This window comes from Mesorhizobium sp. M7A.F.Ca.US.005.03.1.1 (assembly GCF_003997975.1).
Taxonomy (GTDB): Bacteria; Pseudomonadota; Alphaproteobacteria; order Rhizobiales; family Rhizobiaceae; genus Mesorhizobium; species Mesorhizobium ciceri.
In genome coordinates this window covers 1-57,671 of sequence record NZ_RZRO01000026.1, presented here as the reverse complement: position 1 = coordinate 57,671, position 57,671 = coordinate 1, and the positions used below count along the sequence as shown (strand labels likewise).

The following is a 57,671-nucleotide window of genomic DNA, read 5'->3' as shown; positions in this document are numbered from 1 at the left end:
TCTAGACTGTTTGATTTTCACCGCCAATTGATCTGGGCGTGGCGCATCTCCCAGGGCGTTGTACTGCTCAATGGCATCGCCTTGGCTTTTGCGATTGTGGGACGCTACGGCGACGTCGGGTTTTTCGTATCGCGACTGCAGCAGCTGTCTCTCATCTTCATTTCGCTGCTGGTGCTCTATCTGCTCATTGTGCGGCGACGGTATCAATATCTGCTGTCGGCGATTGCATTTTTGAGCGTAATCTCTGTCATGCTGGTGATGCAGATGATGTATACTGGGGCCAACCCGTTCCAACTGGATGGCTCTTTGTCCAGATTCTTGGCCGGCGGGACCGTGATTCACCTGGCGTTGCTCAGCGCGGCCGTCGCGAAGAGAACGCGGCTTGCCGAGCGCAGCTTGAGCGAGGAAAAGGACCGCGTCATCGCAGTGTCGCGCTTGGCCGAGCAGGAGCTGACTATCAAGGTGCGCGAAAGGACCGCTGAGCTTGGGGAAAGAAACACCTCGCTCATGGTGGAAGTGGATCGACGTCACCTGCTTGAACTCAAGCTCAGGCAGGCTCTGGACACCGCCAACGATGCTCTGGCTCAGCAGCGGGACTTTGTGGCCTTGGTATCTCATGAGTTTCGCGGCCCGTTGGCCGTCATCTCTGCCGCCGCCGACAATCTGTCATCTTCTGCAGGTGAAAGCGCCGACAATATCAAGTTGCGCACCACAAGGATCCGCCAGACCGTCAAAAGGATGTCATCGCTGATTGAAAACGTCCTAGCCTTCGACCGGCTCAATGGCGGGCACGAAACTCTTCCCAGGATCAAGATGTTCGACCTGAATGAGGTTTTGCGCGCCGCCGAAGCGGGGTTGGATGATGCTGCGGCCGGACGTGTTAGCTTCACTCACGGCGATGAAGTGATTGTGAAAGGTGACCGCAACCTGCTGGAGATTGTGATACAAAATCTGATCCAGAACGCCCTGAAATACTCATCGGTGACCAGCTCTGTGACGATCCGGCTGTCGACTGAGCAGGGCGTGGCGTTTGTACACGTGGCGGATCAGGGCTCTGGCGTAGCGCCCGACGACCACGAGTTCATATTCATGAGGTACTATCGCGCCGCGGGCCAACTGGTAAACGGCTCCGGTTTAGGGCTCTACATTTCACGCGAGATCGCCCGGCAGCATGGCGGCGGTCTCATACTGGCCGCCAGCGACGTCAACGGGTCGACATTCCGCCTCTCACTGCCCGTCGAGCGGAACTGGCCTGCCCCTGAAAAGTGATCCCCCTGACATATGGCCTTTGGGCCGAACCAGGACTGAAGAAAATGGCCGGAAAGAGACACAGTTGCGGCCGCTCATTGTCTACCGTTAACCTCCGGCAAATCTTGCGGATCTGGTAGAGAGGCGGCGATAGAGCCGCTCGAGCCGGGACACTCTGGCCTTCGCGGAGGCCGTAAAGCTTCGGCGATGGGCAGGCCCATTCGGCATCTCCGCACATCGCTTCTGTCCGCAAGCGCAGCCATGCCGCCGTGAATTTACCAGCCGGTTTAGCCCAAATGGGGAAGAGGCCCGGCCCACGATCTCGTAACGGTTGGTTCGCCGAACCCAGTTAGGAGACCACGATGCGCAAAGCCTCTCTCGCCATCGCAGCTTTCTTCAGCCTTGCCACTGTTGCATCGGCATGCGTGTCGATGGACGGCAACGTCGTCGTAAACAACTGCAATTGTCGCGTCATGGGAAATTACAAAGGCTCGGATGGCAGTTGGGGTGGCTTCGGCCCCATCCGCGCGAGCGGCCGTGAGGCAACTCCCAAAAGATGCGATGCCGGCTGGGACATCAGCTTTTGCAACTACGATTCCTGGGTGGCAGGCACATGTCGGCCGAAGGATCCCAGGCAGATGTAAGCTTTCAAGCATGTCACTTCGCGCGCTTGGCTCGTTGCCGACGATGTGGCCGGCATCGAACGCCTGCCACTCTGTCGGCGCACGATAAATCCGTTACTGCTCCTTCTTGAACAGGTCCTGGAAGATCAGCTGGCCCCAAGTGCGGCCGCGTGCGTGCACCAGCGTGCCGCCCTCGTTGAGCTTCCCCAGCTTGACCGGTGCGAACCCGAGTTGTCTGGCCAAGGCCGCCACGGGAGCGATCGCGTCCTCGTCGTCGCTCGATAGAAAGACGACCCGGTGCCCGCCCTCGACGATCGGATCGGCAGCCAGGGTGGCCGCAATCAGGTGATTGAAGCCTTTGACGAGCTTGGCGCCGGTGAACGCCTTCGCGACGAAGGCGGAGGACGGCAGACCGTCCAGCTCTTCGGGGACTGGAAACACGTTCGTCGCGTCGATGATCGTCTTGCCTTCCCAGCTTGGCAGCGCCTTCGCGACATCCGGGTGCGATTCAAAGCGGACAGCCAAAAAGATGATGTCCGCCTTGACGGCGTCCGCCAGTGTTTTCGGGATGATCGTGGGTCCGATCGCGGCCGCGTCGGATGCAAAGCTTTCCGGGTCGCGCGTGGTTGCCACGGACACTTCGAGGCCCTTGCGGGCAAATGCCTTGGCAAGAGCCTGGCCGATCTTGCCGAAGCCGATAATTGCGTAGCTCATGTATACTCTCCTTCAGTTTACCAGGCCCTGCGGGCTCGGGATATCGAATGGAATGAACGGCGGGGCGTAGCGGGTCAGATTTGCGCCAAGCCCCCGTCGACGGCGACCTCGCTGGCAGTCATGAAGCTGCTGTCGGGCGACGCGAGAAACGCAGCCGCCGCCCCGATCTCCGCTGGATCGGCCATACGCTGAAGCGGATTCATCGAGGCGAAGACCTTCAAGCCCTCCTCGCCTATCGCTGCCTTCGCGAGTTCGGTCGCCGTCGGCCCGGGCGACAGCACGTTTACCCGGATGCCGGTGCCTTTCAGGTCTTCCGCCCAGGTCCGCGCGAGGTTGCGCACGGCCGCCTTGCTCGCGCTATAGACGCTGAATGCGGGCGCGCCCGTGGTGCCGGCGCTCGATCCGGTCAGGATAATCGAACCGCCCTCGCCCATCAGCGGCAGCGCCTTCTGGACCGTGAAGATCGTACCCTTCACATTGGTGTTGAAGGTTTCGTCAATGTGCTCGGCGGTGAGCTTGCCGAGCGGAAGCAGGCTTCCCACCCCGGCGTTGGCGAAGATGATGTCGAGGCTTCCGCGCTCGGCCTTCACCGCCGCGTAGAGCCGATCAAGGTCGGCCTCATCCGAGACCGAGCCCTTCACCGCGCGGGCATTGGGCCCGAGCTCGGCCACAGCGGCGTCTAGCGCTTCCTGCCGGCGGCCGAAGATGAAGACGAAGGCGCCCTCCTCGATGAAGCGCTTTGCAGCGGCGAGGCCGATGCCGGTGGCACCACCCGTTATAACCGCAACCTTACCGTCCAGTTTTCCCATGACTTAATCCTTCCAGGCTCTGTCTTTGGTCGTTCGGGGACGCCCCGAGAACCTCTAGATGGGCCCGCCGGGGTCGCGCGGTGAGTGCGGAAGCGCGCACATCGGTGGTGCAGAATCGATCCGCTTTCAGGATTGACGCCAGCCCGCGACGATCCGTGTCCGCCGTTCGGAATAGCGTCGCCCTTGTCGACACAAGCCACGATATCCCGTCCCTACTGCTGTAGGATGTGTTAGATACGGGCTTTGGAAGGCGCACCGCGCGGTGCCGGATTGCACCATGATCGACTGGGATGACGTTCGCTACTTTCTAGCCGTCGCACGCGGAGGCTCGGTGCGGGCTGCCGGCGCGCAGCTCGGGGTGAATCACTCGACCGTGCTGCGACGCATCGCACAGCTTGAGGAACGCCTCGGGGCGCAAATGTTCGAAAAGCTGCCTTCGGGCTACCGCCTGACCGCTGCGGGCGAGGAGGTCCTCGAGCTCGCGAACCAGATGGAAGCGTCGTCGCACCAGCTGGAGACGCGCGTCTTCGGGCGCGACCAGAGCGTACGCGGACTTCTGCGGGTGACGCTGGCACCGCCCCTCGCGACGCACCTGCTCATGCCGGACTTCGCCGATTTCGCGTACGTGCATCCAGACATCGAGATGGAAATCCTGTCGTCCGGCGAACTGGCAAATCTGACCAACCGAGAGGCCGACGTGGCGATCCGCGTCGTCTACGACCGCAAAACCCTGCCGCTCAATCTTCACGGCCTGAAGGGAGCGGAGGTGTTTGGCGGCGTCTACATGTCCCGCGACCGCCTGGCCGCGTGGCGTGCGGGCGCACCTGATCCCATCCGGTGGATCGTCATAAGCGTTCATGGAATTCCAGAGTGGGCCAGCGCGGGTGAGGTTGGCACCACGGGAGTTCCATTCAGGATCACGGACGCCGAGGCGCAGATCGTTGCCGTACGGCAAGGTCTCGGGATCACGACACTGCCGTGCTTCGTCGGAGATGCCGACCCCCTGCTGGTGAGGGTGCCGGGCACCGACCTGCACCTGTACGGAACGCTCTGGCTTCTCACACATGGGGAGACACGCAAGACGAAGCGCGTGCGGCTCTTCACTGAGTTCGTATCCCGCAGGCTCGCCGCCCACGCTCCGCTTCTCGCGGGACTGTCCACATCGCGCGACTGACGCCCGGCGGGTCGCCCGCGACGCTTGCAGTGGATAGGTGCCTGCAAGCGGACAGCGGCATCTATTGCGGTTGCAGATGCTCGGCCATGAAGTCGATGCACGCCTCGGTCTGGGCCTGATCTGTCGACCGGCCGGCCAGAAAACGTTGAACTAATCGGTCCCTGGGGGGGCATGGGCGGTGGAGGAATGGGCGGCGGCGGCACAGGAGGTTTCGGAACGGATGCCTTCTCCGAAGATCCCTCTGCTTCACGGCGCGTGACCAGTCGCTGATCTGACCTCAGGCCGCCTCACCCGACCGGTGCTCGGCAATCGCACTCAGAAAAACCTGGCCGAATTCCTTGAGCTTTGCCGCCCCAACCCCATTCACTTCGGCGAAGGCGTCGAGGTCGTGCGGGCGGCGCTCGGCCATGTCGATCAGCGTGCGATCGGAGAACACCACATAGGCCGGCACCTGGCGCTCCTTGGCGAGCCGCAGGCGCAAGGATTTGAGCGCGGCCAGTAGCCCGGTGTCCACAGCCGACTGCCCGAGATCCTGCCAGGAGCGCATCTTGCCGCGCAAGGCGCGGCTGCGTACCTCGACACGATAATGGAACGGCACCTCGCCACGGCCAAGCGCATGACCCTTTTCGGCGATGGCGAGGCCGCCATGACCGGCCGGATCCGGCATCAGGAACCCGCCGGCGACGAGTTGCCGGATCAGCGACAGCCAGAAATCCTTCTTGTGCGCCAGACCACTGCCGAAACTCGTGAGCCTCTGGTGGTTCCTGGCAAGCACCTTCTCGGTTTCATGGCCGAGCAGGATGTCGATGATATGGCCGGCACCGAAACGCTCACCGCTCTGGGCGATCGCCGTCAGGATGATCCGACCCTCGGCTCCGCCATCGGCGCGCGGTGCCTGGTCGAGGCAGGTGTCGCAATTGCCGCAAGGCTGCGCTTCCTCGCCGAAATAGCCGAGCAGCACCTGGCGGCGGCACTGCGCCGTCTCGCAATAGCCGATCAGCGTGTCGAGCCGGCCATGCGAGCGCCTCTTGTGCTCGGGCGGCGCATCCTCGTCGTCGATGAACATCCTGCGCATGCGGATATCGCCCAGGCCGAACAGCATATGCGCCTCGGCGTCCCGCCCATCGCGGCCGGCGCGGCCTATCTCCTGGTAGTAGGCCTCCAGGCTGCCCGGCATGTCGGTGTGGAAGACATAGGCGACGTCAGGCTTGTCGATGCCCATGCCGAAGGCGATGGTCGCCACCATGACGACGCCGGACAAGGTCATGAAGCTGTTCTGGTTGGCGTCACGCGCCTCCTTGCTCATGCCGGCATGATAGGCGAGCGCGGTGACACCGTTCTTCTCGAGGAAGGCCGCCATCTCCTCCGTCTTCTTGCGCGACAGGCAATAGACGATGCCGCTGCGGCCGGGATGGCGCTCGACGAAGCGCAGCAATTGCCGCTTGCTGTCCTGCTTGGCCTCAATGGCAAGCTTGATGTTCGGCCTGTCGAAGCCCAGCACCAGGGTCTCGACGCGCTCGGCAAACAGCCGGGATTCGATGTCGGTGCGCGTGCCTTCGTCCGCCGTTGCCGTCAGCGCGATGATCGGCACGCTGGGAAAGATGCCGCGCAGACGCGACAGGTCCTCGTATTCGCGCCGGAACGCCGGCCCCCATTGCGAGATACAATGCGCCTCGTCGACGGCGATCAGGCTGATATCGAGCCTGGCCAGCGCCTCGAGCATCCGTTCGGTCATCAACCGCTCCGGCGCGAGATAGAGCAGGCGCGTCTGGCCCGAGGCGACGCGACGCCATGCGGCAATATTGGCATCGCGGTCGATCGAGGAATTGATCGTATCGGCGGCCACGCCGGCAAGCCGCAAGGCGGCGACCTGATCCTGCATCAGCGCCACCAGCGGCGAAACGACAATGGTGAGCCCGCCCAGGACAAGCGCCGGCACCTGGTAGCAGAGCGATTTGCCGGCACCAGTCGGCATGACAGCCAGCACATGACGCCCGGCCAGCAACGCGTCCATGACATCGGCCTGCCCGGGGCGAAAATCATCGAAGCCGAACACGTCCTTCAGCACGCGCCGCTTGGGATCCAGCTCTTCTGTCGCGAGGGCCGCCGGTGCCTGCATCACCGCGCGTCCACGGTCGGCGTGCTTATTGGCATGTCATAGCCGAACTCGGCGCAGAAACGCTGGACGCGGGCGAGAAATGCCGGGGGCAGGCCGCCGAGATAGGTCCTGAATTCTTCATTCCGTTCCCATTTTCTCAACGAAGCCACCCGGATCGGATTGTCCGGGTCCTCGCTGAAACGAATGCGCGGTGTCAGTCCGAATGACTGCGCGATTCTGTCCTGCTGCGCATCGGGCGCGCCGATCATGTCTTCGTAGCGGACGAAAAGGATCTGCCGGTGCGGTTGTGCCTTCTTCAGCCGGATCAGCGCGTCGTATTCGGTCAGCCAGCGTTGCGGCGTGACGTGGAACCGACGCTGGTTGCGTGTTTGCGGATGCGAACTTGTCAGCGTGTCGAATGGATGGCGCGCGCAATAGATCAAGCCGATGGAGGTCGGTAGCTTCGCCAGATGCGCAAAACCGCGCGCATCGCGCTTGACGACGAGGTTCGATTCCGGCCGGTCCAACATGTCCAGCATTGCGTATCGCGCTTCGGGCGGATGGACGAAAATGTCCTCGAAACACCTCATCAGCCGCTGTGTCAGCGTCGTCCCGCTGCGTGCGCAGCCCGAAATGAAAATTCTGTTGGCGGGCGTCGCGCGTGCATATGTGCGTCTTTGCATGCGCTGTCTCAGAGACAGCGGCACGAACCGCAGAAACTCCCGCACAACCCTTCGCGCAGCCGCTCCAAACGCAGCCTCAAGCCTGTGAGCGCCCTTCATCCGCAATTCCGCTGGGCCGCGCGGCGCGGAACGCGCCGCTTGGGGTCCATGGCCAAGATGCTCGTCGCCGACATCAGCATCAGGCGGACACCGGGCTGGAATTTCGTAGACTGGAGAGGATGTGGAAACCGGTCAAGACGACTCTCTGGCGTGACGCTTTGGAGTAGCGCAGCCGTCATCCAACCACAACGCCCCCTTTGCAGGAACCTGTCGTTGATGCGGCCATCGGCGCCTGCCAGCCGGATGCCGTGCACATCCGAAAGCGGCTTCCCCTAGGACACCTGCACCCCCGCTGGATTCCGCCACGCACCACGATGTAAGCTCCGTCCGGCAAGCCAGGGAGGGCGTGATGCTGCAGACCAGACAGAATGTTCTCGGCGAGCGGTTCCACCTGCAGCGCGCCGCCTTCGAGGCGCAGCCTTTCCCCAACTTTGACGTTCGCAAGGATCGCCTCAAACGCCTGCTCGCGCTGACCGAGCGGCATGGAGCCGACATCTGCACCGCCATCGACACCGACTTTGGCGGCCGTTCCGCGCATGAGACGCGTCTTGCGGAACTGTTCGTCGTACGTGCCGGCATCCGCCACGCGCTGTCGCACCTCAGGGGCTGGATGCGCGAACGCCGCGTTGCCACCACCATGCCGTTCCTGCCCGGCAGAAATCGCCTCATCCCGCAGCCGCTCGGTGTCATCGGCATCGTGTCGCCCTGGAATTATCCTTTCCAGCTCGCCGTCGCGCCGGTGACCGCCGCCCTTGCCGCCGGCAACCGCGTGCTCATAAAACCTTCCGAATTGACGCCGGCTTTTTCGGCGTTGCTGGCCAAACTCGTTGCCGAGCATTTCGCACCCGATGAGCTCAGCGTCATCAGCGGCGACGCGGAGATGGGAAAGGCCTTCGTATCGATGCCTTTCGATCATTTGCTGTTCACCGGCTCGACCGCGGTCGGACGCCAGGTCGCGATCGCCGCGGCCGCCAACCTGACCCCGGTCACGCTCGAACTCGGCGGCAAGTCGCCGGCAATCTTCGATCCGTCATGCGACCTCGACGCGGCAGTATCCAGCATTGCCTACGGCAAGCTGTTGAATGCCGGGCAGACCTGTATCGCGCCGGATTATCTTCTGGTGCCGAAGGGGCAAGCAGGCACGGTCGCTGCCAGGCTCGCAACGGCGATCGCGAAGCTCTACCCGACCCTGCGCGACAACCCCGATTATACCGCCATCATCAGCGATCGGCACCACCGGCGCCTGCGCGACATGGTCACTGAAGCGCGTGACGCCGGCGCCGACGTCACCGAAATCAACCCGGCCGGCGAGGAACTTGACGCCAACAGCCGGAAGTTGCTGCCGACCCTGGTCCGCAATGCCGGCGCAAACCTGCGGCTGATGCGCGAAGAGATCTTTGGGCCGGTGCTGCCCATCGTAGAATACACCGGGATCGACGAGGCGATCGCCCATGTGAACGGGGCCGACCGCCCGCTGGCACTCTACTGGTTCGGCCGCGACAGCGGCAACCGTCAACGCATCCTGCACGAGACAATTGCCGGCGGCGTCACCGTCAACGACTGCATGCTGCATCTGGTACAGGAAAACCAGCCCTTCGGCGGCGTCGGCGCCAGCGGCATGGGCGCCTATCACGGCGAATGGGGATTTCGCACCTTCAGCAAGGAGAAACCGGTTTTCATGCAGTCGCGGCTGAGCGCGGGAAGCCTGCTGCGCCCGCCCTACGGCAAGACGTTCGAACGGCTTTTCAGCCTCCTGCGTCACATCACCTGACCGACCGAGCTACGCAGCCCCGGTGCATTAAGACTATCTTCACCACGGTGCGGCAGGGTCCTCATCCTGCGGTGATGTCTTGAGTACCGCGGCGCCACAAGCGCCCAGGCAACAGACCCGCGCCTCTTTCTGGGGTGCGGGTCATTCCCGCTCGATCTCTTACCCCTCGTTAGAGCAATTCCAGGAAAAGTGTGAAGCGGTTTTCCGTCTAGAATTGCGTCAAAACAAAGAGTTAGAGCAGCTCGCCGTTTCCGTGAAACGGTGAAATGCTCTAGCCGAGGAAATCGGCCCGGTGCGGCGCAAAGCTGTCGACCAGCCGCCCCGCTTCGAGCGCCTTGACCCCGTGCACCAGGCCCGACGGCACGATGAAACTCCCGCCCGTCCCAACGATCTCGCTCCGGCCGTCGATGGTCACCTCGAAGCGGCCCTCGGCGACATAGCTTGCCTGGACGTGCGGGTGCGAATGCAGGGCGCCGACGCCACCCTTGTCGAAGCCGAATTCGACCAGCATCAACTCGTCAGTGTGCAGGAGAATGCGGCGCCTGTTGCCGTCCGGTGTCGCCGTCCAGGCGCCCTCGCCGGCATGCGCGAAGATCTTTGCGGTCATCGTCGTCTCCTCAGCGCAATTCCAGGAAAAGTGTGAAACGGTTTCCGTTCGGAATTGCGTCAAAACCTAGCGTGCCAGCCAGCCACCATCCACCGGCACCACCGCGCCATGCATGTAGTTGGACGCCGGCGCCAGCAGGAAGACGGCGGCATCGCCAATGTCGCCCGCCTCGCCCCAGCGACCGGCCGGGATGCGCGCCAGGATGGCGGCGCTGCGGTCGGGATCGGCGCGCAGCGCCTGCGTGTTGTTGGTTTCGATATAGCCTGGCGCGATAGCGTTGACGTTGATGCCTTTTTGCGCCCATTCGCAGGCAAGCAGCCGGGTGATGCCCAGCACGCCATGCTTCGAGGCGGTGTAGGACGCCACGCGAATGCCGCCCTGAAAGCTCAGCACCGAGGCAATGTTGACGATCTTGCCTTTCCGCTCAGCGGCCAAGGCACGCCTGGCAAAGCTTTGGCAGAGCAAAAAAACCGCCTTCAGATTGACATCCATGACGTCGTCCCAATCGGCCTCGCTGAGATCGACGGCATCGGCGCGCCGGATGATGCCGGCATTGTTGACCAGCCCGTCGAGCGGGCCGCTTTCGTCCCAGACGCGGTCGAGCAAGGGGCCGGCGGCTGACGTGTCGGCAAGATCGGCGCTCACCGCCTCGAATTGCCCGCCCATCGTTGCGATTTTTCTTGCCGTATCGTCCATCGACGAGCGGCCGACGCCGATCACCGTGCCGCCGGCGCGTGCGATCGATACGGCGATGCCCTGGCCGATGCCGGTGTTGGCGCCGGTGACCAGGATACGTTTTCCGGCAAGGCTGAAGGGGTCGCTCACCGCAGATCGCCCAACGCCACCGGGTCGACATCGGTGTAGTCGACATTGTCGCCGGCCATCGCCCAGATGAACGCATAATTGGAAGTGCCGGCGCCGGAGTGGATCGACCAGCCCGGCGACAGCACGGCCTCTTCGTTGCCCATGACGATATGGCGCGTTTCGTCCGGCTCGCCCATGAAGTGGAAGACGCGCGCCGTCTCGGCCAGGTCGAAATAGAGATAGGCCTCCATGCGCCGGTCATGCACATGGCAAGGCATGGTGTTCCAGATAGAGCCCGGCGCCAGCTGGGTCATACCGACCACCAGCTGGCAGGTCTTTGCGCCATCGGCATGGATGAACTGGAAGATCGAACGCTCGTTGCAGGCATCCTTGCTGCCAAGATCGAGGCGCTTTGCATCGCCGATGCGGATCAGCCGGCTGGGATGAGCCAGATGCGCCGGCGCGCTGAGCAGATAGAACTTCGCCGGCGCCCCCTCGTCCGCTGAGGCGAAGGACACATCCTGTGTGCCCATGCCGAGATAGAGCATGTCGCGCGCCTGCAATTCGAAGGACTGGCCGCCGGTCGTGATGACGCCCACGCCACCGATGTTGACGGCGATCAACTCGCGCCGGTCGAGGAAACCTTTGGTGCCGGTCGGCTTGATCGCCTCCAGTTGGAGCGGCGAGCCTATCGGCACGGCGCCGCCGACGATCATGCGGTCGTAGTGGGTGTAGGTCAGGCTGATGCGGCCGGACTGGAACAGGCCGTCAATGTGGAAATTGTGACGGAGTTCATCGGTTCCCATCGCCGCGGCGGCAACCGGGTCTATGGCAAAGCGGGATGTGTAATCGGTATGGCTCTGGCTCATTTTCGTCCTGACTTGAAATGGGTCATTCGCCGGCGGCGGCCCTGACCGAACTGGCATAGAAAGCCTGACGCGCATGCAGGCGCTCGCGGTAGCGCTGCTGGCTGGCTGTGAGGTGCGCGCGCATTGCCTCGCGCGCCGCTTCGGCATCGCCCGATGTGATCGCATTGAGGATCACCAGATGTTCGCGCTGCAGCCCGCGCTGGTAGCTGTCGGATTGCGCCAGTTCGGTCGACCAGGGCGAGGTCACGTCGCACGGAATGGCGCGCCGGCCGAGCACGTCGAGCATCTCGACATAGAACGGGTTGTTGGTCGCGCTGGCGATGGCGCGGTGGAAGGCGAGGTCGGCCGGGCCGGTCGGCTCGCTGGCAAGCAGCAGCCGCTCGAATTCGAAGAAGGCTTCCTGGATCGCCGCCTCCTGCGCGGCGTTGCGGCGAATAGCGGCGATCCCGGCCGACTCGATCTCGATTGCCAGGCGTACCTCGAGCACGTTGAGCGCGATCGAATCCTTGGCTCCCATGTCGGCGGCAAGCGCTCCGAACATCGTCGAGATATGCTCGGTGACGAAGACGCCGGCGCCTTGACGCGACTCGACCAGGCCGTCGGCGGCAAGCTTGGCCAGCGCCTCGCGGATGACGGTGCGGCTGACGCCGAAGGTCTCGGTCAGCTGGCCCTCGGTTGGCAATTTGTGGCCAGGCAGGATTTCGCCCGCCTGCAGCTGCTTGCGGATCGCCGCAACGACGGTCTCCGACAGCTTGGGTTTTCTCTCGACCCTGAGATCGGCGGATGCAGCGGACACGTAATGGTCTCCTAAAGCAATTCCAGGAAAAATGTGAAACGGTTTCCGTCCGGAATTGCGTCAAAACAAAGGGTTAGAGCAGTTCGCCGTTCCCGTGAACTGCTCTAGTGGAACAGGTGCGGCAACCACAACGAAATTTCCGGCACGTAGGTGACAAGCATCAACACAGCGAAAGCCGCCCCATAGAATGGCCAGATCGAACGCATCGCCGTCCAGATCGGGATCCGGCCGATCGCACAGCTGACGAACAGCACTGCCCCCACCGGCGGTGTGCACAAGCCGATGCCGAGATTGAGAATGAGGATCACGCCGAAATGCACCGGATCGACGCCGTAGGCCATGACCACCGGCAGGAAGATCGGCGTGGTGATGATGATCAGCGGCGACATGTCCATGAACGTGCCGAGGATGAGAAGCACGACGTTGATCAACAGCAGGATGACCAGCTTGTTGTCGGATACCGACTGCAGGAAGGCGACCAGAGCGGCCGGCACCCGGAGATAGGCCAGCAGCCAGCCAAAGGCGGCGGCGCAGCCGATGATCATCAGCACCATTGCGGTTGTGCGCACGGCAGCGGTGGTCGCGGTGACGAAGTCGTTCCAGCTCATGGAGCGATAGATCAGCAGGGTCACCAGGAAAGCATAGACGATGGCGATGCAGGAGCTTTCGGTGGCGGTGAAGACGCCGGAGCGAACGCCGCCGAAGATGATGCCGATCAGGATCAGCCCGGGAATTGCGGCAACGAGCAATTGCAGCGCCCTGCCGAAGCCGGCGAACGGCTCGGTCGGATAGGCGCGGCGGCTGGCGACCCAATAGGCCGTGACCATCAGAGATAGCGCCAGCAGCAGGCCCGGTATGATGCCGGCGGTGAACAGATCGGCGATCGAGATCCGGCCGCCGGCCGAAATCGAATAAATGATCATGTTGTGCGAAGGCGGTATCAGCAGCGCAATGATGGCGCCGACCGAAGTGATGTTGACAGCATAATCGACGCCGTAGCCGCGCGCCTTCATCTGCGGGATCATCAGCCCGCCGACCGCCGAGGCATCGGCCACCGCCGAGCCGGAAATGCCGCCGAACATGGTCGAGGCGGCGATGTTGACCTGGCCGAGCCCGCCTCTCAGGTGGCCGACCAACGCCCCGGCGAGCGCAACAAGGCGAGCGGCAATGCCGCCGCGCACCATCAGGTCACCGGCGAAGATGAAGAACGGGATGGCCATCAGCGAAAACACGCTGACACCGGAGTTGAGGCGCTGGAACACCACCAGCGGCGGCAGCCCCAGCACCAGAACCGTGGCGAAGCTGGCGACACCGAGGCAGAAGGCGATCGGTGTGCCGATGATCAGAAGAAAGACGAAGGTGCCGAACAGAACCGTCAATGCCATCTAAAGACCCTCCTCGCCCGTGGCGTACTGATCGGCATCGACCGGCAGTCCGGCAAACCGCCCGGCAAGCCGCTCGAGCGAAAACAGGCAGACAAGCGCGCCGCCCAGGATGACCGGCAGGAAACTGACGCCGCCCGGGAAAGCGAGAGACGGCATCACCGTGTTCCATGTCAGCCGGGTGAGCTGGGCGCCGTAGACGATCATGCCGAGACCGAAGGCGAGCACGACGACATCCGAAATGCTGCGCAGTACCGCCTTTGCGGCGGGCGGCAGGAAATAGAGCAGCACATCGAAGCCCAGATGCGTGCGTTCGCGGACACCGACGGCCGCGCCCAAAAAGATGAACCACCCCATCAAAATCACCGAGAAGGGTTCCGTCCAGCTTGGCGAACTGTTGAGCACATAGCGTGAGAACACCTGCCAGAAGATGATCACCGTCATCAGCGTCAGGCCGATGCCGCTGACCCACAGCGCAAGCCTCGCCAGCCGTGACAGCAGCCGTTCTATTGCCAGCCAGAATGGTTTCATATGCGCGCTTCCCCCTGGACGGTGGCGCGCAAGCTCGCGCCACCATTGCCGCGAACGGATTATTTGGTCGCCTGGATGCGCGCGGCGAGATCTTTCAACTCGGGGGTCGAGAGATATTTCTCGTAGACGGGCTTCATCGCATCGATCAGCGGCTGCTTGTCGATCTCACTGACCTTGACGCCGGCTTTCTCGACGATGTCGCGGGACTTCTTCTCCTGCGCGTCCCACAATTCACGCATCTTGACGACGCTGTCCTTGGCCGCCTGCCGCACGATCGCCTGGTCTTCCGGGGCGAGCTTGTCCCAGCTCGCCTTCGACATCACCAGAACCTCGGGCACGATCTGGTGCTGGTCGAGCGTGTAATGCTTGGCGACCTCGAAATGCTTGGCGGATTCGAAGCTCGGCCAGTTGTTCTCGGCGCCGTCGATGACGCCTGTCTGCAAAGCCGAATAGACCTCGCCATAGGCCATCGGCGTGGCGTTGGCGCCCAACGCATTGACCATGTCGACGAACACGTCGGATTGGATGACGCGGAACTTCATGCCCTTCATGTCGGCCATCGAGGTGATGTCCTTCTTGGTGTTGTAGAAGGAGCGTGCCCCGGAATCGTAGAAGGCGAGACCGACAAGGTCGTGAGTCTCAAAAGCTTTCAGGATCTCGTCCCCGATCGGCCCGTCCATGACATGGCGCATATGCTCGACCGAGCGGAACATGTAGGGCAGCGACGGCACCGCGGTCTGTGGAACGATGCCGTTGAACGGCCCCATGGAGACGCGGTTGAGATCGATGACGCCGGTCTGCGTCTGCTCGATCGTGTCCTTCTCCTCGCCGAGCTGCGCCGAATGATAGACCTCGACCGAATAGCGGCCATTGGTGCGCTGCTTGATCAGCTCGCCCATATATTTGACCGCTTCGACGGTTGGATAGCCGTCGGGATGGGTATCGGACGACCGCAGCACGGTTTCGGCGTTGGCGATGCCGACCAGCAACGAGCCGAAAACGAATGTTACTGCCGTCAATTTCGAAAGATGCAACATGACTTCCTCCCTATGAAACCAAAACGCCCGGCTCAGAGCCGGTAGGCCTTTTTCGCAAGTGTATAGGCAAGCTCGCGCGCCAGCTCATGCGCCTCGTCCTCGCGCAGCCGATGCTCGGCGACGAGACGCGCCAGGAACGCGCAGTCGACCCGCCGCGCCACATCGTGGCGCGCCGGGATCGAGGGAAAGGCACGGGTGTCATCGTTGAAGCCGACGGTGTTGTAGAAGCCGGCGGTCTCGGTGGTCATCTCGCGGAAGCGCCGCATGCCTTCCGGGCTGTCGTGGAACCACCAGGCCGGCCCGAGCTTCAGCGCCGGGTAGACACCGGCAAGTGGCGCCAGTTCGCGCGCATAGCTTGTTTCGTCGAGCGTGAAGAGAACGATTGTGAGGTCGCGCTCAAGTCCGACGCAGTCGAGCAGTGGCTTCAGCGCCGTGACATAGTCGGTCCGGGTCGGGATATCGAAACCCTTGTCGCGGCCGAATTTTTGGAAAACAGCCGACGAATGATTGCGCCAGGAGCCGGGATGGATCTGCAGCACCAGCCCGTCGTCGAGGCTCATCTTGGCCATCTCGGTCAGCATCTGGGCGCGGAACAGTTTCCGTTCGCGCTCGTCGTCGGAGCCACGGCGAACGCGATTGAACAGCTCCTGCGCTGCAGCATCCGAAAGATTGGCGGTCTCGGCCGTCGGATGGCCATGGTCGGACGAGGTCGCGCCGAAGCTTTTGAAGAAGGCGCGCCGCTGGCGATGCGCATCGAGATAGCCTGCCCAATTGCCGGTGTCGCAGCCGGTGATCTCGCCGAGCCGGTCGAGATTGGTTGAAAACCCCTCGAAGTCGGGATCGACGACGGCATCCGGCCGATAAGCGGTGACCACACGGCCCTGCCAGCCGCTGTCGCGGATCATCTGGTGCCATTTGAGATCGTCGAGCGCGCCTTCCGTGGTCGCGATGACCTCGATGTTGAAGCGCTCGAACAGGGCGCGCGGGCGGAAATTCTCCCACTGCAGCAGCGTCGCGATGGTGTCGTAGTGGCGGTCGGCGGTCGCTGCGGTCAGCGGCTCGTCGATGCCGAACAGATCGGCAAGCACATGATCGAACCACAGCCGGGTCGGTGTGCCCCGAAACAGATAATAGTGCTCGGCAAAACGACGCCAGATCGTCCGGCCGTCTGTCTCGACAGGCGCGCCGTCCAGCGTCGCCACGCCGAGATCCTCAAGGCGGACGCCTTGGCTGAACAGCATGCGGAAGATGTAGTGGTCCGGGACGATGAGCAGTTGCGCCGGATCCGGGAACGGCTCGTTCAGCGCATACCAACGCGGATCGGTGTGGCCATGCGGGCTGACCAGGGGCAGGTCCTTGATCCCGGCATAGAGATCGCGGGCAACCGAGCGCGAATGCGCCTCGGCGGGAAACAGCAAATCCGCATCGGTCAGTGGCACGGCAATCCTCCCAGGGCCGCTATCGGTAGGGGCGGCAAGAAATAATGTCAACATACAAAAATTAGATTGTTGTATGATGACTTTTCGGCCCATTGTGTGGCGGGAAATCGAATGTTACGCCGCTTTGCCGATCCCTGCCGAGGCCACTCATGTCATCCGACCAGACCAGTCGCACCACGACCACCGAACGCCTTTCCACGAAGACGGTGCGCGCACTGCCGGCTTCGATCGCGACGCCTTCGTACGACCGCAGCCGCATCGTCCCGGGCATCGTGCATCTTGGCGTCGGCGCCTTCCATCGCGCCCACCAGGCCGCCTATGTCGACGATTGCCTGGCGGCCGGCGAGACGGATTGGAGCATAACAGGCGTTTCGCTGCGCAGCGCCGACACGCGCGACGCACTCACGCCGCAGGATGGGCTCTACACGCTGGCGATCAGAAGCAGTGGAACCGAAAAACTTCAGGTCATCGGCTCGATTACCGCGATGCTGGTGGCGCCGGAGGATCCGAGCGCGGTGCTGGCCGCGCTGACCGATCCGCGCACCCGCATCGTCACGCTTACGATCACCGAAAAGGCCTATCTGAGGGCGGCTGGCGGCGGATTGGACGCTGCTCATCCCGATATCGCCCATGATCTGGCCAATCCGCAGATGCCGAAGACAGCGCATGGTTTCCTGACCGAGGCGCTTGCCCGGCGACGCGCCGCCGGCACGCCGCCCTTTACCGTGCTCTGTTGCGACAATCTGCCGGCCAACGGCGCCACGCTGCATCGGCTGCTGACCGAATTCGCCGAATTGCGCGATGCCAAGCATGGCGTGAAGAGCGACGTTAGAATCGCCGATCACATCGCCCATCAGGTCGCCTTTCCTTCAAGCATGGTCGACCGCATCGTGCCGGCAACCACCGATGCCGATCGGGCGCGGATCGCTGAAGAACTCGGTGCCGAGGACGCTTGGCCTGTCATGACCGAGCCGTTCTGCCAATGGGTGGTCGAAGACAATTTCCCAGCGGGCCGCCCGGACTGGGAACAGTTCGGCGTCACCATGGTTCGCGACGTCGGCCCGTTCGAGGACATGAAGCTCAGGCTGCTCAACGGCTCGCATTCGGCCATCGCCTATCTTGGCCTGCTCAGCGGTCATGCCACCGTCGACCGCGCCTTCGCCGACCCGGCGATCCGGCAATTCGTCGATGCATTGTGGGCCGAAGCCATCCCGACCCTGCCCGAGGATGCCGGGCTCGACACGAGCGCTTATACCGCGGAGCTCGCTGAGCGTTTTGCCAACACTGCACTTGCCCACCGTACGGCGCAGATCGCCAATGACGGCAGCCAGAAATTGCCGCAGCGCATCGTCGCTTCCGCCATCGAATGTCTAGAAGCCGGTACCGAGCTGGTCCATCTCACGTTGGTGGTGGCTGCCTGGATCGCTGCTTGCGCCGCACGAGGAAAAACCTTGCCGGAGGGCCATTTCACGGATCCGCTCGACGCGGCGTTGACGGCACTTTTGGGCGAGCAACTGCCGGCGAACGAAACCGTGACCGCGGTGTTCGACCTCGCCGGCTTCGCCAGGGACCATGCCGAGCGCCAGACCTTGATCGAGCTCGTGGCCGTGCATCTCGTCCACCTGCGACGAGACGGCCCGACATTGGCTTTCGCAGCCTTGGGCATTTAAACAAAAAAGCGAGGCAAGGCCCCGCTTTTTACTCTTTCATCGAACCGAATTTCAAGCCGGCAGGATGGCGCCTTCCAGCGTGGTGAGCTGGCTAAGGAACTGTTCCGCCTTGCTGCGAGCCTCGTCGTCCTTGGCATCAGTGGCGTCTTCTTTGGCTTCCTGGATGCGGCGCGCGAGATCGGCGCGGTCGACATCCTTCACCGCGACAGCCGATTCCGCCAGCAGCGTGCAGCCGGCCGGAACGATGTCGGCGAAGCCGCCGAACACCACATAGCGTTCTTCGCCGCCCGCTGCGGTCTTTACGGTGACGACACCCGGCTTGATCGTCGTCATGACCGGCGCGTGATGCGCCATCACGGTCATCTCGCCTTCGGCTCCCGGAATGACGACGGATTCAACCTGCTCGGAAACAAGCAGGCGCTCCGGCGAGACCAGTTCGAACTTGAAAGCTTCAGCCATGATCAATTTAGCGAATAGCGAATAGCGAGCAGCGAGTAGTCAGAAGAAGAATTCGCCGGCCCATATTCCCTATTCGCTACTCCCTATTCGCTATTCGCTTGATTACGCCGCTTCAGCCGCGAGGCGCTGTGCTTTCTCGACCGCTTCCTCGATGCCGCCGACCATGTAGAAGGCAGCTTCCGGAAGGTGATCGTAGTCGCCGTTGCAGAGGCCCTTGAAGCCCTTGATGGTGTCGGCGAGGTCGACCAGCTTGCCCGGGGCGCCGGTGAACACTTCGGCGACGAAGAAGGGCTGCGACAGGAAGCGCTCGATCTTGCGGGCGCGGGCCACGGTCTGCTTATCTTCTTCCGACAGCTCGTCCATGCCCAGGATGGCGATGATGTCCTGCAGCGACTTGTAGCGCTGGAGGATCGACTGCACCTGGCGGGCGACGCCATAATGCTCGTCGCCGACGACCAGCGGGTCGAGCATGCGCGAGGTCGAATCCAGCGGATCGACGGCCGGATAGATGCCCTTTTCGGCGATGGCGCGGTTGAGCGTCGTCGTCGCGTCAAGGTGGGCGAACGAGGTCGCCGGCGCCGGATCGGTCAAGTCGTCGGCGGGCACGTAAATGGCCTGCACGGAGGTGATCGAGCCCTTGGTGGTGGTGGTGATGCGTTCCTGCAGCGCGCCCATGTCGGTGGCGAGCGTCGGCTGATAGCCCACGGCCGAAGGAATACGGCCGAGCAGAGCCGACACTTCCGAGCCAGCCTGCGTGAAGCGGAAGATGTTGTCGACGAAGAACAACACGTCCTGGCCCTGGTCGCGGAAATACTCCGCAACCGTCAGGCCAGTCAGGCCGACGCGGGCGCGCGCGCCCGGCGGCTCGTTCATCTGGCCGTAGACGAGCGCGGCCTTGGAGCCTTCGCCGCCGCCCTTCTTGTTGACGCCGGATTCGATGAACTCGTGATAGAGATCGTTGCCTTCGCGGGTGCGCTCGCCGACGCCGGCGAACACCGAATAGCCGCCATGCGCCTTGGCGATGTTGTTGATCAGTTCCTGGATCAGCACGGTCTTGCCGACGCCGGCGCCGCCGAACAGGCCGATCTTGCCGCCCTTGGCGTAGGGAGCCAAGAGGTCGAGCACCTTGATGCCGGTGATCAGGATCTGTGCTTCCGTCGACTGCTCGACATAGGTCGGAGCCGGCTGGTGGATGGAGCGCATTTCGATCGCGTCGACCGGGCCTTCTTCGTCGACCGGCTCGCCGATGACGTTGATGATGCGGCCGAGCATGCCCGGGCCGACCGGCACGGTGATCGGCGCGCCGGTGTCACGCACTTCCTGGCCGCGAACCAGACCTTCGGTCGAGTCCATGGCGATGCAGCGCACGGTGTTTTCACCCAGGTGCTGGGCGACTTCGAGCACCAGACGGTTGCCGACATTGGTCGTCTCGAGCGCGTTCAGGATCGCCGGCAGGTGATCGCCGAACTGCACGTCGACGACGGCGCCGATGACCTGGCGGACCTTGCCGACAACGCCGGTTGCCTTGCTGGCCACTGCCGATGTCTTGGCAGCTGCGGTCTTCGCCGGTGCTGCTGCCTTGGCCGGGGCCGCCTTCGCGGCTGCTGCTGGAGCCTTTGCCGCCTTCGCGGGGGCTGCTGCCTTCGCGGCTGCGGCCTTGGGGGCTGCCTTCTGGGGGGTCGCTGCTTTCGCCATCGTCTTTACCCTTTTCGTCCTTTGTTTCTCACGCGGTCCGGTCGCGGGCAAAAAACCCGCGGACCGCGCCTAGAGCGCCTCGGCGCCCGAAATGATTTCGATCAGTTCCTTGGTGATCTGCGCCTGCCGCTGGCGGTTATAGGTGATCGACAGTTTGTTGATCATCTCGCCGGCGTTGCGCGTCGCATTGTCCATGGCGCTCATCTTGGCGCCCATCTCGCCGGCCGCGTTTTCGAGCAGTGCCCGGAAAAGCTGCACCGAGATGTTGCGCGGAATGAGATCGGATAGGATTTCGCCCGGCTCCGGTTCGTATTCATAGACAGCGTTGCCGCCATCCGTCACTTCCGCCTGAGCCGAAGCAACGCCCGCCGGAATGATCTGCTGCGCGGTCGGGATTTGGCTGATCACCGACTTGAACTGCGAATAGAACAGCGTGCAGATGTCGAAGCCGCCCTCGTTGAAGAGATGGATGACCCTCTTGGCGATGGCATCGGCATTGACGAAACCGAGTGTCTTGACCTCGCGCAGATCGACGCGATCGATGATCAGCGACGCGTAGTCGCGGCGCAGGATGTCGAAACCCTTCTTGCCGACGCAGATGATCTTGACCTGCTTGCCGTCGGCCAAAAGCTTGCGGATGTGGTCGCGGGCAAGACGGGCGATCTGCGAATTGAAGCCGCCGCACAGGCCGCGCTCGGCGGTGCAGACGACGAGCAGATGCACATCATCCTTGCCGGTGCCGGTCATCAGCGCCGGGGCATCGCCACCGCCGCCGATCGCCTGGGTGATGTTCGCCAGCACGGAACCCATGCGCTCCGAATAGGGGCGCGCCGCTTCCGCAGCCTCTTGCGCACGGCGCAGCTTCGCCGCAGCGACCATCTGCATCGCCTTGGTGATCTTCTGCGTCGCCTTGACCGAGGCGATACGGTTACGAAGGTCTTTTAATGAAGGCATGCTTCAAACCTGATCCCGTCTTGTCGCTTCGCTCAGGCGAAGGTCTTGGCGAAAGCGTCGATCTCGGCCTTCAGCTTGGCGCGCAGATCGTCCGACAGTGCCTTTTCCTTGCGGATGGCGTCGAGAACGTCCTTGCCGGCCGCACGCATGTGGCTGAGCAGGCCATGCTCGAACTTGCCGACCTGGTTGACCGGCAGCTTGTCGAGATAACCGTTGACGCCGGCGAAGATCACCGCGACCTGCTCTTCCGTCTTCAGCGGCGAGAACTGCGGCTGCTTCAGGAGTTCGGTCAGGCGCGATCCGCGGTTGAGCAGGCGCTGCGTGGCAGCGTCGAGATCCGAGCCGAACTGCGCGAAGGCCGCCATTTCGCGGTACTGCGCGAGCTCGCCCTTGATCGAGCCGGCAACCTGCTTCATCGCCTTGATCTGCGCGGCCGAGCCGACGCGCGACACCGATAGACCGACGTTCACCGCAGGACGGATGCCCTGGAAGAACAGGTTGGTTTCGAGGAAGATCTGGCCGTCGGTGATCGAGATCACGTTGGTCGGGATGTAGGCCGACACGTCGTTGGCCTGCGTCTCGATGATCGGCAGAGCGGTCAGCGACCCGCCGCCCAGATCGTCGTTGAGCTTGGCGGCGCGCTCGAGCAGGCGCGAGTGCAGGTAGAACACGTCGCCCGGATAGGCTTCGCGGCCCGGCGGGCGGCGCAGCAGCAGCGACATCTGGCGATAGGCGACGGCCTGCTTCGACAGATCGTCATAGCTGATCAGCGCGTGCATGCCGTTGTCGCGGAAATATTCACCCATGGTGCAGCCGGCGAACGGCGCCAGGAACTGCATCGGCGCCGGGTCGGAAGCGGTGGCGGCGATGATGATCGAGTATTCGAGCGCGCCGCGCTCTTCCAGCACCTTGACGAACTGCGCGACGGTCGAGCGCTTCTGGCCGACGGCGACGTAGACGCAGTAGAGCTTTTCCTTCTCGGGGCCGTTGTCGTGCACCGACTTCTGGTTGAGCATCGTGTCGAGGATGATGGCGGTCTTGCCGGTCTGGCGATCGCCGATGACCAGCTCGCGCTGGCCGCGGCCGACCGGGATCAGCGCATCGATGGCCTTGAGACCGGTCGACATCGGCTCGTTCACCGACTTGCGCGGAATGATGCCGGGCGCCTTGACGTCGACGCGCTTGCGCTCGACTGCCTTGATCGGACCCTTGCCATCGATCGGATTGCCGAGCGCATCGACGACGCGGCCGAGCAGGCCTGGGCCGACGGGAACGTCGACGATGGCGCCGGTGCGCTTGACGATGTCGCCTTCCTTGATGTCGCGGTCGGCGCCGAAGATGACGACGCCGACATTGTCGGCTTCGAGGTTGAGCGCCATGCCGCGGATGCCGCCGGGGAATTCGACCATCTCGCCGGCCTGGACATTGTCGAGGCCGTAGACACGAGCGATACCGTCACCGACGGACAGCACCTGTCCAACTTCGGAGACCTCGGCCTCCTTGCCGAAATTCTTGATCTGGTCTTTCAGAATTGCGGAAATTTCCGCGGCGCGGATGTCCATCAGCCGACCTCTTTCAGTGCAAGCTTGAGCGAATTGAGTTTGGTTTTGAGCGACGTATCGATCTGGCGCGAGCCCATCTTGACCACCAGCCCGCCGAGCAGCGACGGATCGACGGTGACGGAGATAGCCACATCCTTGCCGGCAACGCTCTTCAGCGCCGCCTTGAGTTCGGTCTGCTGGACAGCCGTCAGCGCGTGAGCCGACGTCACTTCAGCAGCGGTCTCGCCACGGTGTTCGGCTGATATCTGGCGGAACGCCCTGATCATGCCGGGAATGGCGAACAGCCGGCGGTTGCGGGCGACGACACGCAGGAAATTTCCGGTAAGGCCGGTGATCCCGGCCTTGTCGGCGATCGCCGCGATGGCCTTCGCCTGGTCCTCGCTGGAGAACACCGGGCTGTTGATCAGCCGGGTGAGATCAGCGCTGCCCGCGAGCATGATTTCGAAACTGTTGAGGTCGGCTTCGACCTTGGCCACGGAATTTGCCTGCAGGGCGAGTTCGAACAGCGAACCCGCATAGCGTTCTGCGACACCTGAGATTGGCGATGACGATTGAGCCACGGACCGTCTTTTCTCTTGTCTGACAGGCCGTAGATTGTTGGCGCGAGCAAAAACTCTGGCTAAATCTTTGACCTTACTGCATTTTTTCGAGCACGGAGGCGCGGCTTCCGCTATCCCCGGCCGAAAGTCGATTGCCGTCTAGCACAGGCATTTTAAGACCGCAATGCGTCGTTCCGCATGGTTTTCAGGCACTATTGTCGCATCCGGCGAAAGTCGCCCGTCTTCCATCGCGGAATACCCAACGATTCAGGGCAGAAAGCCGAAGGCGAAGGCGAGCGGCAACGCCGCCAGGACCAATTCCAGCACAATGGAAACCCAATTGAAAGGCGTGTTGGCGCCATCAGACATCATCGACAGCAGCCGGCCGAAGGCAGTGAACAGCCAGGAGAAGCCAAGCGCCATGTAGATCAGCGGCTGCGCCAGCAGGATACAGCACAGGCCGACACCGAGATAAAAGCCCGACATCCTGCCGCGCCCCTCGGCGATCGCCGCAGCCTTCTCTGGCTTGACCTGCAGGCGCAGGGCACGAAAGGCGAGACCCGGCGCCAGGAAGAACAAAAGCCCGAGCAGCACCGTGAAGACGGCGCTCGACCACGCCAGCCATTCGCCCTGGCTCGTCGGCCATGGAAGCGCAAAATCCATCTTGTCCCCTCGAAATGCCTGTTTTGAAATTCCGGGCATTCTAACGGAGGAAAGCCCCCGCGCCAGATGGGTCCAGGTACTTTAGGCAGCGCGCATCAACCGAGCGCGAATTCCACAGCCGCCTCGGCATGGATGCGCGTCGTGTCGAAGACCGGGATGTCGAAATCCTGCTGGCCGATGAGCATGGTGATCTCGGTGCAGCCCATGATGACGCTGTCGGCCGCCTCTTCGCGGCGCAGGCGTTCGGTCTCGGCGATATAGGCCGCCTTTGAAGTCTCCTTGACCATGCCCTGGCACAACTCGTCGTAGATGACGCGATGGACCATGTCGCGCCCGGCCGCACCCGGCACCACCGGGTCCAAGCCAAATCTGTCAGCGAGCCGGCCTTTGTAGAAATCCTGCTCCATGGTGAAGCGCGTCGCCAGCAGCGCCGGACGCTGCATTCCGGCACGCTTGACCGCCACTGCGGTGGCATCGGCGATGTGGATCAGCGGGATCGACACCGACGCCTGCACCTGATCGGCCAGTTTGTGCATGGTGTTGGTGCACAAAAGCAGACCTTCCGCGCCGCCGGTCTCAAGCTTGCGCGCCGCTTCTACGAGGAGCACGCCGGCACCGTCCCAATCGCCGTGATGCTGCCGCTCGGCGATTTCGGCAAAGTCGAACGACCACAGAAGCAGTTTCGCGGAATGCAGCCCACCCAGCCGTTCGCGCACGATCTCGTTGAGCAGGCGATAGTAGATGGCGGTCGATTCCCAGCTCATGCCGCCGAGCAGGCCAAGGGTCTTCATATGAGTTTCCACATCTCGCTGGCTTGCGGGCAACCTATCGCTGAAAGCGCAACCTTACAAAAAACTCTGCGGGTCGACGTCGACCTGCACCCGGACCGAGCCGCGTTGCTTCGGCCCGTTGGCCAGCATGGCCCTGATGAAACCTTGCATGTCGGCGCGCCGTTCGCCCTGGATCAGCAGCCGGAAGCGGTGGCGGCCGCCGAGCAGTGACAGTGGCGCCTCGGCTGGCCCCAGCACGAACAGATCTGACGCCTCGGGTGCGGCGCGGCGCAGGCCACGTGCGTGGCCCTCGGCTTCCGCTCGTGTCACCGCACTGACGATGACACCCGCGAGCCGGCCGAAGGGCGGCAGGGCAGCCCGTTCGCGCTCGGCGATCTCACGTTCGTAAAATGCCTCGGCGTCGCCCGAGACGATCGCCCGCATCACCGGGTGGTCGGGCTGAAAGGTCTGCAGCAGTCCCAGGCTCTTCTTGCCGGTGCGGCCGGCGCGGCCGGTGACCTGGCTAAGCAGCTGGAAGGTGCGCTCGGCGGCACGCGGATCGCCATTGGCAAGGCCGAGATCGGCATCGACGACGCCGACAAGGGTCATGTTCGGGAAATTGTGGCCCTTGGCAACGAGCTGCGTGCCGATGACGATGTCGGCCTCGCCATCGGCGATCGCCTCCAGTTCCAGCCGCAGCCGCCGCACGCCGCCCATCAGGTCGGACGACAGGACGATGGTGCGCGCGTCGGGAAAATGCGTAACGACCTCTTCGGCGATGCGCTCGACACCCGGCCCGCAGGCGACCAGATGATCCAGCGTGCCGCATTCCGGGCAGGCTTCGGGGCGGCGCTCATTGTGGCCGCAATGATGGCAGACGAGTTGCCCGCGAAACCGGTGCTCGACCAGCCAGGCCGAGCAGACCGGGCAGCCGAAGCGATGGCCGCAGACCCGGCACAGCGTCAGTGGCGCATAGCCGCGCCGGTTGAGGAACAGCAGCGATTGCTCCTGCCTCTCCAGCGTCTGGCGCATCTGGTCGAGCAGAACCGGCGACAGGAAACCGCCACGCGCCGGCGGCGCACGCCGCATGTCGACCGCCTTCAGATGCGGAAGTGCTGCCTCGGCGAAGCGAGCGGAAAGCACCGCCCTGTTATATTTACCTTGGCTGGCATTGACCCGGCTTTCGACCGACGGCGTCGCCGACGCCAGCACCACGGGGAAGCTGCCGATATGGCCGCGCACCACCGCCATGTCGCGCGCATTGTAGAAGACGCGGTCCTCCTGCTTGTAGGCAGGGTCGTGCTCCTCGTCGACGACGATAAGGCCGATCTCCTTGAACGGCAGGAACAGCGCCGAGCGCGCGCCGGCGACGACCCGCACGCCGCCTTCCGCCACTTGCCGCCAGACTTTTTCGCGCATCCGCGGCGGCAGGTCGGAATGCCATTCGCCCGGCTTGGCGCCGAAGCGCTGCTGGAAGCGCTCGAGAAAGGCATGCGTCAGCGCGATTTCCGGCAGCAGGATCAGAACCTGCCTGCCCTGGTCGAGCGCAGCCGCCACCGCCTCGAAATAGACCTCGGTCTTACCCGAACCGGTGACGCCGTCGAGCAACGCGACGTTGAACACGCCGGCTGCGACATTGGCGCGCAGCATCTGCGCCGCGGCGCCCTGGTCCGGCATCAGTTCCGGAATAGCGTAGCCGGGATCGGGCGCGGCCACCACCGGGCGCGGCGGGATCATCACGGTCTCGAACACGCCTTGCGCCCTCAGGCCGTCGATCACCGTCGAGGACACGCCGGCGGCGTGAGCGAGGCCGGAGCGCGTCCAGGCAAGGCCGCCTTCGGCCGTCTCCAGCACGCGCTGCCTGGCGCCCGTCATCCGGTCAGGTGCGAGAAGCGTGCGCTGCAACCCCTCGATCCACGGTTCGGGGTCGAAAGCCTCCGGCGCCCGAAGCAGCATGCGCGCCACCATGCCCGGCGGCGACAGCGTGTACTGCGCCACCCAGTTGACGAAACGGCGCATCGCGCGGTCGATCGGCGGGCAATCGAAGACCTGTTCGATGGGGCGCAGCTTTTTCGCGTCGACCTTCTCGACCGCGCCATCCCAGACGATGCCGGCGACCTGGCGCGGCCCGAGCGGCACACGCACGATCGAGCCCGGCACCACGCGCATGCCGGCCGGCACGGCGTAGGTGTAGGGGCGTTCGGCGGGCATCGGCACCAGCACCGGTGCGGCTGCGACAAAGGGCGAATCTTCGATCATGAGGCGTGACCTTGCCCTGACTTTGGTCTAGATCAAAGGCCGACCCCAAATGTGCATGGCATGCACATGAAAATCTTCAGGAGACCCGCCATGAAATTTTTTGTCGACACCGCCGACGTCAAGGATATCCGTGAGCTGAACGATCTGGGGCTGCTCGACGGCGTCACCACCAATCCGTCGCTGATCCTCAAATCCGGCGGCAAGATCGCCGAGGTCACCAAACAGATTTGCGACATCGTCAAGGGTCCGGTCTCGGCTGAAGTCACCGCCACCGAATATTCCGAGATGATGCAGCAGGCCAAGGTTCTGGCCAAGATCGCCGACAATGTCTGCATCAAGGTGCCGCTGACGCTGGACGGTCTCAAGGCTTGCAAGACGATCCGCACCGAGATGAACCGCCTGGTCAACGTCACCCTGTGCTTTTCGGCCAACCAGGCGCTGCTTGCGGCCAAGGCCGGCGCCTCGTTCATCTCGCCCTTCGTCGGCCGAATCGACGACATCGGCATCGATGGCATGGAACTGATCCAGGAGATCCGGCAGATCTACGACAATTACGATTTCCAGACCGAGATCCTCGTCGCTTCCGTGCGCACCGTGAACCACGTCAAGCAGGCGGCACTGATCGGCGCCGATGTTGTGACCGCGCCGCCGGCGACCCTGAAGGCCCTGGTCAACCATCCGCTGACCGACAAGGGCCTCGCCGCCTTCCTCGCCGACTGGGCCAAGACCGGCCAATCGATTGGCTGAGATGGCGATCGGCTGAAGCCAATGCGCTTGCAGTGAAAAAAGACCGGGCAACCGGTCTTTTTTATGTGCTGCGGGTGGGGTGACTTTCCAAGTCTTTGTTTTTGCGTGCCTTGCACTAGCTCTTTTGGCTTTACTGCATCGCAGCATTGCATCCAGCTGAAATCGAGAGCGACAAGTTCAAAACAGGATATTTGATCGAGTTCACCAGATCGACACGCTGCTGAAGCATACCCTGGATATCACGCTAGAGAGATGCCCTTCGACGAACTTAAAAAACGATGACTTGGTCGAACCCTTTGTAAAGGTGCTGGCTGTAGCTTCGATGTTTTAGCTACTGGGTCGAACATGAGCCTTCTAATCTCAATCGCCTTTTCTGTTCTTGCATCAATAGGACTCGCTTTCGCAAAGGCATTTTCAATCTACGGCCTCATTCGGGACAAACGCTATTCGTGGGTGAGTTTCATAGTGATTTCGGTCGTGTGGCTTGGCGCAACGGTGCTGAGTGCCAACCGGACGTGTGGTCAATGGGGGTGTAGCTGGGGCCTTCACTTCGGTTGGATTCTTGCCCTGTTGCCTCAAGGCTTCGTGACGAATGTTGCGTTAGGTGAGAAGCTATTTGTGATTGCGTTGCTTACATATTTGGGACTGTGCGTCTATTTCTTCGGGCATGTCATTGGCTGGTTATCCTATGTGGTCGTCAGCATTGGAAAGGCCGTCACTAACCGCTAGTGTAGATGCTTAAGGTTTAGGCTGGGATAGGTGATGGAATTCACGAGCTTGACCCGCAGCTGAAGCATCCCCTGAAGCATGATCCCATAACGGCCGGGGTCGCTCAGTCCGCGCCGTCATCCTCAGGCACGGTCGCCGGCTGGCGCCGGCCCATGATGATTTCGCGTTTGCCAACATGGTTGGGTGCGCCGACCAATCCTTCCTTTTCCATACGCTCGACCAGGGATGCGGCGCGGTTGTAGCCGATGCCGAGGCGGCGCTGGATGTAGGAGGTCGAACACTTCTTGTCGCGCACCACCACCTTGACCGCCTCGTCGTAGATCGCATCGCTGTCTTCGGCTGCAACCGATCCCTTGTCGAAGACCGCGCCCTGGTCCTCGTCGATTTCTTCCTCATCCTCGTCGGCGGTCACGGTTTCCAGATATTCAGGCCGGCCCTGCGCCTTGAGATGCGCCACGACGTGCTCGACCTCCGCGTCGGAGACAAACGGCCCATGCACGCGCGAAATGCGCCCGCCACCCATCATGTGCAGCATGTCGCCCTGGCCGAGCAGCTGCTCGGCGCCCTGCTCGCCCAGGATGGTGCGGCTGTCGATCTTCGACGTCACCTGGAAGGAAATCCGGGTCGGGAAATTGGCCTTGATCGTGCCCGTGATGACGTCGACCGAGGGACGCTGCGTTGCCATGATCAGGTGGATGCCGGCAGCACGCGCCATCTGCGCCAGACGCTGGATGGCGCCTTCGATCTCCTTGCCGGCGACCATCATCAGGTCGGCCATCTCGTCGACGATGACGACGATGTAGGGCATCGGCGCCAGGTCTACTTCCTGCTGTTCGAAAAGCGGTTCGCCGGTGCCCTTTTCGAAGCCGGTCTGCACCGTCATGACGACGGTTTCGCCCTTGTCGCGGGCTTGGGCGGCGCGCTCGTTGTAGCCGTCGATGTTGCGCACACCGAGCCGCGCCATCTTGCGATACCGGTCCTCCATTTCGCGCACCGCCCATTTGAGCGCCGTGACGGCTTTCTTGGGATCCGTGACGACGGGCGTCAGAAGATGCGGGATGCCGTCATAGACAGAGAGTTCGAGCATTTTGGGATCGACCATGATCAGCCGGCATTCTTCCGGCTTCAGCCGATAGAGCAACGACAGGATCATGGTGTTGATGGCGACCGACTTGCCGGAGCCGGTGGTTCCGGCCACGAGCAGATGCGGCATCTTCGCCAGCTCGGCGATGACCGGCTCACCGCCGATCGTCTTGCCGAGACACAGCGCCAGCTTGCAGCTCGTCTTGCGGAAGCCCTCCGATTCGATCAGCTCCCGGAAATAGACGGTTTCGCGCATCTCGTTCGGGAGCTCGATGCCGATGACGTTGCGGCCGGGCACGACGGCGACGCGCGCCGAAATCGCCGACATGGAGCGGGCGATATCGTCGGCAAGCCCGATGACGCGAGAAGATTTGACGCCCGGCGCCGGTTCGAACTCATAGAGCGTGACGACCGGGCCGGGACGAACATGAATGATCTCGCCACGCACGCCGAAGTCTTCGAGCACGCTTTCCAGCAGATCCGCGTTCTGCTCGAGCCGCTCCTGCGACATGTAGAAACCTTGTCCCTCCGGTGGCTGCTGCAACAGCTCTTCCGAGGGAAGCTCGTAGGGATCGCCCGCGGTTGACAGCACCACCTTTCCAGCCCCAGGCAAGCGTGCAGAGCGGGCGCCAACGGCCTTGGCAGGGACGTTCGCATTTGGCGCGGCCGGCGCGGAAACGGCATCGCTTTTGGCGGCTGGAATTATGACAGGCTGGACCGGCGACAGCGCATTGCTCGCCGGCACGTCAGGTTGGGCGACGGCCTGGTTCGAATTGGCCGGCCAAACATCCGGCAACGGCTTCAAGGCCTGGCCCGGCAGGCAGTCGATGACACGAAACAAGGCGGTGGCATCGGTCCCTGTCGTCGGGCGGATGTCGATCGGCATGGTGGTGACTGGCGCTGCGGCGAGCGGCGCAGGCGACGCTGAACCGGTTTGCCGGGCCGACGGCGAAACGTCGACCAGATAGGGTGCCATAGCCTCGAAGAAGGCATGATCCGAAAGATAGGGCCAGCGCTGCCTTTCGGTTTTGGTCGGGGCGCCCGGAGCAACGGACGCACGCGCGGATGCCCGTCCCGTTGCGACCGTCCTCGGCGGCACCGGCGCAACGGCTGGCACCCTCTCCCTGGCGCGCACGGACGGGACAAAAGCAGCAGCCGGCGGCAGTGGCCCTTGCGTGGCCTGCCCAGTCTGCGGCTGGGAGGCAGGGCTTTTCACCGACGCCGGCAATGCCAGGAGCGAGGGCGCGGAGGACGCCCTGCCGACCATGGGTTGCGCAACGGCTTGCTGTGCCGGGCGCGTCGCGCCGTGTTCGACGACACGCTCGTGCTGCGGATGATGCTTCCTGGCCTCATAATCCGGCGTGCGTGTAAAACGCACGTTGGGTGCAAGGAAGAAATATTCCTGCCAGGCAGGGCTCTCGATATCGCCGATTTTCGAAGGCGTGTCGTCGGAGCCACTCCGCGGCTCCATATAGGGCCGCTTGTTGCCGCCGAGATCGACCACCGGCGCGGAATAGCCGGCCTGGCGTGTGGCGGGCTGCCGGCCGGCCGTTTCCTTGCGAGCCGGACGATCAAGGTCGCTTGCCGCGGAAGAACTTCGCTGACCACCCCTGTCGCCGATGCTCTCGGAGCGCTTCCCCTCGGGATCATCAGGCGATGCGGCCGTCGACAAATTGACCCGGGAAAAACGCTTGGCTTCCATTCTCAAGACTCACTCTGAAATGTCTGCCGAGCAATAGGGAGCGAGTGGTTAACAGTTGCTTCCCGGATGGGTCGCCGACGATCCTGAGCGCCAAAATCTTCGTGGCAGTCTGCGAGCGACGTGGCACGATCGTCGCCTCGCCGCACCCACCGCTGTGGCGCGATCTACTCGCTGTGCTATAGCAGGCCGATGGGTCTCTTCGGACAATCTCTGTTCAGAATCTGGCTCTGTTCGGGAATCTGGTCATGATCCCACGATCATCCCGTCATGCCTGGGGCGCCAGACCGTTTTCGTGAAGCAGATGAGGTGCGCTAGCCGGTCTTGCCGTGCCGGACAAGGTCCTGGGCAATGGACAGCTGCAGCGCTTCCGCCAACTCTCGCGCCGCGCGATTCTCGGCGTCGATCTGCGCCCGGTATGCGGCGAATTCCTGACGCGGCCTGTCGAAGGACGAGGTGATCGAACGCTTGCCGGATGCGATCACCACGCCGGTCTTCGCATCGGCCAGCGTATAGCTGCCGGTCAGCGTCACGGAACCGGCGGTCGGCTCGTCTTCGTCGGTTCCGACCTGCACAAGTGCCGCGGACTCGACCGCTTCGGTCACGCCGAGATTGAGCGAATAGGCCGGCGAGGCCGGCTCGCCGGCGCCTCGTCCAAACCCGAAAATGAGATTGTTGCGCACCTGTTGGCCGTAACGCGTATTGACCGGCTTGATGCCGATCAACGCCAGTTCGGCACTGGCACTGGCCTGCGAACCCGACAGTGGCGCGCTCGAATAGAGCGGCCGCACCGTGCAGGCCGAGACAAGCGCGAGCGAACCTATCAGGCCGGCAAGCGCCATGCGGCGCAGCAAATGGCTCAACTCTGTCTTTTCCCGATCAGGCAACGACATTGACGATCCTCTGCGGCACGATGATCACCTTGCGCGGAGCCTTCCCTTCGAGTGCTTTCTGCACGAAGTCGAGAGCCAATACCGCTTTTTCGACCGCACCTTGGTCCGCGTCGCGGGCAATTGTCAAATCCCCCCGCTTCTTGCCGTTGACCTGTACCGGATAGGTGACTTCGTTGTCGACGACCAGCGCCGGATCGAAGACCGGCCACGGCCGTTCGGCAACGAGATCGGTGCCGCCGAGCGTTGCCCAGCACTCCTCGGCCAGATGCGGCATGACCGGCGCGATCAGATGCACGAGAATCTCCACCGCCTGCCGGCAGGCGCCTTTCAGCGCTGCATCGGCCTTGCCTTCGGCCACCTCGTTAAGCGGCGTGGTCAGCGCGTTGGCCAGTTCGTAGATGCGGGCGATGGCGCGGTTGAAAGCGAGCTTCTCGATATCCTCTCCGACCGCCTTGAGGATCTTGTGCGCGGCCTTGGAAACCACCGCGGCCTCGCCGCTGCTGGCCGCCACGGGCTTGATGCCGGCCAGTGTTTCGGCCGCCGTCGACACCAGGCGCCAGATGCGCTGGATGAAGCGATGCGCGCCGGCGGCGCCATCGTCGGTCCACTCGACATCGCGCTCGGGAGGCGAATCCGACAGCATGAACCAGCGCGCCGTATCGGCGCCGTAGCCATCGGTGATGTCTTCCGGGCTCACCGTGTTCTTCTTCGACTTCGACATCTTTTCCAGCGGGCCGATGGAGACGGTCTCGCCGGTGGCGATCTCGATGGCGCTGCGCTTGCCGTCGACGTCCTCCAGCCGAACTTCGGTGGGCGCCAGCCAGCGGCCGTTCGATGCCGAGCCAACGCGATAGGTTTCGTGCACCACCATGCCTTGCGTGAACAGGCCCTTGAACGGCTCGGCCAGATCGACATGGCCGGCCTCGCGCATGGCGCGGGTGAAGAAGCGCGAATAGAGCAGATGCAGGATCGCGTGCTCGATCCCGCCAATATACTGGTCGACCGGCAGCCATTCGTTGGCCGCCTTGGGATCGGTCGGTTCATGTGCCCACGGCGCGGTGAAGCGGGCAAAATACCACGACGAATCGACGAACGTGTCCATCGTGTCGGTTTCGCGCCGCGCATCCCTGCCGCATTGCGGACATTTCACATGCCGCCATGTCGGATGACGGTCGAGCGGATTGCCCGGGCGGTCGAAATCGACATCGTCGGGCAGCTTCACCGGCAGGTCCGCCTTCGGCACCGGCACCACGCCGCAAGCCTCGCAATGGATCATCGGGATAGGGCAGCCCCAGTAGCGCTGGCGCGAAATGCCCCAATCGCGCAGGCGGAAATTCACCTTGCGCTCGGCCATCGGCCGGTTGCCGATCGTCTTCTGCTCCAGCAGTTTGGCGACTTCGTCGAAAGCCTGATCCGGCTTCATGCCGTTGAGAAAGCGCGAATTGATCATCACGCCGTCATCGACATAGGCTTCATCGATGATCTGGAACGTCGCCGGATTCTCGCCTTCCGGCATCACCACCGGAATCACCGGCAGGCCATATTTGTTGGCGAAGTCGAGGTCGCGCTGGTCGCCGGACGGGCAGCCGAAAATGGCGCCGGTGCCGTATTCCATCAGCACGAAATTGGCGACATAGACAGGCAGCGTCCAGTTGTCGTCAAACGGATGGACGACGCGGAGGCCGGTGTCAAAACCCTTCTTCTCAGCTGTCTCCAGCGCCGCCACCGAGGTGCCCATATGGCCGATATCCTCGATGAACTTCGCCAGTGCCGGATTGTGCGCAGCGGCCTTCTTGGCCAACGGATGATCGGCGGCGACAGCCATGAAGGAAGCGCCGAAGATGGTGTCGGGCCTTGTCGTATAGACTTCCAGCTCATGCTCGCCATCAGAGGCGTCGGCCAGAGGCCAACGGATCAGCAGGCCTTCCGAGCGGCCGATCCAGTTCTGCTGCATCAGCTTCACTTTTTCCGGCCATTCGTCGAGGCCTTCGAGCGAATCCAGCAGATCCTGGGCGAAGTCGGTGATCCTGAAGAACCACTGCGTCAGTTCGCGCTGTTCGACCAGCGCGCCCGAGCGCCAGCCGCGCCCGTCGATGACCTGCTCGTTGGCAAGCACCGTCATGTCCTCCGGATCCCAGTTGACCTTGGAGGATTTGCGCATCACCAGCCCCTTCTCGACAAAGTCGAGGAACAGCATCTGCTGGCGGTGGTAGTAATCGACGTCGCAGGTGGCGAATTCGCGCGCCCAGTCCAGCGACAGCCCCATGACCTTGAGCTGCTCGCGCATGGTGGCGATGTTCTGGTAGGTCCACTCCTTGGGGTGGACCTTGTTCTGCATCGCCGCGTTTTCGGCCGGCATGCCGAAGGCGTCCCAGCCCATCGGGTGCAGCACGTTGAAGCCCTTGGCCCGCTTGTAGCGCGCCACCACGTCGCCCATCGTGTAATTGCGGGTATGACCGATATGGATGCGCCCCGACGGATAGGGGAACATCTCCAGCACGTAGTATTTCGGGCGCGGATCGTCATTGTGCGCTTCGAACAGCTTCTTGGCGTCCCAGGCCTTCTGCCATTTGGGCTCTGACGCGCGCGGATTGTATCGTTCGGTTGCCATGGGACGTTTTTCACTTAAAAGCATGCGCGAACTGCGGGCGATGGCTCGGCAGTTCAGGGAATGTGGTCCGGGTGTTCACCATGGTTTGGCAAACCCGTCAACCATATGGGTACCGCGTCTGACAAAAACGCCGGTCAAAACAGCAGGATTTGCATATGGGTGACGCCGTTCAGCAATTTTTCGCGGTCAAGGCGAAGATCGCCGCCGCCGAACGCGAGGCCGGCCGCGAAGCCGGCGCCGTGACCCTGGTCGCGGTCTCAAAGACCTTTGATGCCGCCGACATCGGCCCGGTCATCGAAGCCGGCCAGCGCGTCTTCGGCGAGAACCGGGTGCAGGAGGCGCAAGCCAAATGGCCTGATCTGAAGGACGCATTTCCCGACATCGAACTGCATCTGATCGGCCCGCTGCAATCCAACAAGGCTAGGGAAGCGGTAGCACTGTTCGACGTCATCGAGACGGTCGATCGCGAGAAGATCGCCGCCGAACTCGCCAAGGAGATCGCCAAACAGGGCCGCGCGCCAAAACTCTATGTCCAGGTCAACACCGGCTCCGAGCCGCAGAAGGCCGGCATCGAGCCCCGCGAGGCCGTGGCCTTCGTCGCCCGCTGCCGCGACGTGCACGGCCTCGCCATCGAAGGCCTGATGTGCATCCCGCCGGCCGACGAGAACCCCGGTCCCCACTTCGCCCTGCTGGAGAAGCTTAGCAAGGAAGCCGACGTCGCCAAACTCTCGATGGGCATGTCCGGGGACTACGAAACGGCGATCGCCTTCGGTGCCACCAGCGTCCGCGTCGGTTCGGCGATCTTCGGCACTCGCTGAGACGCAACGGCCTTTGGGCCAATCCGAGAGGCTCGTTGCTCCAGGACTGGAAACGAAACGTACCGTTCCTATTTGCTTTGCGTCATCACAAACTCTCTGGAGCCGCCACCATGCGCTACAACCAGCTTGGAAATACGGGGATGTTCGTCTCCGAACTGTGCCTCGGCACCATGACCTTCGGCGCCGCCGGTCAGAATGCCCAATGGGGCCTGATCGCCAGCCTCGACCAGAAGGGCGTCAACGAGATCGTTGCCCATTCGCTTGCCGCTGGCGTCAATTTCTTCGATACGGCCGACGTCTACTCCTTTGGCGAATCCGAACGGTTGCTCGGCCAGTCGCTCAGGGATCTCAAGGTCAACAGGCAGAATGTGGTCATCGCCACCAAGACGCATGGCGCCATGGGTGAAGGCCCCAACCAGCGCGGCTCGTCACGCGGCCACATCATGGATTCGGTCGATGCCAGCTTGGAGCGGCTGCAGCTCGACCATATCGATCTCTACCAGTTGCACGGCACCGACACGGTGACGCCGATCGACGAGACGCTGCGAGCGCTCGACGATCTGGTTGCCAGCGGTAAGGTCCGCTATGTCGGCGTCTCCAACTGGGCGGCATGGCGCATCGCCAAGGCGCTCGGCATCGCCGAGCGCAAGGGCTTTGCCCGTTTCGAGACCGTGCAGTCCTACTATTCGATCGCCGGCCGCGATCTCGAGCGCGAGATCGTGCCGCTGCTCAATGAGGAGAAGCTCGGCCTGATGGTGTGGTCGCCGATGGCCGGTGGCCTGCTCTCCGGCAAATATGGTCCCGGCGCACCCGGCAATGGCGAAGGCCGCCGCGCGTCCTTCAACTTCCCGCCGGTCAATGAGGACCGCGCCTGGGCGGCCGTTGCCGTCATGCGCGACATCGCCAAAAAACATGATGTGAGCGTCGCCACGGTGGCGCTCGGCTATGTCCTGGCCAAGCCCTTCGTGATGAGCGTCATCATCGGCGCCAGCCGCATGGAGCAGCTGGAGCAGAACCTTGCCGCCACTGAGGTGAAGCTCGACACCGACGATCTGGTTCGTCTCGACGAGGTCAGCGCCCTGCCGTCCGAATATCCAGGCTGGATGCTGGAGCGCCAGGCAGCGGGCCGCCGTCCGGCGGCGTTCACGCCGAAAGCATAAATACAGCCCACGCTGACATCTCGGGAGCCGTGGCTCCGGAGATGTCAGGTCAGCCGGACGCTCTCGCCCAGAAAATCGAGAAAGGCGCGCACCCGCGCCGGCAGATGCCGGCCCTGGCCGACATAGACGGCGTGGGTCGGCTCCTCGTCACCCGGATTGAATGCCTCCAGCAGCGGCGCCAGTCTGCCGGCCGCTATGTCTTCCGCCACATGCCAGCGCGCCAGCCGGGCGATGCCCGCGCCCGCCAGTGCCATGAGCCGCATCGCCTCACCATCGCTGACCAGCGTGTTGCCGGTGATCGGAATCATGATGACGCGGCCTTCCGCGTCGAGGAACGGCCAGCCATCGAGGTGCCTGACGAAGCCGAAGCCCATGCGGTTGTGTTTGTCGAGATCGGCTGGCGTCAGCGGTATGCCGTGCGTCTCGAGGTAAGAAGGTGCTGCAACAACGACCACCGGGCTTTGCCCGAGCTTGCGCGCCACCAGCCGTGACTCACTCAATGGCCCGGCACGGATGGCAACATCGGCGCGCTCCGCCATCAGGTCGACGACGCTGTCGGTCAGCACCAGATCGACCGAAATCTCGGGGTAGCGTTCCAGGAACCGAGGCAGAAGCGGGACCAGCCGATGCACCCCGAAGGGCACGTAGCTGTTAATGCGCACACGTCCGCGCGGTGAAGCACCGGCCGCTGCCTCCTGCTCGGCTGCCGCCATGTCGGCAAGGATGCGCAGGCCGCTCTCGTAGAATGCTGTGCCTTCCGGCGTCAGTTGCAGCTTTCGCGTCGAGCGGCTGACCAGCCGCGCGCCAAGCCGGGCCTCCAGCCGCGCGATCAGCTTGCTCACCGCCGACGGCGTCATGCGCAACGCGCGTGCCGCGGAGGAGAAACTGCCTTCCTCGACGACGCGCACGAACACTTCGATCTCGCCGGAGCGATTGACGTCGGGCCTGGCCATTTATGAATCTATTTCACAGAAAATATGCCCAAGGCAAGCCTGGTTCACAATGCAGGGAAGCACGATCTCAGGGGTCGGGGCGCGGGACGGCGCTCTTCGCCATCGAAGTGGAAACCGCCATGCCTCTTGCTCTCTACGCCCTCGCCGCCGGTGCCTTCGGCATCGGCGTCACCGAATTTGTTATCATGGGTCTGCTGCTCGATGTCAGCAAGGATCTCGGCGTTTCGATTTCGGCTGCCGGCCAGCTCATTTCGGGCTATGCGCTTGGCGTCGTCATCGGCGCGCCCTTGCTGACCATCGCCACCGGCAACTGGCCGCGCAAGACCGTGCTTCTGGCGCTGATGGCGATCTTCACGTTCGGCAATCTCGCCTGCGCGCTGGCGCCCGACTACTGGACGCTGATGGGCGCCCGCATCATCACCGCCTTTGCCCACGGCACTTTCTTCGGCGTCGGCTCGGTGGTCGCCACCGGCTTGGTCGCGCCCAACAGACAAGCCTCGGCGATCGCGCTGATGTTCACCGGCCTGACCATCGCCAACATCCTCGGCGTGCCCTTCGGCACCTGGCTCGGCCAGGCCTTCGGCTGGCGCGCGACCTTCTGGGCCGTGACAGTGGTCGGTGTGGCCGCCTTCGCCGTCATCCTGGCTCTGGTGCCACGCAGCCGGACGGCGCCCGAAAAGAGCGACCTGCGCGCCGATCTCGCCGTTTTGCGCCGCACCCCCGTCCTGCTCGGCCTCGCCACCACCGTGCTCGGCTATGCCGGCGTCTTCGCCGTCTTCACTTATATCGCTCCGTTGCTGACCGAGATAAGCGGCTTCAAGGAAGCAGCCGTGTCGCCGATCCTGCTCGTCTTCGGCGGCGGTCTCATCGCCGGCAATTTGCTTGGCGGCAAGGTCGCCGACCGCTGGCTTGTGCCGGCCGTGCTGGGCAGCCTCGTGGTGCTGGCCCTGGTGCTCGCAACGATGACCTTCGCCATCCACAGCCAGGTGATGGCCGTCATCTATGTCGGCCTGCTCGGTGCCGCCGCCTTTGCTACCGTGGCGCCGCTGCAGATGTGGGTGCTGGACAAGGCGCAAGGTGCCGGCCAGAGCCTCGCCTCGTCCTTCAACATCGCCGCTTTCAATCTCGGCAACGCCGCAGGCGCCTGGCTTGGCGGCGCGGTGATTGCCCAAGGGCTTGGCCTGGGTGCCCTGACCTGGGTCGCCGCCTTGCTGCCGCTCACGGCGCTCGGCGTGGCCGGACTGGCGCTGCGTCTCGATCGTACCCCGGCGCTCGGCGCACCTGCCTCCATCCGCTCGTGACTACCCTCGGCAAACCCTTCCGACACCCTTCATACCACCAGGAGTAAAAAGATGGATTATCGACGTCTCGGTGCATCGGGCTTGAAAGTGCCCGCACTCTCATTCGGCGCGGGAACCTTTGGCGGTTCCGGCCCGCTGTTCGGCGCCTGGGGCAACAGCGACGCCAGGGAAGCGCGGCGGCTGATCGACATCTGCCTGGAGGCTGGTGTCAATTTGTTCGACACGGCCGACGTCTATTCGAACGGCGCTTCTGAACAGGTGCTTGGCGACGCGATAAAAGGCCGCCGCGATGCCGTGCTGATCTCGACCAAGACCGCGCTGCCGATGGGCGATGGGCCGGGCGATTACGGCTCGTCACGTTCGCGGCTGATCAGATCCGTGGATGATGCGCTGAGGCGCCTCGGCACCGACTACATCGACCTTTTGCAGCTACACGCCTTCGATGCCGGCACGCCGATCGAGGAGGTGCTGTCGACGCTGGACAACCTGATCCGTGCCGGCAAGCTGCGCTATGTCGGCGTCTCCAACTTCTCCGGATGGCAAGTGATGAAGTCGTTGGCGCAAGCCGACAGCCAAGGCTATCCGCGCTATGTCGCCCATCAGGTCTACTATTCGCTGGTCGGCCGCGACTATGAGTGGGAGCTGATGCCGCTCGGCCTCGACCAGGGTGTCGGTGCATTGGTGTGGAGCCCGCTTGGCTGGGGCCGCCTGACCGGCAAGATCCGCCGTGGCCAGCTCCTGCCGGAACAGAGCCGGCTGCACGACACGGCAAGCTTCGGTCCGCCGGTCGAGGACGAGCATCTCTATCGAGTGATGGATGCCCTCGATGTCGTGGCCGAGGAAACCGGCAAGACCGTGCCGCAGATCGCCATCAACTGGCTGCTGCAGCGCCCGACCGTATCGTCGGTCATCATCGGCGCCCGCAACGAGGAGCAGTTGCGCCAGAACCTCGGTGCCGTCGGCTGGACCTTGACGCCGGAGCAGATAAGGCAGCTCGACGCGGCAAGCGAAGTCACCGCGCCCTACCCGTACTTCCCGTATCGGCGGCAGGAAGGCTTTGCCCGGTTGAACCCGCCGGTGGTTTGAGCGCATCGGGCCGTCATGGCGCAAGGTTCGCGGGCCAGCGCCCCCCTCTGGCCTGCCGGACATCTCCCCCTCAAGGGGGGAGATCGGATGTCGCGGCGACTTTCGCCAATCGCAGGCCTAACAAGGGGCGGCGTTGTCGGTGGAGCTGCCAATCTGCCCACTTGAGGGGGAGATGTCCGGCAGGACAGAGGGGGGCGTCGTAGAACGCCGACCTCAAGAAGCCGTTGCTGCGAAACTTGCCCCTAGTGCAGCACAAACTCCCCATCCACCTTGCGCCATTCATTCGGCGCGATCAGCTTCTGGTGGGTGTAGCTGATCGAATGCAGCGGCCCGTCCAGCTTGGCCTTCCAGAATTCGATGAACTTGATCAGCACCGGAAACTTCGGCGCGAGATCGTAGTCCTGCCAGATGAAGCTCTGCAGCAGATGCGGGTGATCGGGAAAGTGATAAAGAATCTTGGCAGTGGTCAAGCCATAGCCTTTGAGCATCAGGTCCATTTCGGCATGGTCGCGCATGACGGTCCCCAGGTTGATTCGCCTGTCCTCCCACGGCTGATTGTGCGCGCCGCTGATTAACCGTCTATTGATTTTTTCTTCATCTGAACCGGCTTTAGCATGCGAAAACATGCAGTTAGCAGCGCACCTCTTCGAGTGCTGACAGCCCTGGAGAAGCCCCTGCGGCATCCCGCCGCGCGAATCCAACGTCTAATGTTGCCGTAACGGCGGAACTGGTAATAATGCCGCCGAATTCGCGGCCGTGTCGCCGCGATCCCGCCGGCATTTCAAGCCGGCGATTGGTTCGGGAGGAAAGTCAGGAATGTCCGAGTTTCATGTCCATCGCGTCCAGCCGGCGTGGAAGAAAAACGCGCTGATCGACAATGACACCTACCTGAAATGGTATGCCGACAGCGTCAAGAACCCGGACAAATTCTGGGGCAAGCACGGCAAGCGCATCGACTGGTTCAAGCCGTTCAGCAAGGTCAAGAACACCTCCTTCGACGGCAAGGTCTCGATTAAATGGTTCGAGGACGGACTGACCAACGTTTCCTACAACTGCATCGACCGGCATCTGAAGAAGCGCGGCAACCAGACCGCCATCATTTGGGAAGGCGACAATCCCTACGACGACAAGAAGGTCACCTATAACGAGCTCTACGAGCATGTCTGCCGGCTCGCCAATGTGATGAAGAAACACGGCGTCAAGAAAGGCGATCGAGTCACCATCTACATGCCGATGATCCCGGAAGCCGCCTATGCGATGCTGGCCTGCACGCGCATCGGCGCCGTCCATTCGATCGTCTTCGGCGGTTTCTCGCCGGATGCGCTGGCCGGCCGCATCGACGACTGCAAGTCGACCTTCGTTATCACGGCTGACGAAGGCCTGCGCGGCGGCAAGCCGATCCCTTTGAAGGAAAACACCGACAGGGCGATCGAGATCGCCGCGAAAGCCGGAACGAAAGTCGAAAAGGTGGTGGTCGTGCGACGCACCGGCGGCAAGACCGGCTGGGTTTCAGGCCGCGACGTCTGGTATCACGACGAGATCGCGACGGTGAAAGCCGAATGCAAGCCCGAGAAGATGAAGGCCGAGGACCCGCTGTTCATTCTCTACACGTCGGGTTCGACCGGCAAGCCGAAGGGCGTGCTGCACACCACCGCCGGCTATCTCGTCTACGTCTCGATGACCCACCAATATGTCTTCGACTACCATGACGGCGACATCTACTGGTGCACCGCCGATGTCGGCTGGGTAACCGGCCACAGCTACATCGTCTACGGCCCGCTCGCCAACGGCGCCACCACGCTGATGTTCGAAGGCGTGCCGAACTATCCGTCGCAGTCGCGCTTCTGGGAAGTCATCGACAAGCACAAGGTCAATATCTTCTACACCGCGCCGACGGCGTTGCGCGCGCTGATGGGCGCCGGCGATGCGCACGTGAAGAAGACGTCGCGCAAATCGCTGCGCGTGCTGGGTTCGGTCGGCGAGCCGATCAACCCGGAAGCCTGGGAGTGGTATTTCAACGTCGTCGGCAACGGCAAGGTGCCGATCGTCGACACCTGGTGGCAGACCGAGACCGGCGGCATCCTGATCACGCCGCTGCCAGGTGCGACCGACCTCAAGGCGGGTTCGGCGACGCGGCCTTTCTTCGGCATCAAGCCGCAGCTGGTCGACGGCGAGGGCAAGGTGCTGGAAGGTGCGGCCGACGGCAATCTGTGCATCACCGATTCCTGGCCGGGCCAGATGCGCACAGTCTATGGCGATCACGACCGCTTCGTGCAGACCTATTTTTCGACCTACAAGGGCAAGTACTTCACCGGTGACGGCTGCCGCCGCGACGCCGACGGCTATTACTGGATCACCGGCCGCGTCGACGACGTCATCAACGTTTCCGGCCACCGCATGGGCACGGCCGAAGTCGAATCGGCGCTGGTCAGCCATGAGAAGGTTTCCGAGGCCGCGGTCGTGGGCTATCCCCACGACATCAAGGGCCAGGGTATCTACAGCTACGTCACCTTGATGAAGGGTGCCGAACCCACCGAAGAGCTGCGCAAGGAGCTTGTTGCCCATGTCCGCAAGGAGATCGGCGCCATCGCTTCGCCCGACAAGATCCAGTTCGCGCCGGGCCTGCCGAAGACGCGTTCCGGCAAGATCATGCGTCGCATCCTGCGCAAGATCGCCGAGGACGATTTTTCTGCCCTGGGTGACACCTCGACGCTGGCCGACCCGGCCGTCGTCGATGATCTGGTCGCCAACCGGCAGAACAAGAAGAGCTGATGCAGGCCGCGCTGGGCACTGTCAGCGAACTCTGGCGCTATCCGGCGAGTTCGCTTGCCGGCGAGCGCCTGAAAACAATCTCGGTCGACGTCGAGAGCATCGACGGCGACCGCCTGTTCGGCCTTGTCGACGTGTCCGACAACGAGATCGCACGACCGGACCGCGACGCGAAATGGCACAAGGTGCCGCGCATCCGCACCCGGCTGTCGCCGACCCTGGAACTCGAGATTGCCGTTCCCGAGGGCGACTGGCTGGCCGCGCCAAGCATCGAGAGCGACCGCGCGGTGTCGGCCTATCTCGGCTTCGAGGCCTCGCTCCGTCCGTTTCGCCGCGAGAATGCCGGGCCTGACTATGCCGGCCCGCTGACCGCGGAGCGCTACCGCAAGGCGTCGATTCATCTGTTGACCACGGCTTCGCTGGCACGCCTGAAAGCATTGCACCCGGAAGGGGTCGCCGACCCGCGCCGCTTCCGCCCCAACATCGTTGTCGACATGGCGGCGATCGAAGGCTCGTTTCCCGAAACGGAATGGATCGGCCGCAAGCTTGCCGTCGGCGATCTCCTGCTGACCATCTCGGAACCCTGCCGCCGCTGCGGTTTCATCATCGTCGCCCAGGATGGCTTCGACCATGATCCGGCAATCCTGCGCAACCTGGTCCGCCACAACGCCCACAACCTCGGCGTCTATTGCACGGTCGACAGGCCGGCGCGCGTCGAAGTCGGCGACGCGATGCGCTTCCTGTAAGCTATCGATACAGATCCGCCCGTGTCGGCGGCAGGCCGCTTGGACCGCGCGCGCGCTTGGTCACGACGGTCTGGAAAATCTGTGCCGATGCGCGCTCGAAGGTAATCGAACAGCCCGTCAGGTAAAGCAGCCATAGCCGCGCCCTGGCCTCGCCCACCTCGGCGATAGCCTCGTCGAACCTTTCGTTGAGTCGCTCCGCCCACAGCCTGCAGGTGCGGGCATAGTGCTCGCGCAGGTTCTCGACATCGTAGACGAGAAAACCATGCGCCTCGAGATTGCCTGTTGTCATGCCGATGGTGTCGAGTTCGCCGCCGGGAAAGATATATTTGAGCAGCGCCTTGAACTCCGGCCCTTTGCGCAAGGTCTTCTTGATGTCGCCCTTGCTGCGCCGGGTGATGGCGTGGTGCAGATAGATGCCGCCCGGCTTCAGCAGGCGATGAATGGTCTTGAAATAAGTCGCATGGTTGGCGAGCCCGAGATGTTCGAACATGCCGATCGACGAAATCTTGTCGAAGCTGCCGGTGAGTTCCGCATAGGATTTGATCTCGATGGTGATGCGGTCCTCCAGCCCCTCGGCGCGAATGCGTTCGCGGGCCAGCTCGGTCTGCGCCTGCGACAGCGACACACCGTGGCCGACGACGCCGTAGTTCTTCGCCGCATGGATCAGCATGGCGCCCCAGCCGCAACCGATGTCGAGCAGTCGTTCGCCCGGTTTCAGCCGGAGCTTGCGGCAGATGTGGTCGAGCTTGTCGACCTGGGCCTCGTCGATGCCATTGGCGAAATCCTTGAAGTAGCCGCAGCTATAGACCATGCGCTCGTCGAGAAAGAGCCGGTAGAAGGCGTTCGAGATGTCATAGTGATGCTGGATCGCCTCCTGGCTCGAACCGCTGACATAGGGATTGCGCCCGGACAGATCGGTCCGCGCGCTCATCTGCTTGCGTGCCAAAAGCACGGAAGGCAGGTCGCGCAGGATCGCCATTTTCGGCAGCGACTTGAGCTTGGTTCTGAGCTTGCCTTGCGACGGCAGGGCATAAAAATCGAAGATCGTCCCGTCTTCGATGTCGATCGTTTTGGAAATCCACATCTCGATCAGCGTCGACAGGGACGGTCGCTTCACGATCTGCCAGACGATGTCCTGGTCGTTGATGGTGAGCACCGGACCAGTGGCGGGGCCGATCCGCTCCCCGGTCCACAGCCTGACCGCAAAACCCGGCTTCAATGTCTCGATCACCGTTCGAACGATGCGAGCGGCCTTTTCGGCTGCCTCCATGCGATTCCTCCGAATGCTGGCTCAGGGGCAGAAGTTTGCCCGGTCGGCCTGGCAATCGCAAGCCGGCCCGCACCAGGCCCGCCCGTTGGTTAATTTCAGACCTGCACCTTGTCTTTTGCTGCAATGCACCCCATCATGAGTATGTGTTCAACAAATCGAAAGGAGGTGATCCGATGTCGAGTGATTTCGTTTTCCAGAACGTGGCCTCAGCGGATTGCACTTTCGGGAAGCAGTCTTCCCGTTAAGGCGCGAAATGCGCGGCGGCTGACCTGATAGGTCATCGCCATGGGCCGCGCCACGGACGGAAACACGGAAGGCCGCCAGCTTCGAAAGAAGCGGCGGCCTTTTCCGTTTGCGGACTAGACTACTGGGTCAATGCGACCTTTTCGGTGTTGCGAATGATTTCCTGAAAGGCGTTGTCCAATTCGGCTCCGGTGGACACGTCGAAGAAATGCCTCTTGGCGCCGGAGGTATCCTTCGACGAACAATCCTTCAGCACCGCCTTTGCCTGGTCCCGCTCGGTTGTCGACATATCCTTGTCGTCCAGATCGAAGCCGATGGTGAAAATCTCGATGCCGTCGTTTTTCATGTTGTCGCACAGCGTTTCGGCGTTGCCGCGCGCAAGGGTGCCCTGCCTGTTGTAGCTGTCCCCAGCACCGGCGAAGGCGGTATTGAACTGGCCATCGGTCATCAGGATCGCGACCTTGGCGATCTTCTTCGGATCGGCATCCGAGGCACCCTTGCCAAGACCGGCATTCCTGATCGCAGTGCGCCATTGCGGCGACAGCATATAATAGGTCCACTGAATGGCGATCGCGCCGGCCGTAAACCCATTGGCCCGGAAGTCCTCGATCGATTCAAGCAAGGCATCGGAATCGGCGGTCAGCGGGATCACTTTGGCATCAGGGCACCTGTTCATGTCCCCGTCACCGAGATGATCGTCCCGGTTGACCAGAGCATAGTATTTCTTGCCGTTCCCGTCGGTGCGAACAGTATCCGGGCCGTCGGCGCTCATATCCGCGTTGCCGTTCTTGTCCTTGCGCTCGGTGGCGCAATTGTCGGGGCGTGGCATCGCCGCGCCGACCATGGAGATGTAGTCGCTGAAGGACGGCAGCAGATTTTTGCCTGTCTTGGCGACGAGAAGCGGACTGCCAGCGATGGGTGGGAGCTCAGAGCTGCCTTGCTTCTCGGCATAGATGTTTTCCGCCAGCTTGCCGGCGTTGACGCCAGATGCATAAGGCACAATCGCGACGCGGATGCGGGGGTTCTGCGGATCCTGTTTCTGCAGCATCGTCTGGACGGCGTTTTTTGCAGCTGTTTTCAGATCGCCGATTTTGTCGACCTTGCCGCGCTTGGCCATCGACCCCGTTATGTCGAGCATCATCGCCACTTCGACGGTCTTGTCCGAATAGAGCGCCGTCGTGGAGGCGGCGACGCGTTTCATGTCGCCCGTGCCAAAAATCGGGAAATACAGCCCGACATCGACATGGGCGTCAGCCTGGACCGTCTTGGCGGTCCTGTTGACGATCAGCCTGTCGAGTACGATCTGGTCGGCCTGCAGAATGCCTGCCTGGCTGTTGGCGTCGAGAAAGGCTTGCACCGATTTGTTGGCATCGGCTTCCTTGATGGCGCCGGTCGTTAGGTCGCGTGCCGTCGATGTGACCGCGGCGTCGACGACGCCTTGGAGGCTCGATCTGGCATTGTAGAGCTGCGATACGTTGACCGAGAAGCCAACAGCCAGCGCCAAGACCGAGGCGCTGAGGCCGAACAGGATTGCGAAATTTCCACCGCGATCCCTGGCGAACCCGCCGACCGCGTGAACAAGACCCCCGTAATTCCGCATCCTACAGCCTCCATTCGCCTCGGCCTCGTCGCCGCGGACAGGGCAATGCAGGATTCCCGCCGGATGACGCCGCTGGCTGGCAGAAGGCCGGCCGCTTGCCGCCAAATCATTGTTTTTGTTCGGCTTCAAGCTCCGCAAAGGTGAATGACTGGTAAACAGAAAAGCGCGGCCGCGGCTGCGTTTACGAGCCGGTTACCATGCTCAAGACGAAGCAATCACGGAATCCCGATGACGTCCTGTTGCGGGACAGGGTCCGTGTGCCGAAGCGGGCCAGTTGTCCCGAGACTGCAAGGCGCGAAATGATCGGATCCAACGCCTCCGGCCGTCGAAAGACCAAAGCGCCATCACGTTTGAAAACCAGGGCCGCTTTTGGCCGCGCCTCAAGGGGTGTTGAGATTCAGGTCAGGCCAGGTCGAAAATGATGGCTTTCGAGAACCGGAGCGGAGCGGACATTTGGTCCGTGAGCACCGGAAGCGCAGAAAGCCGTCATTTGCAGACCGGCCTCACCTGAATCGACATACCGTTAGGCCAGCATCTGTGCGCCGACGGTCCTGTCGATACCGTGGTAGGGCGGGTTGAACAGATTGCCTTCCTGTTCATAGGTCCATACCTTGAACAGGCTGAGCCGGTGGGCGCCGAAACTATGCAGCAGCGGCACGTCGGTGGCGTCGCGGCCGCGGGCGATGACGATGCGGCCGATTCTTGGCGTGTTGTGGCGAGGATCGAACGTGTACCATTTGCCGTCGAGGAACACTTCCAGCCACGCCGAAAAGTCCATCGGTGCCGGATCGGCTGGCACGCCGATATCACCGAGATAGCCGTTCACATAGCGTGCCGGAATATTCATGCAGCGGCAAAGCGTGATCGCCAGATGAGCGAAGTCGCGGCAGACCCCGACGCGTTCCTCATGCGCCTGAGCCGCCGTGCGGGTCGAGCGCGCATAGCCATAGCCGAACGACAGCCGGTTGTGGACATAGTCGACGATAGCCTGCACGCGCGCCCAACCGGACGGAATGTCGCCGAAGAGCTGCCAGGCCAGGCTGCTCAGATGATCCGTCTCGCAATAGCGGCTGCCCAGGAGATAACCGAGAACTTCGTCCGGCAGGTCCGCCACCGGCACTTCCCTGGCCAGCGTGTTTACCTCGTCCGTCTCGCCGCTGTCCTCGACGACCGCGTCGTACAGGATGCGAAAACCACCGGCGGGCGCTGTGAAGCGCCGGCAGGCATTGCCATGCAGATCGTGGTACAGCCTTGTCGGCACCGCGGGCGAGGTCAGCACCCGCGTCTGCCGCTTGATATCAGCCTGCCTGTCCCGATGGATCTCGAGCACTGAAATCACCGGCGTGGCGGCTACGCATTCGATGGCGATTTCATAGCCGAGCCGGATCAGCATCGTTGGTCCCCCCTTCGATCTTGTGAGAAGCAGTCCTTCCCAAACGCCCGGAGGATACCGTGGTTCCCTGGGCCGATCGAAAAGCCCACCCCGTGTCTTCCCCTGCCGCGGTCGAGACGTTAGGTTCGGCAACCCCACCAGCGCTCCCCGGACTCAAGGAAAATCATGTATTCAAGCAGAAAATTCGCGGCCTTCCTCTTCGACATGGACGGCACGCTCATCAATTCCATCGCCTCGGCGGAACGGGTGTGGAGCGATTGGGCACGCCGCCAGGGCCTCGACGTCGCTGCCTTCCTGCCGACGATCCATGGCGTACGCGCGATCGAGACCATCACCGGCCTGGCGCTGCCGGGCGTCGACCCGGCACACGAGGCTGATCTGCTGCTGAAGGCCGAGGCGGCCGATCTCGAAGGCATTATCCAGATCGCCGGCGCCGTGGCATTTCTCGATTCGCTGCCGCCCGAACGCTGGGCGATCGTAACCTCCGCCCCACGTGAGCTGGCGCTGTTGCGCATGAAGGCCGCGGGCATCCCCGTCCCGGCCGTCATCGTCGCAGCGGAAGATGTCTCCCGCGGCAAGCCGGCGCCCGATTGCTTCCGGCTTGGCGCGGAACGGCTCGGCTTCGACGCGCGCGACTGCCTCGTGTTCGAGGATGCCCCGGCCGGCATAGCGGCAGCCGAAGCGGCGGGCGCGGCGGTCATGGTCATCAGCGCCACGCACAAGCACCCCTTGCCAACGCAACACGCCGCGATCGCGGGCTACGACATGGTGGGCATCACCGTCGACGAGCGTGGCTGGATCGCGCTCGAGCCGCAGCGCAACGCCGCCTAGGCGGCGTCTAGAAATCGCTGGTCAGGCCCTTTACCTCCCAGTCGCCGTAGCGGCCGGGCTCCTTGCCGCCGCGGCCGCCGATTTCCTTCGGCGCCGAGGCTTCCTTTTCCAGGTACTTTGCACGCCTTGCTTCGGCTTCCGCGAGCGCACGTCTGGCTTCCGGCGTCAGCGCCTTTGGCTCGACATCATGGGCAAGCTCGGCATCGGTTTTACTGGCTTCGTCGTTCATGCGATATTTCCAGCGGATTGAAACGGGAACTGGTGTTTCCCATCATATAGCGATGAGACCAAGCGGATCGACCCCTTTTCGCTATCACCTGGACAGGAGCAGACGATGAACACACTTCGCACCGCCATGCTTCTTGCCGCGATGACCGCGCTGTTCATGGGCGTCGGCTTTTTGATCGGCGGAACCGGCGGCATGATGATCGCGCTGCTGATCGCCGCCGGCACCAATCTGTTCAGCTACTGGAATGCCGACAAGATGGTGCTGTCGATGAACCGTGCCGTCGAGGTCGACGAGAAGAACGCGCCCGAATATTACGCCATCGTCCAGTCGCTCGCCAAACAGGCCGGCCTGCCCATGCCGAAGACCTACCTGATCGACAATCCGCAGCCGAACGCCTTTGCCACCGGCCGCAACCCGCAGAACGCGGCGGTCGCTGCCTCCACCGGCCTGTTGCAGGCGCTGACGCCTGAAGAGGTCGCAGCCGTCATGGCGCACGAACTCGCCCATGTGCAGCACCGCGACACGCTGACCATGACGATCGTCGCCACCTTTGCCGGTGCCATTTCGATGCTCGGCAATTTCGCCTTCTTTTTCAGTGGCAATCGCGACAACAATCCGTTCGGCTTTGTCGGCGTGCTGGCGGCGATGATCGTAGCGCCCTTTGCCGCGATGGTCGTGCAGATGGCGGTCAGCCGCACCCGCGAATACGAGGCCGACCGACGTGGCGCCGAAATCTGTGGACACCCGCTCTGGCTGGCATCGGCGCTTGACAAGATCGCCCGCGGCGCCGAACGCATCCGCAACCCCGATGCCGAGCGCAATCCCGCGACCGCGCATCTCTTCATCATCAATCCCCTTCACGGCGAGCGCATGGACAGCCTGTTCTCCACCCACCCCGCCACTGAGAACCGCATTGCAGCCTTGCAGGCGATGGCGCGCGACATGGCCGGCAGCGAAACCCGGGCTGCACCGCGCCAGGCCCCAACGCCACGCCAGGCGGACGAACTGCGGCCATCCGGCCCGTGGGATCAGACAGCACGGCCCGAGCAGCCGGCGGAGCCCGCCAAGCCCAAATCCAACCCATGGGGTCGCAATCCGACCGGGCCCAGGGGCCGGTGGTCGTGAGCGTGGCGGACAGAGGACCTCGACGCACGGTTTCAGGTGATCAGGAACACAGGGACGGCGGCGACTTCGTCGCCGGTCTCGCCGCGCGCAAGGCAGCGGCCCGCCTGCTTGCCGCCGTCATCGATGCCAGGACACCGCTTGACGGGCTGACCGATCACGAGAACGGCCACCCGCAATACAAGGCGCTCGATTTGCGCGATCGCGGCCTTGTCCGCGCCATTCTGGTCACCGCGCTGCGCTATCGCATGACCATATCGGGGCTCTTGGCGCGGCGCCTGGAAAAGCCGCTGCCGCCCAATGCCACGGCGCTGTCGCACATATTGCATGTGGCGGCCGCACAGATCCTGTTCCTCGATATTCCCGACAGCGCCGCCGTCGACATTGCGGTGACCCATGCCAAGTCCGATCCGCGCACGGTGCGGTTCTCCGGCCTCGTCAATGGCGTGCTGCGCACACTGGCACGGGCCAAGGAAACGGAATTGCCTGCCGCCCTTGCCGCCACCGACGAGGCGCCCAAATGGTTTTCCGACAGGCTGAAGACTACCTACGGCAACGAAAAGGCCAGACAGATCCTCGAAGCGCACCGCGTTGAGGCGCCGGTCGACTTCTCGGTCAAGGCCGATCCCGGACTCTGGGCCGAAAAACTCGGCGGCATCGTCCTGCCGACCGGCACGGTGCGGGTCGAGAATCTTGTCGGTCCTGTCACTGAATTGCCTGGCTTTGCCGAGGGCGCCTGGTGGGTCCAGGACGCCGCGGCCAGCCTGCCCGCCCGACTGTTCGGCGATGTCACGGGATTGCGGGTTGCCGATCTCTGCGCCGCGCCCGGCGGCAAGACCGCGCAGCTGATCGTTGCCGGCGCGAAGGTCACCGCCGTCGACACGTCAAAAAACCGGCTCGTGCGGCTGACGCAGAATCTCGAGCGCCTCGGCCTGTCCGCCGAGATCGTCCAGGCCGACCTGCTCAAATACGAGCCGAAGGAATTGTTCGACGCCATTCTCCTCGACGCGCCCTGCTCGTCGACCGGCACGGTGCGGCGGCATCCCGACGTGCCATGGACCAAGACTTCGGCCGATGTGGAAAAACTGGCCGACCTGCAGCGCAGGCTGCTCGCCCGCACTGTGACGCTGGTGAAGCCCGGCGGCAGGATCGTCTTTTCCAACTGTTCGCTCGATCCGCTCGAAGGCGAGGATCTCTGTCGCGCCTTTCTCGCCGGCACGCCTGAAATCACCAATGATCCGCTGCTGCAAGGCGAGATCGCCGGCATCGATCCATTCCTGACGCCGCAAGGCACGCTGCGCACCACGCCCGCCGACCTGGACCTCGGCGCACCGGAACGCTCGGGCCTCGACGGCTTCTTCGCCGCTCGCATGCGGCGAGCCGGCTAGGGCTTGAACTGCCGGATTTGCTGCCTTTTTTAGGCAGGACCGGCGGCAGAAGCAGGTGAACCGGCCCGGGCTCGTGGAATTCGCCTTCGCACGAATCGTGCAATCATGTAGACTCGGCGCCGGGGTAGAGGACGATCAGGAGGGGTTTTGGCACTGGCTGCCAGCAGCACGACGCGTCTGTGGACGCTTGTCGCGAAGGAGTTCTGGCGCAAAACGCGCCGGCGCCTGCGCGCCGGGCCTGTCTATCGCTGGCGCTATTCCGGCCGCACGCCGGAACGTGTGCTGATCGCACCGCCGGACCTGCGCCTCGCCGACCCGCAGATCGCACTCGAGATCTATTACGGCCGCTATCCCCTGTCGGGGCATCTGGTCGAGACCGGCGGCAAGTCGCCTTTCCAGATCAACGTGCCCAATCACGGCTGGCAGAAGACGCTGCACGGCTTTCGCTGGCTGCGCCATATGCGCGCCGCCGGCACGGAGCTTGCCGCTGCCAATGCCCGCGCCCTGGTCTCCGATTGGATCACCATGCATGGCAGCCATATTTCCGGCATCGCCTGGGAGCCCGGCACGACGGCCAAGCGCATCATCGCCTGGTTGCAGCACTCCTCGGTCGTATTGCAGGGCGCCGAGTTCCCTTTCTACCGCGCCTTCCTGAAGTCGGTTGCCATGCAGATCCGCTATCTCAGGTCGATGGCGCGCGAAATGCCCGACGGCAAGGACAGGCTGCGGGCCCGCATCGCGCTCGCCTTCGCTGCCTTGTCCCTGCCGGCGCCGGCATCGGCGCTGCGTGGCGCGACCCGCAATCTTGCCGAGGAACTCGACCGCCAGATCCTCGCCGATGGCGGGCACATTTCGCGCAATCCGATGGTCGTCCTGGAAATCCTCGCCGACCTTCTGCCACTGCGCCAGACCTATGCCAACCAGGCGGAAACGCCGCCGCAGGCGCTGATCGGCGCCATCGACCGCATGCTGCCGGCGCTGCGCTTCTTCCGCCATCAGGATGGCAGCCTCGCCCGCTTCAACGGCATGGGCGCCACCATCCACGACCGCATCGCCACCATCCTGCGCCACGACGACACCGCTGGCGCGCCGCTGCTGCATGCGCCGCATTCCGGCTATGAGCGCCTGTCTATGGGCGGCACCACGGTCATCGCCGACACCGGCCCGCCGCCGCCGGTCGACGTGTCCAATGCCGCACATGCCAGCTGCCTTGCCTTCGAACTGTCGTCCGGGCGCCAGCACTACATCGTCAATGCCGGCATCGACACCTACGGCGCGGCTGAATTCCGGCCGCTGGCGCGCGCCACCGCCGCGCACTCGACCGCCACCATCAACGACACCTCGTCGGCGCGCTTCAGCCACTCGTTGCGCGTCAACGACCTGCTCGGTTCGCCGTTGATCGGCGGCCCGCAGCATGTGCAGTGCAAGCGTACCGACCAGAAGGGCGTTCAGGGTTTCATCGCCCGCCATGACGGCTATGTCGCGCGCTTTGGTTTCCTGCATGAGCGCGAACTGAAGCTGTCGTCGAACGGCAATGTGCTGGCCGGCCGGGACCGCTTCCAGCGCCCCGGCAGTGCCGCGATCCGCAACAATGGCCGCGACTTCGTCACCGTCCGCTTCCACGTTCATCCCGATGTCAACCTTTTGCAGGACGAGCATGACCGCCTGGTGCTGGCTGCCGATCAGGCCGACACCTGGGTGTTCACATCGGCCGAAGTCGTGCCGGAGGTCGAGGAATCGATCTATTTCGCCGGCCTTGGCGGCCCGCGCCGCAGCCGCCAGATCGTGCTTGCCTTCAAGGCCTCGGAAATCGCCGAAGTCCACTGGCAGCTGACCCGCACCAGCATCGCCGGCTACCCGGAAAACAACTGACCCACCTGACCGCTGGTTTGATTTCCGGGCGGCATGTGCTACGGGCCGGGCACCCACCACACCAGTCGTGAAAGGCCGCCAGCCCATGGCCGTCGCCGCCAAGAACATTCCCGCACCAGACCTGGTTCCCGTGCGTCGCGCCCTGCTCTCCGTTTTCGACAAAACTGGCCTCATCGATTTCGCCAAGGCGCTGGCAGCCGCAGGCGTCGAGCTGGTCTCGACCGGCGGCACGGCAAAGGCGATCGCTGACGCGGGCCTTCCGGTGCGCGACGTCTCCGAGCTCACCGGCTTTCCCGAGATCATGGATGGCCGCGTCAAGACCTTGCATCCCGGCGTGCATGGCGCGCTGCTTGGCGTGCGCGACGATCCGGAGCATTCAGCGGCAATGCGCAAATACGGCATCGAGCCGATCGATCTCGTCGTCTCCAATCTCTATCCGTTCGAGGAGGTCCGCCGCTCCGGCGCCGACTACGCATCGATCGTCGAGAACATCGACATTGGCGGCCCGGCCATGATCCGCGCCTCGGCCAAGAACCACGCCTATGTCGCCATCGTCACCGATCCCGGCGACTATGCCTCGGTGCTGAACGCGCTGGAGATGAACATCGGCTCGCTGTCGCTGGATTTCCGCAAGAAGCTGGCCGCCAAGGCCTTCGCCCGCACCGCCAGCTATGACGCGGCGATCTCCGGCTGGTTCGCCGAAGCGCTCGAGATCGAACACCCGACGTGGCGTGCCTTTGGCGGCAGGCTGGTCGAGGTGATGCGCTATGGCGAGAACCCGCATCAGAGCGCCGGCTTCTATATCAATGGCGACAAGCGGCCGGGCGTCGCCACGGCGCGTCAGTTGCAGGGCAAGCAGCTGTCCTACAACAACATCAACGACACCGACGCCGCCTTCGAGCTGGTCGGCGAGTTCGATCCGGCGCGTTCCGCCGCCGTCGCCATCATCAAGCACGCCAACCCGTGCGGCGTTGCCGAAGGCACCTCGCTGAAAGCCGCCTACGCCAAGGCGCTCGCCTGCGACCCGGTTTCGGCCTTCGGCGGCATCGTCGCGGTCAACCGCACCCTCGACGCCGAGGCGGCGGAAGAGATCGTAAAAACCTTCACCGAAGTCATCATAGCGCCCGGCGCCACTGACGAGGCAGCGGCCATCGTCGCGGCGAAGAAGAATTTGCGCCTGCTGGTCACCGGTGGGCTGCCGGATCCGCGCACGCCGGGCACGACGGTCAAATCCGTCGCCGGCGGTCTGCTCATCCAGGGCCGGGACAACGCTGTCGTCGACGACCTCGAACTGAAAGTGGTGACCAAGAGGGCGCCGACGCCGGTCGAAATGGTCGACCTGAAATTCGCCTTCCGCATCGCCAAGCACGTCAAGTCCAACGCCATCGTCTACGTCAGGGACGGCGCCACCGTCGGCATCGGCGCCGGCCAGATGAGCCGGGTCGACTCCTCACGCATCGCTGCCCGCAAGGCACTCGACGCCGCCGAGGCCGCCGGCCTTGCCGAACCGCTGACCAAGGGCTCGGTCGTCGCCTCCGACGCCTTCTTCCCCTTCGCCGACGGATTGCTGTCGGCGATCGCCGCCGGCGCCACTGCCGTTATCCAGCCGGGTGGCTCGATGAACGACAAGGACGTCATCGCCGCTGCCGACGAGCACGGCATCGCCATGGTGTTTACGGGCGTCCGGCATTTCAGGCATTGACGCACTTCTTCCTTCTCTCCTTGCGGGGTGAGAAGCGGTTCGCGCAGCAAACGAAAAGCCAATTGCTTGGCTTTTCGAGCTTCGAACGCCCTGAGCCCGCGAAGGGCCGGGCGGTGGACGATCCGCCCTGCCGGGTCCCCGCTGCTCCGCAGCGTCCCGGCGTTCGCCAGCCTTTCATCGTGCCCCTGGCACGATGAATTCGCTTCGCGAACCGGCCGCTCACCCCACAGGGGAGAAGGAAGAAAGAACTCACTCCGCCGGCCGGTCCGCCGGATAGGGCGTCTTGACCAGGATCGCTATGCCGATCCCGAGGAACAGCACGATCACCGCCATGCCGAGCCGTGCCGAGCCGCTGGCCAAGGTGACGGACGCGACCATGAACGGCGCCAGGAAACTGGTCGCCCGTCCGGCCAGCGCATAAATGCCGAAATAGCGGCCGGATTCTGCCGCCGTGACGCTGCGCGCCATGTAGGATCGCGACGACGCCTGCACCGGCCCGAAAGCCACACCGATCAACAGGCCGAAGAAGATGTAGGCCTTTTCCGCTGCGGTGCCGAACAGGCCGCCACTGTCCGGTCCAGGCATCATCCAGAGGCCGAACAAAGTATAGCCCGGTCCGGTCGAGACGATGCCGATCGTGGCGATGCTGAGCAGGACCAGCGAGATCATGACGATGGTTTTTGAGCCAAGCGCCGTGTCGAGACGGGCCGCAACCAGGCAGCCGAAGATGGCGACGACGTTGAGAATGATGCCGAAAATACCGATTTCGGTGATCGACCAGTGGAACATCGCTGCTGCGAAAGTGCCCCCCAGCGCCAGCACCGCATTGACACCGTCCTGATAGATCATGCGGGCGACCAGGAAGCGGAAGATGCCGCTGCGCTTGCGCACCTCGCCCAGCGTCACTTTCAGCTCCGCCAACCCCTCTCGCACCGCAGGGCCGATCGGCAGGCCCTTGATGGCATCGGGGGTGAAAAAGAACATCGGCAGGATGAACAGGAAGTACCAGCCGGCTGACAAAGGCCCGGTTGCGCGCGCGTCCTCGCCGAGCTTCGGGTCGAGCCCAAAGAGCGGGTCGGTGCCGATGATCGTCTTGCCGGTCTCCGGCGAACCGGCCAAGCAAGCGACGACGAAGATCAGCGCGATCATGCCGCCGAGATAACCAAGGCCCCAGGCCATGTTGGAGATTCGGCCGATCTCGCTCTTCGGCACCAGGCGCGGCATCATCGAATCGTTGAACACGGTCGAAAACTCGGCCGCGACCGACGCCAGCGAAAAGAACAGCACGACCAGGAAAAGGTTCGAACCGGGGGCCGCGAACCAAAGCATGCAAAGGCAGGTGACCTTGACCGCGGCAAAGAATGCGATCCAGGGCTTGCGCGGGCCGGTCTGGTCGGCAATCGAGCCGAGGATGGGCGACAGCACGGCGATGACAAGACCTGCCGCGGCAATGCCGTAGCCCCAGGCCGCCTGGCCGGTCTCCGGATCGCTCGCCATGCGCGAGACGAAGTAAGGTCCGAAGATGAAGGTCGTCACGACCGTGAAGAACGGCTGCGCCGCCCAGTCGAACAGCATCCATCCCCAGATGCCGCGCCCGGACGCACGCTGCACTGTCTCTACCGTCATCATGATCCCTCGGCACCGGTTCCGTGTCGGGCGCCATGTCTGCATGTTTCATGCGCTCATGCAATGAACGAAGCTCGGTGCCGTACCCTTGACGTTGCCGGGCGTTCACTGTTCGAAAGCCATGCAACCGGCTTTCGTCCGCTACGCGAACCAAGCCCGTATTTTTCTCGTGGGGGAAGCCGGACCGTAGGTCCGGCGCCGTCCTCCACCCCCTGCTTCGCAACGATTGTCGCCGGCGTGGATCTCTTGATTATTAAGTTGACTCTTTTTGTCCGCTTTGACTAATTGCGCTCGCGCAGGGCCGGAACGGTGACCGGCCGAACTGCTCGAAATTGGTCTGACAGGGAATAAGAGATGACGATTGGTCGACAGGCATTGCTGCGCATTCAGGCAAGGCGATTGATTGCGAGCAGTGCCTTGATAGCGGCATCTTTTGGAATGGTGGGGACCGGCCGGGCCCAGGACGTTTCGCCGGACGATGCAACTCAACTGGAAACGATCGTCGTCACCGGCAAGTCGGACCGCGTTGGCGGGCCCGATCAAAC

At 63.2% G+C, this 57,671-nt stretch carries 48 protein-coding genes (1 of these 48 running past the window's edge); 18 read left to right on the top strand and 30 right to left on the bottom strand.

Annotation, left to right across the window (positions count from 1 at the left end):
* A protein-coding gene (locus tag EN990_RS13840) for a sensor histidine kinase (RefSeq protein ID WP_013529056.1) crosses the window boundary here: on the top strand, positions 1–1,269 show its 3' portion. It extends 813 nt beyond the left edge of the window; 1,269 of the gene's 2,082 nt are visible here — the last part of the coding sequence; the start codon falls outside the window, past its left edge; its stop codon occupies positions 1,267–1,269.
* A gap of 716 nt (positions 1,270–1,985) precedes the next feature.
* On the opposite strand, the gene EN990_RS13830 is transcribed toward EN990_RS13840, so the two are convergent.
* The gene (locus tag EN990_RS13830; RefSeq protein ID WP_013529054.1) at positions 1,986–2,585 is read right to left on the bottom strand and encodes an NADPH-dependent F420 reductase; all 600 of its coding nucleotides are present in this window, start codon (positions 2,583–2,585) and stop codon (positions 1,986–1,988) included.
* Positions 2,586–2,659: 74 nt separating this feature from the next.
* Complete coding sequence (locus EN990_RS13825) at positions 2,660–3,394, bottom strand: SDR family oxidoreductase (RefSeq protein WP_024504244.1); 735 nt, start codon at positions 3,392–3,394, stop codon at positions 2,660–2,662.
* A 277-nt stretch (positions 3,395–3,671) separates the two neighbouring features.
* Here EN990_RS13825 and EN990_RS13820 point away from each other — a divergent pair, with 277 nt between their 5' ends.
* Complete coding sequence (locus tag EN990_RS13820; RefSeq protein ID WP_127368810.1) at positions 3,672–4,568, top strand: LysR family transcriptional regulator; 897 nt, start codon at positions 3,672–3,674, stop codon at positions 4,566–4,568.
* Between the two features lie 277 nt (positions 4,569–4,845).
* Here EN990_RS13820 and recQ read toward each other — a convergent pair whose 3' ends face one another.
* Entirely contained in the window at positions 4,846–6,687 is a 1,842-nt protein-coding gene (recQ, locus tag EN990_RS13815) for a DNA helicase RecQ (protein WP_127368811.1), read from the bottom strand.
* Entirely contained in the window at positions 6,687–7,349 is a 663-nt protein-coding gene (locus EN990_RS13810; protein WP_244514242.1) for a sulfotransferase, read from the bottom strand. Before EN990_RS13810 ends, recQ begins: the two co-directional genes overlap by 1 nt.
* A gap of 448 nt (positions 7,350–7,797) precedes the next feature.
* Here EN990_RS13810 and EN990_RS13805 point away from each other — a divergent pair, with 448 nt between their 5' ends.
* Entirely contained in the window at positions 7,798–9,219 is a 1,422-nt protein-coding gene (locus tag EN990_RS13805; protein WP_127368812.1) for a coniferyl aldehyde dehydrogenase, read from the top strand.
* Positions 9,220–9,490: 271 nt separating this feature from the next.
* Here EN990_RS13805 and EN990_RS13800 read toward each other — a convergent pair whose 3' ends face one another.
* From EN990_RS13800 to uxaC, 8 genes are all read right to left on the bottom strand, one after another.
* The gene (locus EN990_RS13800; RefSeq protein WP_063169447.1) at positions 9,491–9,826 is read right to left on the bottom strand and encodes a cupin domain-containing protein; all 336 of its coding nucleotides are present in this window, start codon (positions 9,824–9,826) and stop codon (positions 9,491–9,493) included.
* 66 nt (positions 9,827–9,892) lie between these two features.
* The gene (gene kduD / locus EN990_RS13795; protein ID WP_127368813.1) at positions 9,893–10,651 is read right to left on the bottom strand and encodes a 2-dehydro-3-deoxy-D-gluconate 5-dehydrogenase KduD; all 759 of its coding nucleotides are present in this window, start codon (positions 10,649–10,651) and stop codon (positions 9,893–9,895) included.
* Entirely contained in the window at positions 10,648–11,499 is an 852-nt protein-coding gene (gene kduI, locus EN990_RS13790; protein WP_013529046.1) for a 5-dehydro-4-deoxy-D-glucuronate isomerase, read from the bottom strand. The genes kduD and kduI overlap by 4 nt, the downstream gene beginning before the upstream one ends.
* A 22-nt stretch (positions 11,500–11,521) precedes the next feature.
* The gene (locus EN990_RS13785; RefSeq protein WP_024504234.1) at positions 11,522–12,295 is read right to left on the bottom strand and encodes a FadR/GntR family transcriptional regulator; all 774 of its coding nucleotides are present in this window, start codon (positions 12,293–12,295) and stop codon (positions 11,522–11,524) included.
* 104 nt (positions 12,296–12,399) lie between these two features.
* Complete coding sequence (locus EN990_RS13780; protein WP_013529044.1) at positions 12,400–13,680, bottom strand: TRAP transporter large permease; 1,281 nt, start codon at positions 13,678–13,680, stop codon at positions 12,400–12,402.
* Complete coding sequence (locus EN990_RS13775) at positions 13,681–14,208, bottom strand: TRAP transporter small permease (RefSeq protein WP_013529043.1); 528 nt, start codon at positions 14,206–14,208, stop codon at positions 13,681–13,683.
* Positions 14,209–14,267: 59 nt separating this feature from the next.
* The gene (locus EN990_RS13770; protein ID WP_024504231.1) at positions 14,268–15,245 is read right to left on the bottom strand and encodes a TRAP transporter substrate-binding protein; all 978 of its coding nucleotides are present in this window, start codon (positions 15,243–15,245) and stop codon (positions 14,268–14,270) included.
* A 32-nt stretch (positions 15,246–15,277) separates the two neighbouring features.
* Positions 15,278–16,738 carry a glucuronate isomerase gene (gene uxaC / locus EN990_RS13765; RefSeq protein ID WP_164753770.1) on the bottom strand — a complete coding sequence of 487 codons (1,461 nt, stop codon included), beginning with the start codon at positions 16,736–16,738 and terminating at the stop codon, positions 15,278–15,280.
* Between the two features lie 95 nt (positions 16,739–16,833).
* On the opposite strand from uxaC, the gene EN990_RS13760 reads away from it, so the two are divergent.
* Positions 16,834–18,354 (top strand): mannitol dehydrogenase family protein, encoded by a 1,521-nt coding sequence (locus EN990_RS13760; protein WP_127369162.1) that lies wholly within the window; start codon positions 16,834–16,836, stop codon positions 18,352–18,354.
* A gap of 51 nt (positions 18,355–18,405) precedes the next feature.
* On the opposite strand, the gene EN990_RS13755 is transcribed toward EN990_RS13760, so the two are convergent.
* From EN990_RS13755 to EN990_RS13720, 8 genes are all read right to left on the bottom strand, one after another.
* Complete coding sequence (locus tag EN990_RS13755; RefSeq protein WP_013529039.1) at positions 18,406–18,813, bottom strand: F0F1 ATP synthase subunit epsilon; 408 nt, start codon at positions 18,811–18,813, stop codon at positions 18,406–18,408.
* 102 nt (positions 18,814–18,915) lie between these two features.
* Entirely contained in the window at positions 18,916–20,508 is a 1,593-nt protein-coding gene (gene atpD, locus EN990_RS13750) for a F0F1 ATP synthase subunit beta (RefSeq protein ID WP_024504228.1), read from the bottom strand.
* A 69-nt stretch (positions 20,509–20,577) separates the two neighbouring features.
* On the bottom strand, positions 20,578–21,462 hold the full coding sequence (locus tag EN990_RS13745; RefSeq protein ID WP_127368106.1) for a F0F1 ATP synthase subunit gamma: 885 nt from the start codon (positions 21,460–21,462) through the stop codon (positions 20,578–20,580).
* A gap of 32 nt (positions 21,463–21,494) precedes the next feature.
* Complete coding sequence (gene atpA, locus EN990_RS13740; RefSeq protein ID WP_013529036.1) at positions 21,495–23,024, bottom strand: F0F1 ATP synthase subunit alpha; 1,530 nt, start codon at positions 23,022–23,024, stop codon at positions 21,495–21,497.
* Positions 23,024–23,584 (bottom strand): F0F1 ATP synthase subunit delta, encoded by a 561-nt coding sequence (locus EN990_RS13735; protein ID WP_013529035.1) that lies wholly within the window; start codon positions 23,582–23,584, stop codon positions 23,024–23,026. Before EN990_RS13735 ends, atpA begins: the two co-directional genes overlap by 1 nt.
* A 246-nt stretch (positions 23,585–23,830) precedes the next feature.
* Positions 23,831–24,226, bottom strand: a complete 396-nt coding sequence (locus tag EN990_RS13730; RefSeq protein ID WP_013529034.1) for a DUF4345 family protein — start codon at positions 24,224–24,226, stop codon at positions 23,831–23,833.
* 95 nt (positions 24,227–24,321) lie between these two features.
* Positions 24,322–25,017 carry an aspartate/glutamate racemase family protein gene (locus tag EN990_RS13725; RefSeq protein WP_127368105.1) on the bottom strand — a complete coding sequence of 232 codons (696 nt, stop codon included), beginning with the start codon at positions 25,015–25,017 and terminating at the stop codon, positions 24,322–24,324.
* A 54-nt stretch (positions 25,018–25,071) separates the two neighbouring features.
* Positions 25,072–27,255 carry a primosomal protein N' gene (locus tag EN990_RS13720; protein WP_127368104.1) on the bottom strand — a complete coding sequence of 728 codons (2,184 nt, stop codon included), beginning with the start codon at positions 27,253–27,255 and terminating at the stop codon, positions 25,072–25,074.
* Between the two features lie 90 nt (positions 27,256–27,345).
* Here EN990_RS13720 and fsa point away from each other — a divergent pair, with 90 nt between their 5' ends.
* Both fsa and EN990_RS13710 read left to right on the top strand, forming a co-directional pair.
* Entirely contained in the window at positions 27,346–28,002 is a 657-nt protein-coding gene (gene fsa, locus EN990_RS13715) for a fructose-6-phosphate aldolase (RefSeq protein ID WP_024504222.1), read from the top strand.
* A 345-nt stretch (positions 28,003–28,347) separates the two neighbouring features.
* A complete protein-coding gene (locus tag EN990_RS13710; protein ID WP_127368103.1) occupies positions 28,348–28,731 on the top strand; it encodes a hypothetical protein in 384 nt (127 codons plus the stop codon).
* Between the two features lie 103 nt (positions 28,732–28,834).
* Here the strand turns inward: EN990_RS13710 and EN990_RS13705 are convergent, their stop codons facing one another.
* From EN990_RS13705 to leuS, 3 genes are all read right to left on the bottom strand, one after another.
* Positions 28,835–31,516 carry a DNA translocase FtsK gene (locus EN990_RS13705; protein WP_127368102.1) on the bottom strand — a complete coding sequence of 894 codons (2,682 nt, stop codon included), beginning with the start codon at positions 31,514–31,516 and terminating at the stop codon, positions 28,835–28,837.
* A gap of 311 nt (positions 31,517–31,827) precedes the next feature.
* Positions 31,828–32,406 carry an LPS assembly lipoprotein LptE gene (gene lptE / locus EN990_RS13700; protein WP_013529029.1) on the bottom strand — a complete coding sequence of 193 codons (579 nt, stop codon included), beginning with the start codon at positions 32,404–32,406 and terminating at the stop codon, positions 31,828–31,830.
* Positions 32,393–35,017, bottom strand: coding sequence for a leucine--tRNA ligase (gene leuS / locus EN990_RS13695; protein ID WP_127368101.1), 2,625 nt, complete (start codon positions 35,015–35,017; stop codon positions 32,393–32,395). The genes lptE and leuS overlap by 14 nt, the downstream gene beginning before the upstream one ends.
* A 155-nt stretch (positions 35,018–35,172) precedes the next feature.
* Between leuS and EN990_RS13690 the strand changes: the two genes are divergently transcribed.
* Together EN990_RS13690 and EN990_RS13685 are read left to right on the top strand one after the other, a co-directional pair.
* On the top strand, positions 35,173–35,835 hold the full coding sequence (locus tag EN990_RS13690) for a YggS family pyridoxal phosphate-dependent enzyme (RefSeq protein ID WP_127368100.1): 663 nt from the start codon (positions 35,173–35,175) through the stop codon (positions 35,833–35,835).
* 110 nt (positions 35,836–35,945) lie between these two features.
* Positions 35,946–36,995, top strand: a complete 1,050-nt coding sequence (locus EN990_RS13685; RefSeq protein WP_013529026.1) for an aldo/keto reductase — start codon at positions 35,946–35,948, stop codon at positions 36,993–36,995.
* A 44-nt stretch (positions 36,996–37,039) separates the two neighbouring features.
* On the opposite strand, the gene EN990_RS13680 is transcribed toward EN990_RS13685, so the two are convergent.
* Positions 37,040–37,948: a LysR substrate-binding domain-containing protein gene (locus tag EN990_RS13680; protein WP_013529025.1), complete on the bottom strand. Its 909-nt coding sequence runs from the start codon at positions 37,946–37,948 to the stop codon at positions 37,040–37,042.
* 119 nt (positions 37,949–38,067) lie between these two features.
* On the opposite strand from EN990_RS13680, the gene EN990_RS13675 reads away from it, so the two are divergent.
* On the top strand, positions 38,068–39,249 hold the full coding sequence (locus tag EN990_RS13675) for an MFS transporter (RefSeq protein ID WP_127368099.1): 1,182 nt from the start codon (positions 38,068–38,070) through the stop codon (positions 39,247–39,249).
* Positions 39,250–39,300: 51 nt separating this feature from the next.
* A complete protein-coding gene (locus tag EN990_RS13670; protein WP_024504215.1) occupies positions 39,301–40,335 on the top strand; it encodes an aldo/keto reductase in 1,035 nt (344 codons plus the stop codon).
* A 242-nt stretch (positions 40,336–40,577) separates the two neighbouring features.
* Here the strand turns inward: EN990_RS13670 and EN990_RS13660 are convergent, their stop codons facing one another.
* Positions 40,578–40,850, bottom strand: coding sequence for an usg protein (locus EN990_RS13660; RefSeq protein WP_013529022.1), 273 nt, complete (start codon positions 40,848–40,850; stop codon positions 40,578–40,580).
* 301 nt (positions 40,851–41,151) lie between these two features.
* Here EN990_RS13660 and acs point away from each other — a divergent pair, with 301 nt between their 5' ends.
* Positions 41,152–43,107: an acetate--CoA ligase gene (gene acs / locus EN990_RS13655; RefSeq protein WP_127368803.1), complete on the top strand. Its 1,956-nt coding sequence runs from the start codon at positions 41,152–41,154 to the stop codon at positions 43,105–43,107.
* Positions 43,107–43,850 carry an MOSC domain-containing protein gene (locus EN990_RS13650; RefSeq protein WP_127368802.1) on the top strand — a complete coding sequence of 248 codons (744 nt, stop codon included), beginning with the start codon at positions 43,107–43,109 and terminating at the stop codon, positions 43,848–43,850. Before acs ends, EN990_RS13650 begins: the two co-directional genes overlap by 1 nt.
* 1 nt (position 43,851) lies before the next feature.
* On the opposite strand, the gene EN990_RS13645 is transcribed toward EN990_RS13650, so the two are convergent.
* From EN990_RS13645 to EN990_RS13635, 3 genes are all read right to left on the bottom strand, one after another.
* On the bottom strand, positions 43,852–45,120 hold the full coding sequence (locus tag EN990_RS13645) for a cyclopropane-fatty-acyl-phospholipid synthase family protein (protein WP_013529019.1): 1,269 nt from the start codon (positions 45,118–45,120) through the stop codon (positions 43,852–43,854).
* A gap of 364 nt (positions 45,121–45,484) precedes the next feature.
* Entirely contained in the window at positions 45,485–46,963 is a 1,479-nt protein-coding gene (locus EN990_RS13640) for a TadE/TadG family type IV pilus assembly protein (protein ID WP_127368801.1), read from the bottom strand.
* A 523-nt stretch (positions 46,964–47,486) separates the two neighbouring features.
* The gene (locus tag EN990_RS13635) at positions 47,487–48,356 is read right to left on the bottom strand and encodes a transglutaminase family protein (protein ID WP_013529017.1); all 870 of its coding nucleotides are present in this window, start codon (positions 48,354–48,356) and stop codon (positions 47,487–47,489) included.
* 165 nt (positions 48,357–48,521) lie between these two features.
* Here EN990_RS13635 and EN990_RS13630 point away from each other — a divergent pair, with 165 nt between their 5' ends.
* Positions 48,522–49,187 (top strand): HAD-IA family hydrolase, encoded by a 666-nt coding sequence (locus tag EN990_RS13630; protein ID WP_063169463.1) that lies wholly within the window; start codon positions 48,522–48,524, stop codon positions 49,185–49,187.
* A 7-nt stretch (positions 49,188–49,194) separates the two neighbouring features.
* On the opposite strand, the gene EN990_RS13625 is transcribed toward EN990_RS13630, so the two are convergent.
* Entirely contained in the window at positions 49,195–49,416 is a 222-nt protein-coding gene (locus tag EN990_RS13625; protein ID WP_013529015.1) for a DUF1674 domain-containing protein, read from the bottom strand.
* 105 nt (positions 49,417–49,521) lie between these two features.
* On the opposite strand from EN990_RS13625, the gene htpX reads away from it, so the two are divergent.
* The 4 genes from htpX to purH all read left to right on the top strand — a co-directional run bounded on the left by htpX (position 49,522) and on the right by purH (position 55,500).
* The gene (gene htpX, locus EN990_RS13620) at positions 49,522–50,541 is read left to right on the top strand and encodes a zinc metalloprotease HtpX (RefSeq protein WP_024504208.1); all 1,020 of its coding nucleotides are present in this window, start codon (positions 49,522–49,524) and stop codon (positions 50,539–50,541) included.
* On the top strand, positions 50,532–51,926 hold the full coding sequence (locus EN990_RS13615) for an RsmB/NOP family class I SAM-dependent RNA methyltransferase (protein ID WP_245465115.1): 1,395 nt from the start codon (positions 50,532–50,534) through the stop codon (positions 51,924–51,926). Before htpX ends, EN990_RS13615 begins: the two co-directional genes overlap by 10 nt.
* Before the next feature lie 147 nt (positions 51,927–52,073).
* Complete coding sequence (locus EN990_RS13610; protein ID WP_013529012.1) at positions 52,074–53,798, top strand: heparinase II/III family protein; 1,725 nt, start codon at positions 52,074–52,076, stop codon at positions 53,796–53,798.
* A gap of 85 nt (positions 53,799–53,883) precedes the next feature.
* On the top strand, positions 53,884–55,500 hold the full coding sequence (gene purH, locus EN990_RS13605; protein ID WP_127368343.1) for a bifunctional phosphoribosylaminoimidazolecarboxamide formyltransferase/IMP cyclohydrolase: 1,617 nt from the start codon (positions 53,884–53,886) through the stop codon (positions 55,498–55,500).
* Between the two features lie 249 nt (positions 55,501–55,749).
* Here purH and EN990_RS13600 read toward each other — a convergent pair whose 3' ends face one another.
* Positions 55,750–57,126, bottom strand: a complete 1,377-nt coding sequence (locus EN990_RS13600; RefSeq protein WP_027163687.1) for an MFS transporter — start codon at positions 57,124–57,126, stop codon at positions 55,750–55,752.
* A gap of 354 nt (positions 57,127–57,480) precedes the next feature.
* Between EN990_RS13600 and EN990_RS35785 the strand changes: the two genes are divergently transcribed.
* The coding region (locus EN990_RS35785; RefSeq protein WP_206526342.1) for a hypothetical protein at positions 57,481–57,671 on the top strand (191 nt) is incomplete at its 3' end.

Excerpts from the sequence above, each read along its gene's own strand:
- EN990_RS13680 (WP_013529025.1), bottom strand. The coding sequence starts at position 37,948 with ATGGCCAGGCCCGACGTCAATCGCTCCGGCGAGATCGAAGTGTTCGTG.
- EN990_RS13820 (WP_127368810.1), top strand. The coding sequence starts at position 3,672 with ATGATCGACTGGGATGACGTTCGCTACTTTCTAGCCGTCGCACGCGGA.
- kduI (WP_013529046.1), bottom strand. The coding sequence starts at position 11,499 with ATGAGCCAGAGCCATACCGATTACACATCCCGCTTTGCCATAGACCCG.
- EN990_RS13730 (WP_013529034.1), bottom strand. The coding sequence starts at position 24,226 with ATGGATTTTGCGCTTCCATGGCCGACGAGCCAGGGCGAATGGCTGGCG.
- EN990_RS13755 (WP_013529039.1), bottom strand. The coding sequence starts at position 18,813 with ATGGCTGAAGCTTTCAAGTTCGAACTGGTCTCGCCGGAGCGCCTGCTT.
- EN990_RS13690 (WP_127368100.1), top strand. The coding sequence starts at position 35,173 with ATGGGTGACGCCGTTCAGCAATTTTTCGCGGTCAAGGCGAAGATCGCC.
- fsa (WP_024504222.1), top strand. The coding sequence starts at position 27,346 with ATGAAATTTTTTGTCGACACCGCCGACGTCAAGGATATCCGTGAGCTG.
- EN990_RS13830 (WP_013529054.1), bottom strand. The coding sequence starts at position 2,585 with ATGAGCTACGCAATTATCGGCTTCGGCAAGATCGGCCAGGCTCTTGCC.
- EN990_RS13720 (WP_127368104.1), bottom strand. The coding sequence starts at position 27,255 with ATGATCGAAGATTCGCCCTTTGTCGCAGCCGCACCGGTGCTGGTGCCG.
- EN990_RS13775 (WP_013529043.1), bottom strand. The coding sequence starts at position 14,208 with ATGAAACCATTCTGGCTGGCAATAGAACGGCTGCTGTCACGGCTGGCG.
- EN990_RS13745 (WP_127368106.1), bottom strand. The coding sequence starts at position 21,462 with ATGCCTTCATTAAAAGACCTTCGTAACCGTATCGCCTCGGTCAAGGCG.
- EN990_RS13660 (WP_013529022.1), bottom strand. The coding sequence starts at position 40,850 with ATGCGCGACCATGCCGAAATGGACCTGATGCTCAAAGGCTATGGCTTG.
- atpD (WP_024504228.1), bottom strand. The coding sequence starts at position 20,508 with ATGGCGAAAGCAGCGACCCCCCAGAAGGCAGCCCCCAAGGCCGCAGCC.
- EN990_RS13705 (WP_127368102.1), bottom strand. The coding sequence starts at position 31,516 with ATGGAAGCCAAGCGTTTTTCCCGGGTCAATTTGTCGACGGCCGCATCG.
- EN990_RS13645 (WP_013529019.1), bottom strand. The coding sequence starts at position 45,120 with ATGGAGGCAGCCGAAAAGGCCGCTCGCATCGTTCGAACGGTGATCGAG.
- EN990_RS13780 (WP_013529044.1), bottom strand. The coding sequence starts at position 13,680 with ATGGCATTGACGGTTCTGTTCGGCACCTTCGTCTTTCTTCTGATCATC.
- EN990_RS13640 (WP_127368801.1), bottom strand. The coding sequence starts at position 46,963 with ATGCGGAATTACGGGGGTCTTGTTCACGCGGTCGGCGGGTTCGCCAGG.
- EN990_RS13670 (WP_024504215.1), top strand. The coding sequence starts at position 39,301 with ATGGATTATCGACGTCTCGGTGCATCGGGCTTGAAAGTGCCCGCACTC.
- EN990_RS13710 (WP_127368103.1), top strand. The coding sequence starts at position 28,348 with ATGAGCCTTCTAATCTCAATCGCCTTTTCTGTTCTTGCATCAATAGGA.
- EN990_RS13725 (WP_127368105.1), bottom strand. The coding sequence starts at position 25,017 with ATGAAGACCCTTGGCCTGCTCGGCGGCATGAGCTGGGAATCGACCGCC.
- EN990_RS13685 (WP_013529026.1), top strand. The coding sequence starts at position 35,946 with ATGCGCTACAACCAGCTTGGAAATACGGGGATGTTCGTCTCCGAACTG.
- purH (WP_127368343.1), top strand. The coding sequence starts at position 53,884 with ATGGCCGTCGCCGCCAAGAACATTCCCGCACCAGACCTGGTTCCCGTG.
- htpX (WP_024504208.1), top strand. The coding sequence starts at position 49,522 with ATGAACACACTTCGCACCGCCATGCTTCTTGCCGCGATGACCGCGCTG.
- EN990_RS13825 (WP_024504244.1), bottom strand. The coding sequence starts at position 3,394 with ATGGGAAAACTGGACGGTAAGGTTGCGGTTATAACGGGTGGTGCCACC.
- EN990_RS13800 (WP_063169447.1), bottom strand. The coding sequence starts at position 9,826 with ATGACCGCAAAGATCTTCGCGCATGCCGGCGAGGGCGCCTGGACGGCG.
- uxaC (WP_164753770.1), bottom strand. The coding sequence starts at position 16,738 with ATGTTGACATTATTTCTTGCCGCCCCTACCGATAGCGGCCCTGGGAGG.
- acs (WP_127368803.1), top strand. The coding sequence starts at position 41,152 with ATGTCCGAGTTTCATGTCCATCGCGTCCAGCCGGCGTGGAAGAAAAAC.
- leuS (WP_127368101.1), bottom strand. The coding sequence starts at position 35,017 with ATGGCAACCGAACGATACAATCCGCGCGCGTCAGAGCCCAAATGGCAG.
- EN990_RS13760 (WP_127369162.1), top strand. The coding sequence starts at position 16,834 with ATGTCATCCGACCAGACCAGTCGCACCACGACCACCGAACGCCTTTCC.
- EN990_RS13630 (WP_063169463.1), top strand. The coding sequence starts at position 48,522 with ATGTATTCAAGCAGAAAATTCGCGGCCTTCCTCTTCGACATGGACGGC.
- EN990_RS13650 (WP_127368802.1), top strand. The coding sequence starts at position 43,107 with ATGCAGGCCGCGCTGGGCACTGTCAGCGAACTCTGGCGCTATCCGGCG.
- lptE (WP_013529029.1), bottom strand. The coding sequence starts at position 32,406 with ATGTCGTTGCCTGATCGGGAAAAGACAGAGTTGAGCCATTTGCTGCGC.
- EN990_RS13625 (WP_013529015.1), bottom strand. The coding sequence starts at position 49,416 with ATGAACGACGAAGCCAGTAAAACCGATGCCGAGCTTGCCCATGATGTC.
- EN990_RS13600 (WP_027163687.1), bottom strand. The coding sequence starts at position 57,126 with ATGACGGTAGAGACAGTGCAGCGTGCGTCCGGGCGCGGCATCTGGGGA.
- EN990_RS13770 (WP_024504231.1), bottom strand. The coding sequence starts at position 15,245 with ATGTTGCATCTTTCGAAATTGACGGCAGTAACATTCGTTTTCGGCTCG.
- EN990_RS13805 (WP_127368812.1), top strand. The coding sequence starts at position 7,798 with ATGCTGCAGACCAGACAGAATGTTCTCGGCGAGCGGTTCCACCTGCAG.
- recQ (WP_127368811.1), bottom strand. The coding sequence starts at position 6,687 with ATGCAGGCACCGGCGGCCCTCGCGACAGAAGAGCTGGATCCCAAGCGG.
- EN990_RS13810 (WP_244514242.1), bottom strand. The coding sequence starts at position 7,349 with ATGCAAAGACGCACATATGCACGCGCGACGCCCGCCAACAGAATTTTC.
- EN990_RS13635 (WP_013529017.1), bottom strand. The coding sequence starts at position 48,356 with ATGCTGATCCGGCTCGGCTATGAAATCGCCATCGAATGCGTAGCCGCC.
- atpA (WP_013529036.1), bottom strand. The coding sequence starts at position 23,024 with ATGGACATCCGCGCCGCGGAAATTTCCGCAATTCTGAAAGACCAGATC.
- EN990_RS13675 (WP_127368099.1), top strand. The coding sequence starts at position 38,068 with ATGCCTCTTGCTCTCTACGCCCTCGCCGCCGGTGCCTTCGGCATCGGC.